Annotated in this window: 48 protein-coding genes, 1 tRNA gene and 2 rRNA genes (2 of these 51 cut by a window edge); 17 read left to right on the top strand and 34 right to left on the bottom strand. The window is 48.2% G+C overall.

Translation table 11 applies throughout. From position 1 onward, the window contains the following. Both PP769_RS03700 and rrf read left to right on the top strand, forming a co-directional pair. Positions 1-670 (top strand): 23S ribosomal RNA (locus tag PP769_RS03700); it begins 2,342 nt to the left of the window's first position. Positions 671-773: 103 nt separating this feature from the next. Continuing rightward, positions 774-890, top strand: a 5S ribosomal RNA gene (gene rrf / locus PP769_RS03695). 69 nt (positions 891-959) lie between these two features. On the opposite strand, the gene PP769_RS03690 is transcribed toward rrf, so the two are convergent. Beyond that, positions 960-1,313, bottom strand: coding sequence for an STAS domain-containing protein (locus tag PP769_RS03690; protein ID WP_312645336.1), 354 nt, complete (start codon positions 1,311-1,313; stop codon positions 960-962). 493 nt (positions 1,314-1,806) lie between these two features. On the opposite strand from PP769_RS03690, the gene hemL reads away from it, so the two are divergent. Both hemL and PP769_RS03680 read left to right on the top strand, forming a co-directional pair. Next, positions 1,807-3,093, top strand: coding sequence for a glutamate-1-semialdehyde 2,1-aminomutase (gene hemL / locus PP769_RS03685; protein WP_312645333.1), 1,287 nt, complete (start codon positions 1,807-1,809; stop codon positions 3,091-3,093). Positions 3,094-3,793: 700 nt separating this feature from the next. Continuing rightward, positions 3,794-5,296: an aldehyde dehydrogenase family protein gene (locus PP769_RS03680; protein WP_312645331.1), complete on the top strand. Its 1,503-nt coding sequence runs from the start codon at positions 3,794-3,796 to the stop codon at positions 5,294-5,296. 220 nt (positions 5,297-5,516) lie between these two features. Here PP769_RS03680 and PP769_RS03675 read toward each other — a convergent pair whose 3' ends face one another. From PP769_RS03675 to metK, 12 genes are all read right to left on the bottom strand, one after another. Continuing rightward, positions 5,517-5,753, bottom strand: a complete 237-nt coding sequence (locus tag PP769_RS03675) for a hypothetical protein (protein WP_312645330.1) — start codon at positions 5,751-5,753, stop codon at positions 5,517-5,519. A 341-nt stretch (positions 5,754-6,094) separates the two neighbouring features. Further along, on the bottom strand, positions 6,095-6,898 hold the full coding sequence (gene dapB, locus PP769_RS03670; protein ID WP_312645328.1) for a 4-hydroxy-tetrahydrodipicolinate reductase: 804 nt from the start codon (positions 6,896-6,898) through the stop codon (positions 6,095-6,097). A gap of 13 nt (positions 6,899-6,911) precedes the next feature. Continuing rightward, positions 6,912-7,784 (bottom strand): 4-hydroxy-tetrahydrodipicolinate synthase, encoded by an 873-nt coding sequence (gene dapA / locus PP769_RS03665; protein ID WP_312645326.1) that lies wholly within the window; start codon positions 7,782-7,784, stop codon positions 6,912-6,914. Positions 7,785-7,880: 96 nt separating this feature from the next. Continuing rightward, positions 7,881-9,143, bottom strand: a complete 1,263-nt coding sequence (gene lysA, locus PP769_RS03660; RefSeq protein ID WP_312645324.1) for a diaminopimelate decarboxylase — start codon at positions 9,141-9,143, stop codon at positions 7,881-7,883. Beyond that, a complete protein-coding gene (locus PP769_RS03655) occupies positions 9,136-11,013 on the bottom strand; it encodes a B12-binding domain-containing radical SAM protein (RefSeq protein WP_312645322.1) in 1,878 nt (625 codons plus the stop codon). Before PP769_RS03655 ends, lysA begins: the two co-directional genes overlap by 8 nt. 85 nt (positions 11,014-11,098) lie before the next feature. Continuing rightward, positions 11,099-11,347: a hypothetical protein gene (locus PP769_RS03650; RefSeq protein WP_312645320.1), complete on the bottom strand. Its 249-nt coding sequence runs from the start codon at positions 11,345-11,347 to the stop codon at positions 11,099-11,101. 5 nt (positions 11,348-11,352) lie between these two features. Continuing rightward, positions 11,353-12,843: an argininosuccinate lyase gene (gene argH, locus PP769_RS03645; RefSeq protein ID WP_312645318.1), complete on the bottom strand. Its 1,491-nt coding sequence runs from the start codon at positions 12,841-12,843 to the stop codon at positions 11,353-11,355. Next, entirely contained in the window at positions 12,840-13,844 is a 1,005-nt protein-coding gene (gene argF, locus PP769_RS03640) for an ornithine carbamoyltransferase (RefSeq protein WP_312645316.1), read from the bottom strand. The genes argH and argF overlap by 4 nt, the downstream gene beginning before the upstream one ends. A 3-nt stretch (positions 13,845-13,847) precedes the next feature. Next, positions 13,848-14,999, bottom strand: coding sequence for an aspartate aminotransferase family protein (locus PP769_RS03635; RefSeq protein ID WP_312645314.1), 1,152 nt, complete (start codon positions 14,997-14,999; stop codon positions 13,848-13,850). Between the two features lie 205 nt (positions 15,000-15,204). Continuing rightward, the gene (locus PP769_RS03630; RefSeq protein WP_312645312.1) at positions 15,205-16,065 is read right to left on the bottom strand and encodes an acyl-CoA desaturase; all 861 of its coding nucleotides are present in this window, start codon (positions 16,063-16,065) and stop codon (positions 15,205-15,207) included. Positions 16,066-16,501: 436 nt separating this feature from the next. Beyond that, positions 16,502-17,884, bottom strand: coding sequence for an adenosylhomocysteinase (gene ahcY / locus PP769_RS03625; protein ID WP_312645309.1), 1,383 nt, complete (start codon positions 17,882-17,884; stop codon positions 16,502-16,504). Positions 17,885-17,984: 100 nt separating this feature from the next. Next, positions 17,985-19,136, bottom strand: coding sequence for a methionine adenosyltransferase (gene metK, locus PP769_RS03620; RefSeq protein WP_312645306.1), 1,152 nt, complete (start codon positions 19,134-19,136; stop codon positions 17,985-17,987). 759 nt (positions 19,137-19,895) lie between these two features. On the opposite strand from metK, the gene PP769_RS03615 reads away from it, so the two are divergent. The 3 genes from PP769_RS03615 (at position 19,896) to PP769_RS03605 (ending at position 23,897) form a co-directional block, all read left to right on the top strand. Then, a complete protein-coding gene (locus tag PP769_RS03615) occupies positions 19,896-21,995 on the top strand; it encodes a universal stress protein (protein WP_312645304.1) in 2,100 nt (699 codons plus the stop codon). 115 nt (positions 21,996-22,110) lie between these two features. Continuing rightward, positions 22,111-23,370: a radical SAM/SPASM domain-containing protein gene (locus PP769_RS03610; protein WP_312645301.1), complete on the top strand. Its 1,260-nt coding sequence runs from the start codon at positions 22,111-22,113 to the stop codon at positions 23,368-23,370. Next, positions 23,370-23,897 carry a hypothetical protein gene (locus tag PP769_RS03605; protein ID WP_312645298.1) on the top strand — a complete coding sequence of 176 codons (528 nt, stop codon included), beginning with the start codon at positions 23,370-23,372 and terminating at the stop codon, positions 23,895-23,897. Before PP769_RS03610 ends, PP769_RS03605 begins: the two co-directional genes overlap by 1 nt. A 180-nt stretch (positions 23,898-24,077) precedes the next feature. On the opposite strand, the gene PP769_RS03600 is transcribed toward PP769_RS03605, so the two are convergent. Continuing rightward, positions 24,078-24,269 carry a hypothetical protein gene (locus PP769_RS03600; protein WP_312647071.1) on the bottom strand — a complete coding sequence of 64 codons (192 nt, stop codon included), beginning with the start codon at positions 24,267-24,269 and terminating at the stop codon, positions 24,078-24,080. A 91-nt stretch (positions 24,270-24,360) separates the two neighbouring features. On the opposite strand from PP769_RS03600, the gene der reads away from it, so the two are divergent. Together der and PP769_RS03590 are read left to right on the top strand one after the other, a co-directional pair. Further along, positions 24,361-25,647 (top strand): ribosome biogenesis GTPase Der, encoded by a 1,287-nt coding sequence (gene der, locus PP769_RS03595; RefSeq protein ID WP_376753391.1) that lies wholly within the window; start codon positions 24,361-24,363, stop codon positions 25,645-25,647. A gap of 91 nt (positions 25,648-25,738) precedes the next feature. Further along, entirely contained in the window at positions 25,739-26,149 is a 411-nt protein-coding gene (locus PP769_RS03590) for a c-type cytochrome (RefSeq protein WP_312645294.1), read from the top strand. Here PP769_RS03590 and PP769_RS03585 read toward each other — a convergent pair. The 3 genes from PP769_RS03585 to PP769_RS03575 all read right to left on the bottom strand — a co-directional run bounded on the left by PP769_RS03585 (position 26,146) and on the right by PP769_RS03575 (position 29,696). Then, positions 26,146-27,549, bottom strand: a complete 1,404-nt coding sequence (locus PP769_RS03585) for a M20/M25/M40 family metallo-hydrolase (protein ID WP_312645292.1) — start codon at positions 27,547-27,549, stop codon at positions 26,146-26,148. The two genes, PP769_RS03590 and PP769_RS03585, sit on opposite strands and share 4 nt — an antisense overlap. A 114-nt stretch (positions 27,550-27,663) precedes the next feature. Beyond that, positions 27,664-28,794 carry a site-2 protease family protein gene (locus PP769_RS03580; protein WP_312645289.1) on the bottom strand — a complete coding sequence of 377 codons (1,131 nt, stop codon included), beginning with the start codon at positions 28,792-28,794 and terminating at the stop codon, positions 27,664-27,666. Between the two features lie 50 nt (positions 28,795-28,844). Then, positions 28,845-29,696: an MBL fold metallo-hydrolase gene (locus tag PP769_RS03575; RefSeq protein ID WP_312645287.1), complete on the bottom strand. Its 852-nt coding sequence runs from the start codon at positions 29,694-29,696 to the stop codon at positions 28,845-28,847. 390 nt (positions 29,697-30,086) lie between these two features. Here PP769_RS03575 and PP769_RS03570 point away from each other — a divergent pair, with 390 nt between their 5' ends. Further along, positions 30,087-30,404 (top strand): TRL-like family protein, encoded by a 318-nt coding sequence (locus PP769_RS03570; protein WP_312645285.1) that lies wholly within the window; start codon positions 30,087-30,089, stop codon positions 30,402-30,404. A gap of 819 nt (positions 30,405-31,223) precedes the next feature. Then, complete coding sequence (locus PP769_RS03565; protein ID WP_312645283.1) at positions 31,224-31,790, top strand: outer membrane protein; 567 nt, start codon at positions 31,224-31,226, stop codon at positions 31,788-31,790. A gap of 69 nt (positions 31,791-31,859) precedes the next feature. Here PP769_RS03565 and PP769_RS03560 read toward each other — a convergent pair whose 3' ends face one another. The 9 genes from PP769_RS03560 to tatA all read right to left on the bottom strand — a co-directional run bounded on the left by PP769_RS03560 (position 31,860) and on the right by tatA (position 39,928). Beyond that, the gene (locus PP769_RS03560) at positions 31,860-33,761 is read right to left on the bottom strand and encodes an Lnb N-terminal periplasmic domain-containing protein (protein ID WP_312645281.1); all 1,902 of its coding nucleotides are present in this window, start codon (positions 33,759-33,761) and stop codon (positions 31,860-31,862) included. 59 nt (positions 33,762-33,820) lie between these two features. Beyond that, entirely contained in the window at positions 33,821-34,336 is a 516-nt protein-coding gene (locus tag PP769_RS03555) for a DUF3015 domain-containing protein (protein ID WP_312645278.1), read from the bottom strand. Positions 34,337-34,501: 165 nt separating this feature from the next. Further along, on the bottom strand, positions 34,502-35,596 hold the full coding sequence (locus tag PP769_RS03550; protein WP_312645276.1) for a methyltransferase domain-containing protein: 1,095 nt from the start codon (positions 35,594-35,596) through the stop codon (positions 34,502-34,504). A 342-nt stretch (positions 35,597-35,938) separates the two neighbouring features. Beyond that, positions 35,939-36,136, bottom strand: a complete 198-nt coding sequence (locus tag PP769_RS03545; RefSeq protein ID WP_312645274.1) for a putative metalloprotease CJM1_0395 family protein — start codon at positions 36,134-36,136, stop codon at positions 35,939-35,941. Positions 36,137-36,881: 745 nt separating this feature from the next. Further along, on the bottom strand, positions 36,882-37,136 hold the full coding sequence (locus PP769_RS03540) for a hypothetical protein (protein ID WP_312645272.1): 255 nt from the start codon (positions 37,134-37,136) through the stop codon (positions 36,882-36,884). Between the two features lie 276 nt (positions 37,137-37,412). Then, the gene (locus tag PP769_RS03535; protein ID WP_312645270.1) at positions 37,413-37,781 is read right to left on the bottom strand and encodes a response regulator; all 369 of its coding nucleotides are present in this window, start codon (positions 37,779-37,781) and stop codon (positions 37,413-37,415) included. A 174-nt stretch (positions 37,782-37,955) separates the two neighbouring features. Then, the gene (locus tag PP769_RS03530; protein ID WP_312645268.1) at positions 37,956-38,201 is read right to left on the bottom strand and encodes a hypothetical protein; all 246 of its coding nucleotides are present in this window, start codon (positions 38,199-38,201) and stop codon (positions 37,956-37,958) included. 157 nt (positions 38,202-38,358) lie between these two features. After that, positions 38,359-39,132, bottom strand: a complete 774-nt coding sequence (locus tag PP769_RS03525) for a HEAT repeat domain-containing protein (RefSeq protein ID WP_312645266.1) — start codon at positions 39,130-39,132, stop codon at positions 38,359-38,361. A gap of 7 nt (positions 39,133-39,139) precedes the next feature. Further along, complete coding sequence (tatA, locus tag PP769_RS03520) at positions 39,140-39,928, bottom strand: twin-arginine translocase TatA/TatE family subunit (RefSeq protein ID WP_312645264.1); 789 nt, start codon at positions 39,926-39,928, stop codon at positions 39,140-39,142. 174 nt (positions 39,929-40,102) lie between these two features. Here tatA and PP769_RS03515 point away from each other — a divergent pair, with 174 nt between their 5' ends. The 3 genes from PP769_RS03515 (at position 40,103) to PP769_RS03505 (ending at position 41,879) form a co-directional block, all read left to right on the top strand. Continuing rightward, complete coding sequence (locus tag PP769_RS03515; RefSeq protein WP_312645262.1) at positions 40,103-40,573, top strand: PH domain-containing protein; 471 nt, start codon at positions 40,103-40,105, stop codon at positions 40,571-40,573. Between the two features lie 122 nt (positions 40,574-40,695). Further along, a complete protein-coding gene (locus PP769_RS03510; protein ID WP_312645260.1) occupies positions 40,696-41,088 on the top strand; it encodes a hypothetical protein in 393 nt (130 codons plus the stop codon). Positions 41,089-41,126: 38 nt separating this feature from the next. Next, positions 41,127-41,879 carry a gamma-glutamyl-gamma-aminobutyrate hydrolase family protein gene (locus tag PP769_RS03505; RefSeq protein ID WP_312645258.1) on the top strand — a complete coding sequence of 251 codons (753 nt, stop codon included), beginning with the start codon at positions 41,127-41,129 and terminating at the stop codon, positions 41,877-41,879. An 80-nt stretch (positions 41,880-41,959) separates the two neighbouring features. Here PP769_RS03505 and PP769_RS03500 read toward each other — a convergent pair whose 3' ends face one another. The 7 genes from PP769_RS03500 to PP769_RS03470 form a co-directional block, all read right to left on the bottom strand. Further along, on the bottom strand, positions 41,960-42,367 hold the full coding sequence (locus tag PP769_RS03500; RefSeq protein WP_312645256.1) for a hypothetical protein: 408 nt from the start codon (positions 42,365-42,367) through the stop codon (positions 41,960-41,962). Positions 42,368-42,527: 160 nt separating this feature from the next. Continuing rightward, positions 42,528-43,007 (bottom strand): phosphate-starvation-inducible PsiE family protein, encoded by a 480-nt coding sequence (locus tag PP769_RS03495; protein WP_312645254.1) that lies wholly within the window; start codon positions 43,005-43,007, stop codon positions 42,528-42,530. 15 nt (positions 43,008-43,022) lie between these two features. Further along, entirely contained in the window at positions 43,023-43,424 is a 402-nt protein-coding gene (locus tag PP769_RS03490) for a hypothetical protein (RefSeq protein ID WP_312645251.1), read from the bottom strand. Positions 43,425-43,686: 262 nt separating this feature from the next. Then, positions 43,687-44,805 (bottom strand): beta-N-acetylhexosaminidase, encoded by a 1,119-nt coding sequence (nagZ, locus tag PP769_RS03485; protein WP_312645249.1) that lies wholly within the window; start codon positions 44,803-44,805, stop codon positions 43,687-43,689. Further along, positions 44,792-46,297, bottom strand: a complete 1,506-nt coding sequence (locus tag PP769_RS03480; RefSeq protein ID WP_312645247.1) for a leucyl aminopeptidase — start codon at positions 46,295-46,297, stop codon at positions 44,792-44,794. Before PP769_RS03480 ends, nagZ begins: the two co-directional genes overlap by 14 nt. A gap of 59 nt (positions 46,298-46,356) precedes the next feature. Further along, positions 46,357-47,010, bottom strand: a complete 654-nt coding sequence (gene queE / locus PP769_RS03475) for a 7-carboxy-7-deazaguanine synthase QueE (RefSeq protein ID WP_312645244.1) — start codon at positions 47,008-47,010, stop codon at positions 46,357-46,359. Between the two features lie 243 nt (positions 47,011-47,253). Further along, positions 47,254-47,949, bottom strand: a complete 696-nt coding sequence (locus PP769_RS03470) for an HAD family hydrolase (protein WP_312645242.1) — start codon at positions 47,947-47,949, stop codon at positions 47,254-47,256. A 110-nt stretch (positions 47,950-48,059) separates the two neighbouring features. Here PP769_RS03470 and PP769_RS03465 point away from each other — a divergent pair. After that, positions 48,060-48,143: transfer RNA gene (locus PP769_RS03465), tRNA-Leu, on the top strand. Between the two features lie 168 nt (positions 48,144-48,311). Here PP769_RS03465 and PP769_RS03460 read toward each other — a convergent pair. Then, positions 48,312-50,261 (bottom strand): hypothetical protein, encoded by a 1,950-nt coding sequence (locus tag PP769_RS03460; protein WP_312645239.1) that lies wholly within the window; start codon positions 50,259-50,261, stop codon positions 48,312-48,314. Between the two features lie 130 nt (positions 50,262-50,391). Here PP769_RS03460 and PP769_RS03455 point away from each other — a divergent pair, with 130 nt between their 5' ends. Then, positions 50,392-51,015, top strand: coding sequence for a class I SAM-dependent methyltransferase (locus PP769_RS03455; protein ID WP_312645237.1), 624 nt, complete (start codon positions 50,392-50,394; stop codon positions 51,013-51,015). A gap of 117 nt (positions 51,016-51,132) precedes the next feature. Next, a protein-coding gene (locus tag PP769_RS03450) for a tetratricopeptide repeat protein (RefSeq protein ID WP_312645235.1) crosses the window boundary here: on the top strand, positions 51,133-52,600 show its 5' portion. The gene runs 521 nt beyond the window's last position; 1,468 of the gene's 1,989 nt are visible here — the first part of the coding sequence; the start codon lies at positions 51,133-51,135; its stop codon lies beyond the right edge, outside the window.

Below are 52,600 nucleotides of genomic sequence, written 5' to 3'. Positions count from 1 at the left end.
TGGTGGGTAGTTTGACTGGGGCGGTCGCCTCCCAAAAGGTAACGGAGGCGCCCAAAGGTTCCCTCAGGCTGGTCGGCAATCAGCCATTGAGTGTAAAGGCAAAAGGGAGCTTGACTGTAAGAGCGACAGCTCAAACAGGGACGAAAGTCGGGCTTAGTGATCCGGTGGTTCTGCGTGGAAGGGCCATCGCTCAACGGATAAAAGGTACGCCGGGGATAACAGGCTGATTTCCCCCAAGAGTTCACATCGACGGGGAAGTTTGGCACCTCGATGTCGACTCATCGCATCCTGGGGCTGAAGCCGGTCCCAAGGGTCGGGCTGTTCGCCCGTTAAAGCGGTACGAGAGTTGGGTTCAGAACGTCGTGAGACAGTTCGGTCCCTATCTGTTGTGGGCGGAGGTGATTTGAGAGGGTCTGTCTCTAGTACGAGAGGACTGAGATGGACGGACCGCTAGTGTGCCGGTTGTCGCGCCAGCGGCAGTGCCGGGTAGCTATGTCCGGTTTAGATAACCGCTGAAAGCATCTAAGCGGGAAGCTAGCCTCAAGATTAGATCACACGGAGGGTAACCTCCCTAAAGGCCACTTGTAGACTACGAGTTTGATAGGCTGGGTGTGGAAGGGCTGTGAGGCCTGAAGCTAACCAGTACTAATCGGCCGTGCGACTTAACAACATTTGTTCTTGATAGACATGGTCTAAGTGAATATGTGAGTTTGATTTAAAAATTAGTATATTGATACATTTTTAAATTAATATTTACTATTCGCAGACACTTTCTCGGTGACCTTACCGGAGGGGTACCACCCGTTCCCATTTCGAACACGGAAGTTAAGCCCTCCAGGGCCGATGATACTGCAGCCGTGAGGCTGTGGGAAAGTAGGTCGTTGCCGAGATTTAAATAGGAAAAGCCCAGGGATTCATCATCCCTGGGCTTTTCTATTTCAATGAAGTCCATACTAAGTTTAACATTCATTAAAAGCACAGTGTGGGCGATGCATAGCATCATACATGGTATCAAATGTGGGTATGGTATGAGGAATTTTCCCCCGAACAAGTTCATTCCTTACCGAACTAAGTGGGCTTACCAATGAAAATGTACCTGAATTCGATTGAAGAAATTCCTGAGCAAAGTAAAGGAGATTCACCACTTTAGGATCCAAGTAGTACAAAGGAGACAAATTTAATATCAAATGTTGAATGCCATGGTTTTGTAATCGTTCAAGCCACTGAATAAATTGTTTTGTATCACCTTCATCAAATCTTCCAAAACAATCAAGAATTGTTATTTCATTCTTTCTCCGTTGTTCACAATACATCGGTTTATCCTAATATGATTAAAAATTGTTGATTGTTGACGGTATTCTGAAATTTTCGGCTAAAAGTTTTAAAAAATAAATAGGAAAATTTTGCACTCTACGTATGGAAAGAAGGCAGGAAAATGCGACAATTGTTTCCGGTAATATTTTCAAGTTACATAGATATATATAATTAAAACCGGTCTCTAAATGTTCCTAGGTTTTGAATAGTAAAATATGGGGGAAATTGGATGGCTGGTTGTTTCTCTGGAAAAAAAGTAGTGGTATTGTTGAAGCTTTGTAAAATTGGAGTCAGACTGAAGGAGACGAAATTAAACGATTCTTAATAATTTTTTGCGAGTTATGTATGAATGTTTTGAAGAATACGGAAATTAAATTGTTGAATTCTTTGGAATGGTAGGGATTTTTGAAAGCGCTTGGGTTGGTTTTCCTTTTGGGTACTGACGTGCTCAAATGATCTATAAATTGATTTTAAAAATTGAGGAAAAATTTCGTGAAAACAACAAAGTCCCGTGCTTTATTTCAACGAGCGAATTCATTTATTCCAGGGGGTGTTAACAGTCCCGTCAGAGCATTTCGTTCAGTCGGGGGAGATCCTTTATTTATTAAGCAAGCTAAAGGAATTTTGTTAGAAGACGTGGATGGCAATAAATTTTTGGATTATGTTTTATCTTGGGGGCCTATGATTCTTGGGCATGCAAATTCGCGGGTAATAAAGGCTGTCATCAGTGCCTCGAAACGTGGGACGAGCTATGGGGCCCCAGCGGAGGGGGAAGTGGAATTAGCCAAAATCATTATCAAGATGGTTCCCTCAATTGAGAAAGTCCGTCTTGTAAATTCGGGGACGGAAGCCGTTATGAGTGCAATTCGTTTAGCCAGGGCTTACACTAAACGGGACTCAATATTGAAATTCGAAGGCTGCTATCATGGGCATGCTGACCATTTGCTCGTTAAGGCCGGATCAGGCGTGGCTACTCTAGGGATACCTGATAGCCCTGGCGTACCAGAATCGTTTGCCCGCCACACACTGACCGCGCCATATAACGACATTAAAACTACCGAAAAACTCATTCATAAACATGCCCAAAGTTTGGGCGCAATTATTGTAGAGCCTATTGCAGGAAATATGGGGGTGATTCCTCCATCGGATGAATTTCTGCCATGGCTCCGAATGATCACTAAAAAGTACGATATCCTCTTAATTTTCGATGAAGTCATTTCTGGTTTTAGAGTGGGTCCGGGTGGAGCGCAAGGCCTCTATAAAGTCATTCCTGACCTCACGATTTTAGGGAAAATCATCGGGGGAGGCTTGCCCATTGGAGCATATGGGGGCACCAAGGAAATAATGCAATTGATTGCCCCGGCTGGACCGGTGTACCAGGCCGGAACTCTCTCCGGAAATCCAGTGGCGGTGGCTGCCGGACTAGAGACTATCCGAATCCTTCAAACACCGGGAGTCTATAAGGATTTAGAAAAAAAATCCAAAGTGTTGGCCGAGGGATTAGGAGAAGCAGCTAAGAAAGCAAAAATTTCCTACTATCAAACTCGGGTTGGTTCCATGTTGGGTGGATTTTTTACCGAAGGACCTGTCACGGATTACGCCGGGGCCCAAAAATCAGACACCGTACGATACGCTAAATTTTTTCATGGAATGCTCAATCATGGAATATATTTGGCTCCCTCTCAATTTGAAGCCATGTTGCTCTCAACTGCTCACACCCTTAGGCACATTAATCAGACGATTGCTGCCGCGGAAGAGGTCTTTCCTACACTACGATAGTCCTCTTATTATTACATAGCCAAAATTTGGTTGGGAGTTTGTTTTACTGGTTGCCCAGCCAAGCCCCCTCCTGGTTTACCTAACACCCTTTGCAACCAATGGCCGAAGGATGCCTTCCATCTATTGCCCTGCTTAGGGAGGGTGAAAAACTCCGCCAGTGTCGTTCTCGCCTTTGGTCGTGATTTAGTACTCCTTTGTACCCCCGTTTGCCAAAGCCGCGACGGGCTTGCGGGGTAAGTCTTTTGGAGAACTCCATTGTTTTTCCTCATAGGGATTTCTGCCATTTATCTATAAGAAAAAATATAATGTAAATATGCAACAGTCCGTTATTGCAAAGTGTGGATCCCCAACTGGCTGTCTATACTCCTCTATCCGAAAAAATGGAATTTTTTGAAAAGGTTCGCATAAAAGGCAAGACATCCTATCGCGACCAATTTCAAAAAACTGCTCAAAAGTGGTTTATTCTAATACTTCAAAGGAAAATCTAACGGACTAAGGTTTGCACTAGATATTGATTCCTCGCCATAATAAGAGGCAGTTCAAAATCCCTTGGAGTCATAGGTGAAGTCCAAGGCAAGAAGGGAACCAGTGCCAATATCAGATTTTCAACCCCCTTATGTTTTTGAGTCAATTCATAGGCCTGTTCTTGAGTTCCAATACAGATGATTTTTCTTGAAAAAATGGAGGTACCCAAATGAGCATGGCGACTTCAACTGAACGGCTTCATCCGGCTGTCCAATCTTTTGTGTCCCATCCACGAAAAATGCTGATTAATGGTCAGTGGGTTAACTCACAATCGGGCAAAACATTTTCCACGTTTAATCCTGCAACGGGTGAAGTAATGGCGGAGGTGGCGGAAGGCGATAAGGTTGATATTGCTCTTGCCGTGAAATCTGCCAGAAAGGCATTTGAACAAGGCCCATGGCGAAAGATGACGCCTTCTGACCGCGGCAAACTCCTGTGGCGGTTGGCGGACCTTCTGGAGTCGAACTTGGAAGAGTTTGCTCAGTTAGAGTCTCTGGATAACGGTAAACCGTTAACCATTGCGCGGGCAGCAGACGTTCCATTGGCTGTGGATTTGTTTAGATACATGGCGGGATGGTCAACAAAAATTGAGGGCAATTCCATTCCCATTTCGGTTCCCTATATGCCTGGGTCTCAATTCCTAGCCTATACCCTTCGTGAGCCGGTTGGAGTTGTCGGGCAAATTATTCCCTGGAATTTTCCTCTGTTAATGGCGGCATGGAAACTTGGCCCGGCTTTGGCCGTGGGCTGTACTATAGTGATGAAACCGGCTGAACAAACTCCCTTGTCAGCATTGCGGTTGGGAGAGTTGTTCATCGAGGCAGGATTTCCAGAAGGAGTTGTGAACATTGTTCCCGGCTATGGAGAAACCGCAGGTGCGGCCTTAGCTGCTCATCCTGATGTGGATAAAATTGCATTTACTGGATCGACTGAAGTGGGCAAACTTATTGTGAATGCTGCGACAGGGAATCTTAAAAAAGTCACGTTGGAACTTGGTGGGAAATCACCAAGTGTCGTCTTGCCGGATGCTGATCTGGAAACGGGAATACCCGGAGTAGCCAGTGCGATTTTCTTTAATCATGGACAATGTTGCGCCGCAGGCTCACGGCTGTATGTGGAAAAAAGCATTTTTGACAAGGTTGTGGCGGGGGTTGCTGATCAAGCCAAACAAATTAAGATAGGTCCGGGACTAGATCCTACTACTCAAATGGGGCCATTAGTCTCTGATGAACAGCAACACCGTGTTCTGGGATATTTGGAATCGGGGTTTGCTGAAGGCGCTCAAGCGGCTGCGGGTGGGAAACGATCTGGAGACAAAGGATATTTTGTTGAACCGACCGTGTTGGTCAATACCAATTCAAACATGAAGGTTATCCAAGAAGAAATTTTTGGCCCTGTGGTGTGCGCGGAACCTTTCACGGAAGTAGAAGAAGTGGTCGCCAAGGCCAATGATAATATTTATGGATTGGCGGCCGCGGTCTGGACAAAAGATTTAAGTAAGGGACATCGGATTGCTGCTCAATTACGAGCTGGAACGGTTTGGATTAATTGCCATAATATTTTTGATGCGTCACTCCCATTTGGCGGGTACAAACAATCCGGTTGGGGACGGGAAATGGGCCACGAGGCGTTGGATCTCTATACAGAAGTTAAATCCGTCTGTGCCAAACTGGCCTAAAATTCGGGCCATAAAATCTGCTCGAATTTAGCGGAATTTTACAAAAAAGCCTTTGGATAAAATATTAAAATTAGTAGGAAGTAGAGGACTAATTTATGGAATGTTATTTATGAACTTTCAAATTCAATAATGATGAACATTTGAAAATTTTTGACAATCAATATAAGGAGCTAGATGTGTTGGCAATAGAAAGCTCTTAAAAAGGACCTTTATCAGTTCGCTATTCATCATCGTCTTCTTCGTCTTCGGCGTCGATGGCGGCTTGGCGCATCTGCTCTTCCATGGCATTGTGGATGAGCATTCTGAGGAACATAGAAATAACTGATCCTTTTTCCAGAGTTCCACCTGGAGGAATGGCAATTTTTCCTTCTTCTACCATTTTATCCAGCCACTTCTTCTGATCCGGGGTTACATGCACGGGAATCTCGACGAGAGGAATTTTCCCAAAAATATCCATTATAGCCAGTCTCCTTTTACATGATATATCTTCGCTAATTCTTACCATGTCCGGTGAGAGTCAAAGCGAAGCGTTGATGAGTGAATGTGGTCCTTGAATCTCTTTCGATAAGACCACGTGCTCTTCGGCTTTGTCAATGAAAGAATTGTGTATCGACGGGATGAATGGAGTCCTGTAGGTCAGGATTCGTAAGTGCGCGATCGAATGGCGTGGTGAGATGTAAGAGGCTAGGTCTCATGCAATTGTTGGTGATGAGGTATAGCTTATAATTGGGTGTGTTTGAAATTTTTTTTGGCTGGCATCTTTCAGGCCGACATGGCGGATAAATTCGGGAAGTTGTCCTAGGATAAGCCTAAGACGTCGGCCATGGAATAGAGGCCAGGTGGTTTTTGGGCTACCCATTCCGCTGCCCGGAGCGCGCCCTGAGCAAAGGTATCGCGAGTATGAGCCCGGTGGGTTATTTCTATGCGTTCTCCTGGCCCACCCAATAAAATGGTGTGATCGCCAACAATATCTCCTGCACGGATAGTTTGCATGCCAATTTCACGAGTCTTCCGTTCGCCGGTCATACCATGTCGTGCATAGACCCCCACTTCTTGTAAATCCCATTCCATACCTTCTGCCAGAGCCTCAGCCAGTTTTAGGGCAGTCCCGCTGGGGGCGTCCTTTTTCTTATTATGATGGGCTTCGATTACTTCGATGTTGTACTGCTCACCTAGAGATCTGGCGATTTTCCCGACGGTGCTGAGGAGCACATTGATCCCTACACTCATGTTTGGGGAAAACACACAGGGGATTTTGAGCGCGAATGTTTTAAGTTGGGCCAATTCTTGATCTGTGAATCCGGTAGTACCAATGACCATGGCCTTGGTGGATTTGACGACATGCTCGAGGTTGGCCAGACAGGATGAAGGAGCCGTGAAGTCGACTACCACATCACCCTGTGAGAGACAGGTTTGGAGATCGTCGGTAATCGAAATGTTCATTTGCCCGATCTGGGCGACTTCGCCAGCATCTTTTCCAATAGCGGGATGCCCTTTTACTTCGACTGCACCGGAAAGCTGTAGTCCAGGGGTGCCCCGAGTTAATGCGACTAATCGCATGCCCATTCGACCGGCCGCGCCGGTAATGATTGTTCGAATCATGTGTTTTCTTTCCTCAGAGCACTCCGGCTTGTTGCAAGGCTTTTTGGAGTGCAGGTCGAAATTCCGCAGTTAGCGGGGTAAGCGGCAGTCGAACTTCTTCTGACATTTTTCCCATCATGGATAGAGCCGCTTTCACAGGAATGGGATTAGTCTCCAAAAATAATGCTCCAAATAAAGGAGAAAGTTTGTAGTGAAGGAGTCTAGCTGTTTCGTAGTCACCTTTTAATGCAGCGTTCACCATGTTTGCCATATCGGTCGGGGCGACGTTGGCGGTGACGGTGATCACGCCTTTCCCGCCAAGGGCGATCATAGGGAGTGTCAAGGGATCATCCCCTGAGAGCACAAGGAAGCCAGGTCGGGATTGTTGTATAATTTCGGACACCTGTTGGAGAGATCCACTGCCTTCCTTGATGCCAATAATATTCTGAATCTCCGACAAGCGGCTCACCGTGGTCGGCAACATGTTGATGCTGGTCCGCCCTGGAATATTGTAAAGAATCTGGGGTAAGTTAACAGCATTGGCGATGGCGGAGAAATGACGAAAAAGCCCTTCCTGTGTGGGCTTATTGTAATACGGCGTGATGAGCAAAGCCCCATCGGCACCCACGGCTTTGGCATGTTTTGTAAAAGTAATGGCTTCATCGGTAGAGTTTGAGCCTGTTCCGGCAATGACAGGAACCCGCTTATTCACCACTTCCACGGTGAATGAAACGACCCGTTCATGCTCTTCAGGGGTCAAGGTGGCTGATTCGCCTGTCGTCCCACAAGGTACAATGCCATGGGTCCCACAAGAAATTTGGGATTCGATGAGATCGGCCATGGCCTTTTCATCAAAATTTCCCTTTGAGAATGGGGTGACAATAGCGACTAACGAACCGCTGAACATAATTCTGACCTCAATATTTTGGTGTTGGGATTTTTTGTGTTTGTAACGACAAAACGGCGAACGCCTTGGCGAATCAACACAAGACTTTAAATCGAATCAGTTCGAGAAGGCTTCTGAAATGGTTTCGCCTCGAATGAGGTCATCGTAGCTTTCTCGTTTCCGAATGACTGTGATGTCCTTCCCTTTCACAAGCACCTCGGGGACGCGTGGCCGGGAATTGTAATTTGAAGCCATGGTAAATCCATACGCTCCGGCACTCATGACGGCCAGGAGATCCCCAGGTTGAGAATGGGGCATTTTTCGATCTCTTGCTAAAAAGTCTCCTGATTCACAAATGGGTCCAACTACATCAACCGTGTTGACTGCGGATGACTCTTTTTTTAATACCGGCTGAATATCGTGGTGGGCATCATATAAGCTTGGTCGTAACAGATCATTCATTGCTGCATCAACAATCACAAAATGCTTGTCCGCGCTTTCCTTGTTATACAGCACTTTCGTCACCAAGATGCCCGCGTTCCCAACAATGGACCGGCCCGGTTCCATAATAATTTGGCATGAGACGGATTGTAGCAACGGGGAAATAGCTTCAGCCAGCTCTTTGGGATGGGGAGGCGTTTCGTCCGAGTAGGTAATACCAAGGCCTCCACCTATGTTGAGATACTGAATGTGGACACCTTTGGCTTGCAGTGTTTGAATTAAGGCGATAGCTTTTTTTAAGGCATCAACAAATGGGGTGACCTGGGTCAATTGGGAACCAATATGTGAATGAACGCCTACCACTTCAATGTGAGGAAGATTCCCAGCTGCATCAAATTCTTCAAGTGCCCGGTCCGCTCCAATTCCGAATTTGCTTTTTTTTAATCCGGTAGAGATGTACGGATGGGTTTGTGGATCAATATCCGGATTGATGCGTAACGCCACTTTGGCGCGAAGGCCCATGGAGCCAGCGACCTCATTGATCTGCTGGAGTTCACCGGGAGATTCAACATTGAACATCAGAATATCAGACTTTAATGCATATTGAATTTCTTCTTTGGATTTGCCGACCCCGGCAAAGACGATTTTGTTGGGTGCCATTCCGGCTGTTAATGCCCGGAAAAGTTCTCCACCAGATACGATGTCTGCACCACACCCTTCCTTGGCCAGGAGACGCAAGACGGTCAGATTCGAATTGGCTTTCATGGCAAAGGCCACGATATGTGGAATGGCACTGAAGGCTTGATCAAAAGCATGAAAATGTCGAATCAATGTCCGGTGGCTATAAATGTAACAGGGAGTACCCACCTGTTCCGTAATGTGGCGAATGGGGACCTCCTCACAGAATAATCCGTCCCCCTGGTAGTGAAAGTCATGCATGCTGGATATCCTCATCAAACAGGTCCAAATTTTCATGAGCGATTTCGGAAACAATAGATTGAAAAGCTTCTTTTAAGTTTCGATACCGTAATTTTGTGTGTGGGGTGATGGCTCTGAGAATTTCCCCATCAAGTAATGTGTAAATAGCTTTTGGAGTCGCATGTTTTATATGCTCAAAGTTGACTACGATGTCCATTTTGGCCTCACGTCCAGCTTGTGTAATTCTTTTTAATAGTTCTTTGGCATTCAGGTGGTCTAATGTTCCCTCCAAATCAATGAACAACGCCGCAAAGGCATCGTGACGACGAGCTTTCATTTTCAAGCAGAGCTCCTGGTGGTAGGAATCAGGAGATGGTTGAGGGTGAAGAGCGTTAGGAACGAGTTGCTGAGTTTCACATGTCGGGAGCTTGGTTTGCAGATTTTTTAAGACTGTAGCCAGGGGAGATAGAGCGCCTTTGGGTGTGGTGCGGTATATTAATTTTCGAAATTCCCAATTCATTTCAAGGCGGGGAATCAGTCGTGGGCTCTTATGCCCCATGCGTTTCCAGATGCAGGGCCAGGAGTAAAACTGGTGGTTGGCCCAGAAAAATCCTTCCTGTAATTGCTCCGCTGACATACGTTTAGGTGTGTATACCACATGCTTGCCGTCATACTTCGACCAGTCCTGATCAATGATCCGGCCCTCCTGCTTAAAGCGTTCGAACAAGGCCGTCCCTGGAAGGGGGGTCAACACATTAAAGTAGGCCAATTCGACTTTGTTTCGTGTCAAAAATTCTACGGCAGTCTCAAATACCGATTCGTCATCATTGTCAAATCCAAACACGAGACCGGGGTTCACCATGATGCCATGGTCATGAAACATTTTAATTTGGTTTTCAAATTTCCGCACCTGGTTGAATCCTTTGTTGGTTTCATCGAGCGAATCATCCGACAACGATTCCATCCCGACAAAAACCGATACGCAACCGCTATCGGCAGCCAATCGTACCATTTCAGGATCATCCCCAAGAAAGAGAGTGGACTGACAGCCCCATTTAATATTGAGAGATTTCAGGGCCTGCCATAAGTCACGGCAGTAGGCACGATGACTATTATGCAGGTCATCCACAAAAGCAACAATCGAACCTTCTTCCAACCCTACCCATATTTTCAGGGACGTTGTTAAGGCGTGGGAAAGTGACCCACGGGTGATTCGTTCAATAATGTCCGAGCGCAGCCATTCTTTGGCTCGTTTCAGCTCTTCAATGACTTCGGGAACGGGTCGGCGTCGAGTGGTTTTTCCATTAAATGGCGAAACGCTGCAAAACTCACAATCAAAATGACATCCTCGCGTCGTGAAGGTGCAAAGCCTGGTCATGTAAGAATCCGGGCTGAGCAATTCAATACGCGGGGGTTTGTAATGACTCAAGGTTGGAAATCGGTCCATGCGATAAATTCGTTTCAGGGACCCGGCCTCGATGTCGGTAATGACTTGAGGCCAAAGGTCTTCAGCTTCCCCGCAGACAATGGCATCCCCATGGCGAATGGCTTCATCTGGGCAATAGGTGGGATGCACTCCTCCAAGAATGACCGGTTTTCCCCGTCGACGAAATTCATCCGCGATTTCATAGGCTCTCGGGGCATAACACGTCATGATGGATATTCCAACCACATCACAGGGAGTCTCAAAATCGATATCCTTAACGGCTTCATCCACGATTTCGACATCCCATGTTGTTGGAGTATAGGCGGCAATCGCTGGTAGGCTGAGCTTCGGAAACCAGATCGACCGGCGCTCACTAGCCGTCATACGATAAGGATTATTTCTTGGATAAGGGTCAAGCAACAGAAGTTTGGGACGAATTGCACCGTGAGTGAGAGAGGTATCCATTCTTTTATCCTCCACAAACAGTTGGAGAGACTGTGGGGGGCCTCATTGTACCTCGTGAGGTTCTCCCTGGACAAATCCCTGTGTATTATCGGGTATCGATAGGATACACAGTGGGTAATTCCACTGCTTCTTCCAGTGGTACATTGAGGGGGTCCTGGTCAAGGGCTCCCTCTGTTTTGGCCTGATCTTGCTGTTGCTTGAGTCTCTTGGCTTCAATGCCAACTTTTTCTGGGGGGATGGGAGGGCCCACTGCTCCGCAACTTGAAAAGGAGAGGAGCCCCAGTGTGCAAAAAATGAGGAAATACCCGGTAGGAATTTTTAGGATTTGCCTCATACCGGTCACTGTTTTTTCATCGAATGTTTCATTTCGGCCTGTAATGATTTTTTCCAACCCTTGATCTGTTTTGTGACTTGCGCTGTAGCGGTACCACCTATAATGTTTTTACTGTTAATCGCAGCTTCAGGAGTTAAAACTTGAAATGCCTTGGCGTCAAAAGACGATGAGGCATTCAGTAAATCCTGCTGGGTGAGTTGTCCCAAATCCTTCCCTTTCGCTAAGCACTCCCGTACCAGACTTCCCACCACGTGGTGAGATTCACGGAAAGGCATCCCCTTTTTAACCAAATAGTCTGCCAACTCCGTGGCAAGCAGAAAACCCTGAGACACTGCTTCTTTCATAGGCTCAGGTCGTATCGTTAGTTGAGCCAGAAGTTCTGCGTAAATATTAACCGATATCGTCACGGTATCCAATGTGTCAAACAACGGTTCTTTGTCTTCTTGAAGGTCTCGATTGTAACTGAGAGGCAATCCTTTTAAAGTGGTCAGGAGGCTGAACAAATGTCCATAGACCCGACCGGTTTTTCCACGGATCAGTTCAGGGACGTCTGGGTTTTTTTTCTGTGGCATCATGCTGCTGCCTGTACAAAACCCGTCGGGAAGGTCTGTGAAGTGGAATTCTTGTGATGACCATAAAATCAGCTCCTCACTTAAACGAGAGAGGTGCATCATCACGATGGCGCAAGCGCTAAGCACCTCAATGACATAATCTCGGTCAGATACGGCATCCAGGCTATTCTGGGTCACGCGAGGGAAATGTAATATGGATGCGGTATAGTGTCGGTCGATCGGGTAATTGTTTCCAGCTAACGCACCGGAACCTAACGGCATGACGTTAATTCGAACCAAGGCATCATGGAGACGCCCTTTGTCCCGCTCAACCATTTCAACATAGGCTAGGGCATGATGCGAAAAGAGGACGGGCTGGGCCCTCTGTAAATGTGTATAGCCCGGCATCATCACACCCATATACCGCTCAGCGAGCGTTACGAGCGACTGTTGAAGTAAACGGAGATCGTTGCTCAGGTGTTGGAGAGTATCCCTAAGGTAGAGCCGAAGATCCAAGGTGACTTGATCATTCCGACTTCGGCCGGTGTGGAGTTTCCCGCCAACGGGCCCAATGAGCTCAGTCAGGCGCCGTTCAATGCTCATGTGCACATCTTCATCTTCGGTCTTCCATTGATGACGGCCGGCGCGAATGTCCTCCCGAATGGTCAGGAGTCCTCGAATAATGGTCTGGCATTCTCGCTGCGGCAAGACCTTAGCCCGTTGTAACGTTTTACAGTGGGCAATGCTGCCTTCAATGTCGTATTCATACAGGCGGCGATCAACCTTGATCGAGGCGGTGAACGTCTCCACTAGTTGATGTGTTTGACCTTGAAATCGCCCTCCCCAGAGTTTTTGATCTCCCGGTTTTTGTGGCCGCTTTGTTTGAGGAGATGCTAAAGGACGGGATGGGGTGTTGCGGGAGGTTGCGCCGGCTCGTTTCTTCATGAAGGCTTTCTTCCCAACCATTGAAGCAAAATAGCTTTTTGGATATGTAGGCGGTTTTCGGCTTGATCCAGAACGACCGATTGTGGGCCGTCCAGCACGTCTTCAGTTATTTCCTCCCCCCGATGGGCCGGCAGGCAATGCATGAGGATGGCATTGGGTTTTGCACGTTGCATGAGTTTCCCGTTGACTTGATAAGGCGTCAGAGCTTCCATACGTGGTTCCTGTTGGTGTTCCTGGCCCATGCTGATCCACACATCTGTATAAATTACATCAGCGTCCATGGCAGCAATCTTAGGATCATGGGTAATTTCAATTCTGGCACCTGTTTGTTGGCTTTCATCCTGGGCTGCTGCGACAATTCGGGGTTCAGGTTCATAGCCTTTTGGGCATCCTACGGATACATGCATACCGACTTTGGCCCCTATCTCGACAAGGGAGTGGGTGATATTGTTTCCATCTCCAATATACGCCAGCTTTAATCCTTTTGCGTGCCCCCTGTGTTCGACAATGGTCAAAAGATCAGCTAATGCCTGGCAGGGGTGACAATCGTCTGTTAACCCATTGATAACAGGAATTGAGGTATGTTGGGCCCATTCTTCTAAAGTGGTTTGGTTGAATGTTCTTACGACGAGTCCATCCAAGTATCGCGTCAGGACTTTTGCCGTATCAGCTAAACTTTCTCCACGGCTCAATTGTATTTTTTCGGACGCCAGAAATATGGCTTGCCCACCAAGTTGATTCATGCCGGCTTCAAACGAAACCCTGGTTCGCGTAGAGGGTTTTTCAAAAATAAGACCCAACGTTTTGCCCTTCAACGGAAAGGTGGAACGACCCTGCCCTCTAGCAGCTTTCATTTTTTGGGCAAGGGTAATCAAATGATGAATCGCATCCCTGGGAATATCGGCTATCGTCAGCAAGTCCTTAGGAAGGGCGGTCCTCTTCTTGCGCTGTGCCAAAGGTTTGGATTTTCGGGTACGGGAAGACTGCCTTGGTGACGACATGATTTATCGATGTTTGGAAAGAACGTCAGAGAGGACGGACAAGAGCCGATCAATCTGTGCGTTACTGATGATTAAGGGAGGCACAAATCGGAGGACTTTTCCCATAGTGCAGTTGATTAGGACCCGTCGCTCAAGGCATTCCAGGACGAGAGGTTTTCCGTCAATGGTTAATTCTAAACCCTGGAGGAGGCCCATGCCGCGGGCCTCATGGATGCAAGAGAATTGCTCTTTCAGAGAGCCAAGTCCTTTGGCAAAATAGCGACCGGCAACCAGCCCTTGTTCAAGTTTTCCGCCTTCAATGAGGAGTTCTAAGACTTTCAGGGCTACCGCGCAGGCTAAAGGGTTGCCTCCAAACGTGGAGGCGTGAGTGCCTGGTTGAAATGCCGCTGCGACGGTGTCGGTAGCTAGACAGGCACCAATGGGGAGACCTCCCCCCAAGCCTTTAGCCAGCGTCATAATGTCGGGTTGGATTCCGAACTGCTCATAAGCAAACAACGTTCCCGTGCGACCCATCCCGGTTTGGACTTCATCGAAAATTAGAAGGATCTGTTTTTCTGTGCAGAGCCCTCGAAGTCCCTTCAGATAGGAGGGATGGGGAACTATGATCCCACCTTCAGCCTGAATGGGTTCTAACAGCACAGCTGCCGTTTGGGGAGTAATATTGGCTTTTAAGGCTTCCAGATCATTGAATGGAACGTATCGAAAGCCAGGAACAAGCGGTCCAAATCCTTCTTGTAATTTTGGCTGCCCGGTTGCAGTGAGACTCGCCAATGTTCGTCCATGAAAGGAATTCACCATGGTCAAAATTTCAAACCGATCCGGACCAAAGGTGTTGTGTGCATACCTCCTGGCTAACTTTATCGCGGCCTCGTTGGCCTCTGTTCCGCTATTACAAAAGAACACTTTGTCCGCAAAGGACAGTTCGACGAGCTTTTGGGCCAGTCTGGTTTGGGGTTCGGTATAAAACAGGTTGGAGGTATGAATGAGTTGCCGGGCTTGTCGCGTGATGGTCTCCACAAGATCAGGCTGGGCATGGCCTAGGATATTGACGGCAATCCCCGCGAGACAATCGAGATATTCCCGTCCTTCTGCATCATACACCAGGCATCCGTTTCCTCGAACAAGGGAAATGGGTAGGCGGGTATAGGTATTCATCAGAAATCTACCCGTATTTTTTTGAAGTTCACTTGTAATCATATTGTCAAAAACCCGCGTGAATGCAGGCGAATTTATCACACGACTTCTTAGGTGCGCAATAATGAGATGTGTGAGAGATTGGCCGGATAACAAAAAAGCAGGAGAGGAGGCTCCGTCCGAGATTCCAATCCAGTCCGGAGGAGCCTCTAAATGCTAAATGTCGTTACGGCTGGTTAGGAGCCTGGCGACGAAGATCATAGGCCAGGCCAAATTTGCTTAACGTCCAGATAAGCCACTTGGATGGATCAAAATTATACCAGCGAACTCCATTTCGATAGTCACTTTGATACATATGATGATAGTTGTGATATCCCTCTCCAAATGTAAGTAATGATATCCACCAACTATCTCGGCTCGAATCAGATGTTCCATGGGGTTGATCACCCCAGATATGGCAAATAGAATTAATGAAGAATGTTGAATTTAGGACAAAGAAGGTACGTGCGAGCCCAGCCAGGAGGAAGCACCCTATAGCTCCAATCCACCCATTGTATAAAAATCCTACGACGAATGGCAGCACAAGTCCAGACAAAAGAATGGGAAGATAATATTTGTCCTGCCACAATATCAGAGGATCCTGCAGAAGGCGTGTGGCATATTTGGGGTCACGATTGGGATCCTTCCAGAAAATCCAGCCGCAATGACTGTGCCAAAAGCCCAGTGTGGCGTTATAGGGGTCTTCTTTCTGGTCGCACCGGGCATGGTGCCTAATATGGTCGCTAGCCCATTTTAACGCTGAGTTTTCTAATGCCATACCGCCTGCGATTAAGAAGGTGGCTTTAATCCAGTTCGGGCACTTAAAGCTCCGATGGGTAATTAACCGGTGATAGCCCACCGTAATACCTAATCCTGTAAATAGGTAAAGGACAATAAACATGGTCCAATCTACCCAGGAAAAATCGTAAAAATATGCATACAATGGGAGACCGACGATTGTGGTCAACACAATTGACCCAAACAGAATCATTGTGGGGTAATCGCGTTGAGGAGTTCCGGCTAAGGAGGGATCTAACGTTCGTGACATAGCTGACTAAGTCCTCTTATATCTCCAATCACCACAGATGATTTTTCCCATACTGAAGGGAAAACTCAACGGTGAGGGATTTGTTAGTGAAATAAAACCTTAGGATTGAAATCTCTTTTACATATACGAAAGTGGGTTATTGAAACCGACTAACACGGGACTCGATTTTCCCGTGTAAAAGAGTGGGTTGAGCTTTTAATGTACCAATTTAGTTGGGAAGAGGCAATACTATAGCAGCATTCAACCTTGATATCTTTCATGTGAATAGAATATCAGATTGTCTGAAAAAAGCTAGGGGGCCCTCTAAAACCAAGGCCCCCTCAATACTAATGTCCGTGGTTATTTTGAATTCGCAATCAATGTTGTAGAAACATTATCATCATTTGTTATCTGCTCGGTGAAGAGGTCACTGAGAAAAACTACCCTAAGGTAAATGTTAGTATTTGTAGCTGTCTTCTTTGAACGGACCGTTGACTGGTACGTGAATATAGTCAGCCTGTGTTTGGGTGAGTTTAGTGATAACCCCTCCAAAACCTCGAACCATATGGGCTGCCACTTCTTCGTCGAGATGTTTCGGTAAAACCTGCACTGTAATTGGTCCACCTTTCTGGTCGGCGAATTTCCGCTCGTAGAGGTAAATTTGAGCGAGGACTTGATTGGCGAATGAACCATCCATGACTCGGGATGGATGCCCGGTCCCATTTCCCAAATTCACCAAGCGCCCTTCGGACAGCAAAATGAGGTGATCATTGCTGGCTTTGTCACGATAGACTGTATGCACCTGCGGCTTTACTTCTTCCCATTGCCAGTTCGTTCGCATAAAGGCAGTATCGATTTCATTGTCGAAGTGCCCGATATTGCAAACGACCGCCCCAGATTTCAGGGATTGCAGAATGGCTGAATCGCAGACATTCAAGTTGCCGGTAGCTGTGACGACTATATCTGTGTTTTGGAGAAGGTCGTAGTTGGTGTCTTCGACCTTGCCTGTATTGATCCCACCTCTATAGGGAGAGACCACTTCATAACCATCCATGCAGGCTTGCATGGCACAGATGGGATCAATCTCTGAAATTTTGACAATCATGCCTTCCTGTCGGAGTGATTGAGCCGAGCCCTTTCCGACGTCTCCATATCCAATCACGAGGGCCTTTTTCCCTGACAGGAGGTGATCAGTCGCGCGTTTGATTGCGTCATTCAAGCTGTGTCGGCAACCATACTTATTGTCATTCTTTGACTTGGTAATTGAATCATTCACATTAATGGCGGGAACTTTTAGCGTGCCATTTTTTAACATTTCCTGTAGGCGATGAACCCCGGTGGTTGTTTCTTCAGTGATTCCATGAATACGGTTTAACATGGCTGGATATTTTTGGTGGAGCATCATCGTCAAGTCCCCACCGTCATCCAGAACCATGTTGGCATCCCACGGTTGGCCATCTTTTAAAATGGTTTGTTCCAGGCACCACTCATATTCTTCTTCTGTTTCACCCTTCCAGGCAAATACAGGAATTCCCTTTGCGGCGATGGCAGCGGCAGCATGATCCTGTGTTGAAAAGATATTACAGGAAGACCAGCGAACTTCAGCTCCCAGTTCGATGAGCGTTTCAATTAACACGCCGGTCTGAATAGTCATGTGAATGCAGCCAAGAATTTTGGCCCCTTTTAATGGTTGGGAGTCATGATATTTCTCTCGAAGGGCCATCAATGCCGGCATTTCTGTTTCGGCAATGCATAATTCTTTTCGTCCCCAGTCGGCCAGACGGATATCTGCAACTTTATAGTCAGTTGCGGCGGCTTTAGTCATAGTTGCAGTGCTCATAGAAATTACTTCCCCTTCTCAGGATGAGTGATTGAAGATGCTGGACATAAGAAGGGGGCCTTCAAATCCCCCTTACTCGAATGGCGGAGGCGCTTAAAAATTAGAGGCCTGCCCCTTTTCTGAGTGCATTCGCTATGTCGGTTTTTTCCCAGGTGAATCCTGGTTCGTTTCGCCCAAAATGTCCGTATGCGGCCGTTCTTTTGTAAATCGGGCGGCGCAACTTCAGATGCTCAATGATGCCTCTTGGAGTCAACGGAAAGTGTTTGATGATGAGCTTTTCGATCTGCTCAACGGACGCTTTTTCTGTGCCTTTTGTATCAACCAAAACAGAAACTGGTTCTGCAACTCCGATGGCATAAGCCAATTGCACTTCACATTTTTCTGCCAATTGGGCGGCAACGACATTTTTAGCAATATATCGCGCCATGTATGAGGCTGATCGGTCTACCTTACTGGGATCTTTTCCGGAAAAAGCTCCACCTCCGTGACTGCCAACCCCGCCATACGTGTCTACGATGATTTTTCGTCCAGTTAGTCCGGTGTCTCCCATAGGACCTCCGGTGACAAATCGTCCAGTGGGATTAATGTGAAATTTAATATTTTTTTGATTGAAAAATTTCTTAGGCATGACGGGAATAATTACTTTTTCCATCACATCTTTTTCGATTTTCTTTGAGGTGACCGCATCGCTGTGTTGGGTGGAAAGAACGATGGTGTCAATGCGAATGGGTTTCCCGTTTTTATATTCGACCGTCACTTGTGACTTTCCGTCAGGCCGAACCCAGGGCAGAATATTCTTTTTTCGAACTTCCGCCAGTTTTCTGGTTAACCGGTGCGCCAGGATTATGGGCATTGGCATGAGTTCTGGGGTTTCATTCGAGGCATAGCCGAACATTAGCCCTTGATCGCCAGCGCCACCTGAATCCACCCCCATGGCAATGTCGCCCGATTGGTTATGAATGGCGGTCAACACCGAGCAGGTACTATAATCAAATCCCCATGTCGCATCGGTATATCCCACCTCACGAATTGTCTCACGAATAATCTCAGGAATTTCTACATACGCCCTGGTGGAAATTTCTCCGGCCACAAAGGCGATTCCTGTAGTCAGAATGGTTTCACAGGCCACCCTGCAGTTCTTGTCTTTTGCAATGATTGCGTCAAGTATACCGTCGGAAATCTGATCGGCAATCTTATCCGGATGCCCTTCCGTAACCGATTCGGAAGTAAAGAGAAAATTGGTTTGTCTCATCAAGAGTTCCCCCTAACCAATTGCTTGAGCCCACATGCCAGAACGATATGGTCTCAGTTGGTGAATAAAGCAAAGCACAAAACACTTAATTTAGCGCAATTAAACCTCTATCCGCAATTTCGGTCTTCCAAAAACCGAAAAAAATGAGGTTTCTCAGGTTTCGTTCTTTGTTTTCCGCTAAAGGTCAGTAAAACATAAAATTCCCATAACGCAAAGTTCTCATAAGAAAAATACAAAAAGTGAGACGGACTAAAGAATGGCTTTCCTCATTTCGATTGATTTGCCGGACGCTAGGCCGGTAATAATTTCACGGAGATGGTTAGGTTGCAGCGTTAGTTGCCATCTTTGGCAATTCGAGGCTCGTTTTTCGGAGAATTAAGTCTTGCGTCTTTTCACCAAGAGCAGAATATTAATAGATTCGTTTGTGAAAGTTTGTAAGCCCCATCTACTCGCCATGTGTAACCTAAGGGCTCCGCACCATATGATTGGGGAGTGTTTTTTACGCGCTTTCCATGAATTTGTTGGGCTGGGTAAATGCTAGTATGAGTCTTTCCACGCATTTGATAAATATAGGGTTTTTTATATTTCACTCATGTCAAGGTGGAAATCGTCGTTGGGTTGCGTACCTAGAATTCCCAGTGGTAAGATCCGCTCTTATTTCATGTGAAAAAACATCTGTTTATAAAAATTTCCCGGCGATTGAGACGAGGGCCTGGTGCCGCTTTTTCTATGGCGGAAATCTGTTAAGGAGGCTTGTTGATGTACAAAACAATATATGTCCCGGTTGATAATTCAGACCATTCGAATATGGCTGTGGAACTGGGAGTGCAATTCGCGAAAATTTTCGGTTCGAAAATTGTGGGAAGCCATGTATATGCGGCCAAGATGCATGATAAGCGGTTTAAGCAAATGGAGGCAGGTCTTCCTGAGGAATATCACGATGAAAAAGAGTTAGATCGCCAACGCCAAATTCATGATTCCCTTATCACCAGAGGCTTGCAGATAATTACAGATTCATATTTGGATTTTGTCGACCAGAAATGCGCGGAAGCGAACATTCCTTTAGAGCGACGCTCACTTGAGGGGCGAAATTGGAAAGCAATTGCGGAAGATATCACAAAAAATGGGTATGACTTGACCATTATGGGAGCCTTGGGAGTTGGTGCGGTGAAGGACTCTGTGATCGGGAGCAACACAGAACGTGTGATCCGTCGGATTCGTAATTCAGACATGTTCATTGTAAAAGACACCAAACCCATAAACGGTGGGAAAATAGTAGTAGCTGTGGATGGGAGCCATTATTCCTTTGGCGGACTGAAGACCGCGCTTGCCCTGGGAAAGGCCCTCAATAAGCCGGTAGAAGCGATATCCGCATTCGATCCCTATTTTCATTATGCGGCGTTTCACAGTATTTCCGGTGTCTTGAATGAAGAGGCTGGGAAGGTGTTTCGATTTAAGGAGCAGGAAAAGCTTCACGAGGAAGTCATTGACAGCGGACTCGCGAAAATTTACCAGTCTCATCTTGATGTCTCGCGCGATGTCGCACAGGATGAGGGCGAAGATATTAAGACCACTCTACTTGACGGCAAAGCGTTTGAGAAAATCATTCAGTACGTTCGAAAAGAGCAGCCATGGCTGCTTATCGTTGGACGGATTGGGGTGCATAGCGATGATGATATGGATATTGGCAGTAATGCCGAAAATCTTTTGCGTTCAGCTCCCTGTAATATATTAATATCCAATAAGAAGTTTGTTCCTCCGATAGACACACAGGCCGAATACACAATTGCCTGGACGGAAGAAGCCTTAAGACGGATGGAAAAGATACCGGTCTTTGCGCGGGGAGTGGCCAAGACTGCGATACATCGATATGCCATCGAAAAGGGTCATACCATCATCAGTAATTCAGTCATTGATGATGCGGTTGGGGATATTTTACCCAAGGGTGCGATGGACGCAATGAAAACTCTCGGTGGTACTCTCGATGCGGCCGGAGTCGATCGGAATACTATGCAGGCAGGCAATGAAGTTGCGCAGGACCTAATGGGCTCAACCTTGAGCGGTATGATGTCCCAGGTGGTGGAGGAAATCCCGGCGGAGGCTCCTGAGCCAATGAGCGCAGGAAATAAATCGTATCTGGCTCGAATGTCGAGAGACTATTACGTCTGTGGTGGCTGTGGATATATTGGGAAAGGCGACCATCCAGTGATGTGTCCTGTTTGTGGTTTGGATGGAGCGCAATTTAAACAAGTCGATAAATCTATTTTTGATGCGGCGGCCAAAGCTGAAGGTGGCTTGGAAACACAAGTGGCATATGACGATATCCCCATGCAGTGGACGAAAGATGCTCGTGAAGCAATTCGAGCCGTTCCCGCTGGGTTCCAACGCCGACGTGCAAAAGCGAAAATCGAAAAAACGGCCAGGAAACTGGGAATGACCACGATTACCTTGGAATATTCAGGCGCGATGATTCAGGAAGCGGCAAGTGAAGACTACACACCAATTTTCGCCAATAAAACGGCTGGGGAGACGGCAACTATGGTCTCTGAATCTAATAAGGAAAACGCTGGGGACACTAATGGAGCCGACCCGTATATGTGGGAGCCGGATGCCCTCCAACGATTGGAAAGAGCTCCTGCTGGATTTATGCGGGATTGTACTAAAGCGTTAATCATTAAGCATGCTGAAAAAATTGGGACCACAACTATAACTCTGGATGTAGCGAACCAGGGCATTGAACAAGCTAAAACCACCATGGAAGAAGCCATGAAAACTGGAAATGTCAAGGACATCGTGGCCAAGTTAACCGGCGCGGGGGCTCCGTCTGAGGCTCAATCTGGAGCCGGCCACAATGGGTAAGTCACTGCCTGTTATCAGTTCATTCTTCAATACGCTGAGCTCGTTAGGATCCAGCGCAGTAACAAAGTTTGAAAATTTCCGTCCAGATTCAGGAGGGCCTGGAGACGGCCGAACTGTGGATGATTTTAAGCCCTACCTGGTGGCTCTCAATTTAACCAAGCGATGCAATCTCAAGTGCGAACATTGTTACCTGGATGCCACGACAAAAATGGGCGGTGGGCATGATGAATTGACGACAGAGGAATGTTTCCGTCTTATTGATCAGATTGCCCAAGTCAATGCCGGTAGCCTTCTTGTGATTACCGGAGGAGAGCCGTTGGTCCGTCCCGATATTCTTGAAATCGCTCGTCATGCAGTTGAACAGCGATTTATGGTCGTATTCGGCACGAATGGAATGCTGATTGACGACAAAATGGCGAAAGCCATGGTAGACATTGGTGTGATGGGTGTAGGAATTAGTATTGATTCCCTGGATCCAGCAACACACAATGCGTTTAGAGGTTTACCTGGTGCATGGGAAGGAGCTATGGCTGGTATTGAGGCCTGCAAACGAAATGGCCTTCAATTCCAAGTACACTTCAGTGCACAGCCCATGAACTACAAAGAATTGCCAGCCGTAATCGATTGGTCACACGATTTGGGGGCTAAAGTCCTGAATGTCTTTTTCATGGTGTGCACAGGACGAGGTGAAGAGCTCACCGACATCACTCCTTCACAATATGAAGAGGTTTTGAGCTATTTGGTGGAGAGCCAAGATAAATACCAGGACATGTTGGTTCGGGCACGTTGTGCCCCACATTTTAAACGCCTGGCCTATGAAAAGGACCCAAATTCTCCCATCACCAAAGCCCAGGGCTACATGGGAGGGGGATGTCTGGCAGGGACTAACTATGCGCGGGTGACGCCCAACGGTGACCTCACGCCTTGCCCATATATGCCCTTGTCCGCAGGAAACATCCGCCAGACCAGTTTTGTCGATTTATGGGAAAATTCGGAAGTTTTCAATTCCTTTCGTTATCCACACCTTAAGGGCAAATGCGGAGATTGCGAATACAGTGAAATTTGCGGAGGGTGTCGTGCTCGTCCCTACGTGGACCACGGGGATGCGATGGATGAGGACGAATGGTGTCTATACACTCCCAAAGGGGGAGAGAAAATAAAAGTGGCTTTCAATGTTCCGGAAGTCTCGTCTGTGGAATGGGAAGCTGCTGCGGAAGAACGGCTCAGTCGCATTCCCTACTTTCTACGGGCGATGGTTAAAAAAGGCGTCGAGCGTCATGCCGCCGAACAAGGTCTTCCAACTGTGACGATTGAATTAATGGAAGAACTTCGGAAGCGTCGGTTCGGGAATGAAAAACCTGTGTTTAAGTTCTAATGGAATCCCTCCTCGGAGTTCTCACCGACCTTAATCAGATAATTCCCATTCTGGTGCATTGGTTGCATCTTCTGTCTGCCGTGGTGTGGATTGGAGGTCTGGCTTTTCTTGTGATGGCTGTGACGCCCAGTCTCAAAACTGCTGTCCCGAAACAATTTATCCGACCAATATCTGAAACCTTCTATCGGCAATATAAACGGGTGGTGGGGATTCTTTTGGTGGTCATCCTTTTCACTGGAGGAGTCAATCTCCACTATGTGAGTGAGGGGATGGTCATGCAGTCGGGGGAAAACGTCGCCCATCATGCAAAATACCTCACAGTCTTTTTCATAAAATTGGCGTTGGTGCTAGGAATTTTGACCATTTTTCTGTACACCATAATATTTAAAAATGAACCTACAGGAGGTGAGACAAGCGAGGAATTGGAAGAAATGGCCATAGAGCCGGTTCCATTTCAGCGTGTAGCATTGTGGATGGGAGTATTTATTATTCTTTGTGCAGCAGCGATGAAACATCTCCATGTGTAACTCACTGTTTTAATCGATTGTCCCAGCCTTTTTCTCTGCCTCAATCTCTGAGCCTTTTCAAAAATTGAATTCACCGGTGCAGATGGCTGGTGCATTACAAAAAATACCTAACATTATCGCATACCCGTCATAGTTGTGACCCGATTGAAAAATTATTCGCATGGATGCCTTAATGAAGCCCTATCCGACGGTAGTTGACTGGGGGGCTTTATCCAGGCTATCACTTGACGGGCTCTTTCGATTAATCGTCTTGTTGATCTGGTAGACGACCTGACGTCCAAAAACGAATTTTCCTACCAGTTTGACCACCCTTAGCCGAATATGCTGTCCAATGACTCGATTTTCCCGTTCTCGCACACCTCGCTCTCGCATCAGACCATCTCTTGAATCGCCACCATGTCCGTCAGACTTGCCTGTCGAAGTTCTCCCAGATCCCAAAGTCTACAAGCCTTTGGTTGCCCTAGTGGGACGACCAAATGTAGGAAAATCCACGCTGTTCAATCGAATTGTCGGTCACCGTACTGCAATTGTCGATGATGTTTCCGGAGTCACTCGGGATAGAAACACCGCAGAGTGCGATTATCAGAACCGGATATTCACGTTGGTCGACACCGGTGGACTGGATCTGACTACCGACGATGTCATTGTAGAGCAGATCAAATTTCAAACCCAAGCGGCTATTGAAGAAGCGGATCTCATTATTGCTGTCATGGATGGTCGGGTGGGGTTGTCTCCGTTGGATGCCGATCTTGTTAAGCTGTTGCGACCGGTGAAAAAGCCGGTTTTTCTGGCGATCAACAAGATTGATACTCCTCAGGCTGAACCACTCTTGGCCGATTTCTACAAATTAGGGATAAAGACGATTTTTCCTATTTCGGCTGAGGGAGGATTAGGGGTGGATGAACTACTTGAAGCCCTTTTGCCCTATCTTCCTTATGCCACGGAGAATGAGGTCCAACAAGAGACCCCACGAATCGCGGTAGTTGGCCGACCCAATGTAGGGAAATCGACATTGGTCAATGCCATTCTCGGTGAACGACGTCTCATTGTCAGTGATATTCCAGGAACGACACGAGATCCGATTGATTCAATGGTCAGTCTTCATGGACGACAGTATATCTTTACAGATACGGCAGGTCTCCGGCGAAGAGGGCGGATCGAGCGTGGGATTGAAGGCTATAGTGTCGTGCGAGCCATTCGAGCGTTGGGACAATCTGATGTTGCCGTGCTGGTTTTGGATGGGGTGGAAGGAGTCACAGAACAAGATACGAAAATTGCTGGCTTAATCAGTAAACAAGGGCGAGGTTGTATTATTCTTGTAAATAAATGGGACATGCGGGAAGGGGACCGTGAAGCGTACCCCGCCTACAATCTTGAATTAGCTCGGCGATTTCCCTTTTTTACTTATGTGCCGGTTGTCTTTGGTGCCGCAATTCAACCGGAAACGCTCACGCGGCTTTTTCCTAAAATTGATCAGGTTGTGGCCGATTTTTCCAAACGCATTCAAACCCGTAAGCTGAATCTATTTGTTCAGGAACTCCTGGAAAAAAATCCCATGACGTTGGTCAGAGGCAATCCAAAAAAATCCGTATTTATTACTCAGGTGGCGACCAAGCCGCCTACCTTTGCCCTATTTGTCAAATCCGCACCTAAAGTCCCAGCCTCTTACCTCCGTTATCTAGAAAACTCCATCAGGACGGAATATGGTTTTGAGGGAATTCCGCTCCGGATATTGTTGCGCAGTCAGTAAAGAGTTTTTGCAACTGCCACGGATTCCCATCTAAATATTGCCTGATGGGCGAATTTTGAAGATACGCCATTCACGCAGTACAATTAAAGGCATGAATCGACTGGTATGGATGGGTGTCCTGGTTCTACTGAACAGCCTGATTATTTCAGGGTTAGGCTTGTCCTATCCGTTAGGGACTGTGGGTGAGCAACCAGGAGGGGAGCAGGGGCGAGAGCTCTATCGAATTCATTGTTTGGAATGTCATGGGGCGGAAGGACGGGGGGATGGGCCACGGGCAGCCCTGTTAGCCCCTCGCCCAGGAAATTTAGTTTCAGCAGCCATTTCAGCAAAAACTGATGCAGAGCTCCTCGAGATTATTGCAGAGGGAGTTCCCCGGACAGCCATGAGTGGCTGGAGTCATCAGTTGTCGGCCGATGAACGGCGCAATATTCTCGCCTTTATCCGAACCCTCGTGCATTTTCAAGAACTCCCTTCAGCTCAGGTTCCTTCTTCTGGACCTTAGCCTGTTATTGGCTTAGATCGGGTTTTGGTTTTTTCTAATCGCATCCGACTCAAGTGATCGAAGTAATGGACGAAGGCTTGTATCCCCCCTGAAGCTTGTCTCCAATCGAAATATTCATTCGGTGCATGATACCCATGTTCAGGCAGACTGAGACCCATAAACAGAATCGGAACCTTCCAGGCACGTTGTAACACTGCAATGGCCCCGATGGATCCACCTTCCCGTACAAATACCGGGCGGCGTCCAAAGGCCTGGGCTACCGCTTCTTGTAATGCCTCCGCATACGGGCCATCGGAAATTCCACGAAAGGGTTCCAGTTCTCCATCATTAATCACCTCAATATCAGGATTGCGAGTACGGAGGTGTTTTTTCAGGAGTCGGAAAATTTTTGAGGGATGTTGGTTGGGAACTAATCGCATACTCACTTTGAGTTCACCCCAGGCCGGTACAATGGTTTTTACGCCTGGGCCCATATGCCCACCCGCTAACCCATGCACTTCAAAGGTGGGAGAGGCCCAGATTCGTTTGAGTAAATCCTGAGGATCGGATGTTCGCAGCGATCGCAATTGATAGGCTTCTTTAAAAAGCCGAACCTGAAATCCTGATGCCAGAAAATTTTTCAGTTCGGTTCTGGTGGGCGGGACGACATCATCGTAGAATCCTGGTATTTTCACGCGGCCGGTTTTCGCGTCCAAGCAGGAATAGGCGGCTTCACATAATTCGGCCAAGGGGTTGCGGGCCCCGCCGCCCGTGAGACCGGAATGAATATCGGTTTCCCCTGTGCGAAGCACCAACTTGGCGACTAACAAACCGCGAAGCCCACAGGAGAGAGCCGGCCGATCCTTGGCTACCCAAATCGTATCAGACACCAGAACTGAATCGGACGCCGGGACCGCTTTACGGTTCCGAAGGACCTCTGAAAAATTCGGGCTGGCAATTTCTTCTTCCAATTCCCAAAGGACCCGGATGTTCAGGGGGATGCCGGCTTCTCTGGCAAATTTTGCAGCAAAGAGGGCGGTTAACGCCGGGCCTTTATCGTCCGTCGCTCCACGTCCACAATACCGATCCCCATCTTTATGAAAGGCAAAGGGAGGCTGCCGCCATTCCGGTTCCTGAGCAGGTTGGACGTCTAAATGATTGTAAATGGTCAGGCTGGGGTATTGGCGCCCGGCCATCCATTCTCCGAACACGCTAGGGAAACCACTGGTGTTCACAATAGAGGCCTTGGCCCCAAATTGTTCCAGATACTGAACGGCCAACTGCGCCATCCGGTGCATATCGGGGGCATGTTCAGGGTCTGAACTCACTGATGGCACTTCCACCATTTGACCCAGGAGGTCTTCAAAGCTGGCGCGGTGATCTTGAATGTAGGTGCGTAATTGGGATTGATAATCACTCATGAGATCACGATTCCTTTTCGTGGTCGGGATGGGAGTTCCAGTACGGAATCGCTGATGGAGCAAATGGATGATGTTCCGTGATCAACCAGGGCATAGGCAAGGCTAACATGTCGGTCAGCCAACAGAAAACGGCACTGGGGCGAAAGTCACAATGAAAATAGCCAAGGCCACCCAAGCCACCCATCGGCGGTGTTTGCCCAAAACGATGTCAGGGTCAATGACCGGGGGGTGGCCAATCCCGACAAGGCTAGCCAGGCCGACCCAGAGAATCCAGCCAGGCCAACCCGTGAGTCCTAAATAAATAAGGATGGGAATCGTTCCCAAGGCCAGTGAGCGTTGCCGACGGCCTAACACTGCAAATGCTACATGACCTCCGTCCAATTGACCCAAAGGCAGTAAATTAATTGCGGTGACGAAAAATCCGAACCATGCGGCGAAGGCAATGGGATGGAGTACAATATCGTGCGTAGGTGGAATCGGGCCAAACATGAGCCAGCCAAACCATTGTAGTAGGAGTGGTTCGCCCAACTGTAAGCCGTACGTTTGTGATCGTGGAACGATATGTGAAAGGGAGAGTCCGATTATAATAGCCACAACTGCTGCGATAAAACCGGCAATGGGGCCCGCAACGCCAATATCAAAAAGGGCCCGCCGATTCATAATGGCCGATCGCATGCGAATCACGGCCCCAAAAGTACCGATGAAGTGTGGAGGACCAGGGATGAACAGCGGTAAGGACGCAGGCACACGATGAATGCGAGAGAGGAGGTAATGCCCGAATTCATGGGTGACCAGGATACCTAAAAGAGTTGCCGCAAAGGGGATTCCATTGACTAAGGAGCCAGGATAGCGCATTAAAAAATCCCATGCCCCATTGACGGGTTTCGTGTTGACTTGAAATGCTCCTGCCCAGAGTGTGGTGAATACGGTAAGCCCAAAGAGTAAAATAGGAAGTCCCCATCGAGAAAAGGCGCTGGGAGTTGGAGGAGGGAATTCGTCCACCTCATCTCCAGTTTCGAGTAGTTCAGGTTCAAGTGACTGCCAATGATCTAATTTGCGGGTGGATGTTTGGGTTGTATGGTCTTGACGCATGTCGTTTGTGGAGATAGGCCTGATTAGAGGCGGGGGAGCAGGTGGGTTGGTCCGAGGCAGTGGATCAGTGGGGGCAATGGGATTAAGCAGAGAAGGTGGGGGAGCTGGCTTATTCTCTGAAGGAGTGGAAGGTTCAGGTGATTCGTGATCCATTAACACATCCTTATTAAATGCCAAGCCAGTAAATGGTCTGACATGCAATATCAGGCAAATGGATTGTGCCCTTGTTCCTCAGTCACTGTTGTGGAGGGACCATGGCCAGGAAACAAGGCGGTGTCTTTTGGTAAGTGTAACAGGCTATGGCGAACTGATTGCAAATGCTGTGGATACAGTGAAAAAGGGTTGGAACGCCCCACCGAACCGGAAAAGAGGGTATCCCCCACAAAACACAGGGTTTGGCCTTTGTGCGATAACAGGTAGCAAAATCCTCCAGGGGTATGGCCTGGGGTGGCCAAACATTCAACCGTCATCTCTCCCAGGGCAATTACCTGATGGTCGGCTGGTATTTTTATGGAGGCGTCAGGTGGTCTCCATGGGAGCAGATCGAAATCTCCATTACCTAGATAGACTGGCACCGGCCATCTAGACAAAATCTCCTCCAGCCCTCCCGCATGGTCCGTGTGCCCATGGGTGAGGCAAACCCCGATCAAGGTCAAATCACGCCGGGAGATGCTTGCAAGCATTTGCTTGGCATTGTACCCTGTATCAATCATGAGGGCCTGTTTGGTGGCTGGATCCGTTAACAGATAGCCTTTGACCTCATACCCGCCAATGTTGCCTTTGATGGTCTCAACAAGATCGTGTGCAGTCGTCCATTCCGGTTGAGGCTGAGGTAACCATCCGTCCAAAGTCAGGCTTATTAGGGGGCCAACACGAAGGTGTAAGGCCTGGCTAATTCCTTGAATTTCGCCTTTGGTCGGAAGTCGATGGCCTTTCTCAAGGTGCTCCACCTCGGCCTGCTCCATTTTCGCCAATTCCGCCAGGGTCTCAATACCCAGCCCTTGGCCAAAGCGTGCTTTTTTAATGATATCGCAAAATTCGTCTTCTAAACTCATTTGCACACTCAAAATTAGAATTGGTCATAGTGGTGGAAAAAGAATGTCTTGTACACCTGCCTCATCTAAGCAAAAAAGTGTGGGCTGAGGAAAGGGGTATCTGCCTATTTCCAAATTCCTGGCATTTGAATAAATCGATCTGGTCTTATGAAAAGGGAGTATTTTGCGTCGAAGAATGAGTAGCGCTCCATATTAGACACTTCTCCAAGATGGAGAGTTTTTGCGTGTCAACGCCTCCACGAGTCATGATGATTTGCACCTATCCAGGTGTAATTGCATCCTAGTGGATATGGATTCTTCCTTGACTTTAATATGGGAATACGCTACTTAAATAAAAACAATTATCTTGGATAAAGTTTACAATCCAATAACTTTAATGGGAGGCAGGAAATGAAAAATTTGCTAATGGCTGGTTTCTTAGGGTTTTGTTTACTCAATTTGTCCGGATGTATGGGGGTAGCCTCACCCGTTGCAGGATGGGCTTATACTGAAGCCAAATTCGGCAACCAAGTTACTGATGGTCCTGCTGGAACTAAAACTGGGACAGCCTGTGCAACATCAATTCTTGCAATGGTTGCGACAGGTGACGCTAGTCAGGAAAAGGCCATGGCGAATGGTGGAATAACTCAGATTACCTACGTTGATCATTCCGCAAAAAATATTCTTGGAATCTGGGGTGAGTGGTGTACTATCGTGCATGGTTCGTAATCGGTTAGTAAATTCAATTCTTTGGGGGGATTGTCCTAAGATACTTTAGGACGATCCCCCTTTTTTTCGTGGAAAAGTATGCCAAACCCTTGGCCCTCAAATTGTGATTGTAACCGCTTAGGCCAGTCTTTCAAATTATGAAATACAGGTCTCCATTGTCAGAAAGGCAATTTCCAGTTCAAGGGGAGAGGCCTTTTTTTTAATAAGGTTCCCGTGGCCAAAACACGGGATACTAGCAAGATCTCACTGACGAAGTTTCTCTCTCGGTCTGCCTTGCTCTTGGAGAACTGTTGGACAACGTGCCAATTCTCTCCCCACTGACCACACCTAATCGCCATAGGAATCCCGTCCCACAGCTTTTTTGAATGTTAGTTCTCCTCGAAACACAGCTTGGTCCCCGACACTCTTAAAGATGCGCGCCATTTACCAAGGCAAAACTTTTGGATTGGCTGAACGCTTTAAGTGGATGTATACCGGATTACCCCCAAGGCATTTGGGCTCTATGTCGTAGTCATTGTCAATGCTGAACGTTGCCTCCGCCCTGTCCCAACCACATCTTCCTCCAACAAGCCGTTTGGGGGGTTGTTCATTTTGTCAGACGATTTTGATGGCCGAAACGACTGGGCATACCAGTGGCGAGTTTCATTGCCCAGAAAATTGTCTTGACATTGTAGGCAAGGGTACCTGGAATATTATTTTTGGCGCTCTAAATATTTTCTGTTTAGGACTTCCTTGGAGAGGGAATTGTATTTTTCTATAAAATTTGTGGTGCTCCTTACCTGGGTTGTGGCCATTTCACTCCCCTGTCGCCTGGAGGCTTTGGATGACATTGAGATTTATCTGGCAGGCTATGGTGTGGGCTCACAACCCTTCAATAAGGGAGTTTCGTTTAAAGGGCGAGTGGTTTCAGGCGAGAAGGTGAATGGAGGTCCTGGTTTGGGATTCAAGGTAGGGTTATTCCCCCATTTTGCCGGTGGATATCTTGGCCTTGAATTGGAATCATTTGGAAATAATAATTCTATGCGTTTCCCCATAGTCACTAGTTTGGGGACGACAAAAGGTGAGAGCAGCCTTATCACCCACCAATCGATGGTCAATCTTATAGTGCGATATCCAGGGGCCATGTTCAGACCGTATGCGGGCATAGGAGGCGGGCTTTCAAATGGAATATTGAGAAATACCGATATTCCCGGTCGAAATGATAAAAGTTTTGAAACAGGAACGGCTCCTGGATATCAGTTTTTGGGAGGCATGCAACTAATCATTACTGAAAGGTGGTTTGTATTTGGGGAATACAAGTACTTCTCTGCAAATTACCATTGGAAAGACCTTTCCTTAAATTTCAGGAGTGAATATTTTTTGGGGGGCGTTGGTTTTTTGTTTTAGTCTTGGGTTTTATGTTTTTGTTAAAGTGTTTGAGAAGTAAGGGTTTGGCTTCCCTCGTCTCTTGAAAAGTTAGAAATACCCGTGAAAAACAGCAAGAACTTCATTGTCATGTTCATGGTGGGTGAAGGTGGCGCGTACGGCGAAGTTTTTGGCAAATGTCCATCGTTGACCCACAGAAATAGGGAGGTCATGCGATCGATCTCCGAGGGGGTAATACAAATATCCTGCTGACATGAGCCATTTCCAGTTCGGAGTGATGGTGGCCATCACGCCGCCGGATACTCCTCCCCCCACCCGGTGATTTTCTTTGTATCCGCCACTGATGTTGGCATCCATCTCCCCAAAAAGAAAAAAGACTTCCCGTTGAAATACCTGAGTTTCCAGGGCTCCACCTATTCCTGCATTGGCATTCCCATTGGAACAAAGGTCACAAGTCGATGTCTTGACGGTGTTCATTCCGATATTGATTTTCCATGATGGTGAAGTAAACAACGAATCAATGGGAGCCAAGGAGAGAATATTGGCAAAGGTGAATCGTTCCACTCGAAATTGGTTTTGGGGCTGATAATGCCTCAGCCGCAAATCAAGTAATTCTATTTGGGCATCCTGGGTGTATCCTGGGTCTGGGTCCAGGAGATCGTGATAGGCGCCTCGGAAGTTGATTTCTTCGAATATTTTATGGTTTCGCCATCCGACTCCACCTCCGACTCTGATCGTTTGGTGTCCCTGTTCGGGAGAAAGGGAAAATGGTTCCACCGGAAAGGGGACAGATGGGATGGGAATGTGACTGCGTGCCACGAGAATAGATCGATTTTTGGCCTTATAGCCTTCAACGTTTTCTTGATCGGTTACCCCTTTATAGCGCAAGACGTCTGAAGCAAAATCCAGAAGGAAGACTTTCCGGTTTTGTGGTAATTGAAGAAATTCGAATTGGCTTATCGTCTGAGGTTCCTGAACGAGATTTCGGACCAGGTTGGCTTCTTCTTTTGTTAATGCTTCTCTTTTGCGCTTGAGGAGGGTACTACGGGCGGGACGATAAGAAATTTTTTGAACCAATCCTTTCTGTCGAGTAAGAAGGCGAATGGTATCGGCAGGAATCGTCGCAAAGTGAAATTGGTCAGTTAGGTGGAGATTGGGATCGGCCACTTCCAAGAGTGAGAGAATGTGGTACGCACAATTTTCTTTAAAGAAGTAATAGTCGAAATAGGCATTCCCTAATTCCCACGCATGCATGAGCAACCTGTGATATTGCTCCTGTGAAAAATTCAATCGATATTCCCAGATGTCTCTATTCTCAAGATCCCGGTATTCTTTGACCTTCATGTAATAGGGAATGGTCGAAAAGAACCCCTTGTATCCTCCAAAAATTCCTTTATATGCGAATTCAATCCCCGCATCCGGCGGGACCTCCGCGGCATAGTTAATCGTATACGCTAAAATATTCGTTTCTGCAGTTTGGCCTTTTTGATCCACTCGTAAAAATGAATGCCCGAACATGGAGGCCGGGTTATCCATATAGGCGGAAGGAAAAATAAAGGTAATCGAGGCCGGATTCAATTCACTAAGCCAACTGACAAAACGTTCACATGGATGAGGAAGAAGCTTAGAGTGAAAGTGCAGTTTTTCTTTCAGCCAATGATACCGGGCAATAAAAGCACATTGTGCCGGCTGTTTGGAGCGACCAACTAATGTCTCAGAAAAAAAATGTGTCAGTGTGGCATGTAATTCAGCTTCTGGATCGGTTTTCCCATATGGTGAGAGGAAAAACCCCGGATCATCGACTTCGCTGGTATGGCCACCAAAAGGATTTTTCCGGTAATGGAGTAAAAGATGCCAGTAACGGTCCTGGTGAATTTTCTCCGTGATGGCTTGTTGAAGAAGTCCATGCAGATAGGGAGAAGGAGGCGCTTGCGCCTTGAGCTCAGAGGGAAGGAGCAGAAGCGCAAGAAAAAGAATAAGAATATTTACCACATGTCAGGAAGGTAATGAAAAGAGAGGCTCCGGCTTTACCAGCCGGAGCCTGAAATAATTTACTTCGATGTCGTGACTTGAGCTAAAACGGGATGGTCGACCATGGCTTCGTGAATGGCTTTTACCACCGCCTTTGGAGAGGTTTCACCCTCCTGCACGAGAGTGGTGTATTTCTCTTGGGTCATGGCAAAGAACGCAGGTTGTTGGACGACAGGAATACCCATTAGTGTGGCCAATGACGTGAGATGTTCGCCTTCTCCTTGAGCCATTTCTTGAGCCAAATTGTCAAAATTAACAGCCGCGAAGACATTCACTTTTTCTGAGGCAAAAATTTTCCCATCATTGGTGCATCCGGAAGTGCCCGAACTGATTCCAAATGTTTGAGACCCAAAAGTGCCGTTGGTTGTGGCCATCAAGACCTGGCCACCAATGCTTTCCTTTTGGCTGGAATCTTCCCACGCGAGTTTCCCTAACCCGCACCCAGGGCCATTGTTTGGCGGATTCCCAAATGCAACGCCCGACATTCCCATGACCAGAAAAAATGTTGACACCAATACCCATGGTTTTTCTGCCATGCTTTCCTCCTAGTTTGGTAGTGAAAGATAAAGGATTAGATTTACGACCCGTGAACATGATTATAACAAAAGAAAGGCTATTAGAAAGCCAAAATTTACACATGCATGTTGATAACCTAGGGTTGGCTGAATAGAGGCCGGTGGATAGTGTATTTTATTCAGACTTTAGGTGGTCGAATATTCCCTGTTTGCTAACGCAGGAGTATTTCGTGATGTGTGGGCAGGAGAGTATTTGCTGGCTGTGGAGAGAGAAGGAATCTTAGAAGGATGTAGATTCGGACATTTCTCGAGAAGTTGCCTGAGCGTTCGATGGCCTTCTTTATATCCAGGATGGATGGTGATGATTTCTTTTATGGTAACCAAAGCTTGTGGGAGTTGTCCCGTCTCGATCAATAATGCTGCCAACCGTAATCTTCCTTCCAGAGTTGCGGGATTCTTATTGATCATAGTTTGCAGCGTCTGAATTCCTTCCTGATAGTCGCCGGAGTATGCGCAATTTTCGGCATAAATGCCATAAAGATGGTTTTCCAATTCAGAGACAAAGTGCGGTTGTTCCAATTCGTCCCAGTCCATTGAGACAGTGGGGCCTATTGGACCGATCTTTTGTGCCAACCGGAAACGGTGACTATGCGGATCAGACATTTCTAAGAATTCGGAACTGGATGATGGGTACTTAAGGAAGTCTAAGCCGTTCCGCCGAAGGCTTTCTTCAATTTCCTGATGGGAATACGACCGGATTCCAATGGTGTCCTCGAAAGGAACATCATGAAAATGGCCTATGGGCAGTTGAAAGGCCAGATAGCCATGAAGAGTCAGGACGCGATGGATTTCTCCCAGATAACGTTCAAATACAGGACGGGGCATATGCTGAAATGTGACATAGGAATAGACCAGATCAAAGGAGGAGTGAGGAAATTCTTGAAGATCCACTCCAGAGGTTTCATACGTGTGAACATGAGGATCGTCGGCTAACCATTGTTTACTCTGGGCAATCATTGCGGAGGAGACATCGACTCCAACTAAATAATCAAAATGGGAGGCGAGGGCTTTAAGGACTCTGCCAATGCCGCATCCGATGTCCAGGACTTTCCACGACGGTAAGGGAGGAACAGGAATGGTTGCCAACAGAGCCTGGGCAGTGTCATTTCCCGATTGAGCGAATTTCTCTTCTGTGCGGTAATCCTCGGTGGCAATCCAAAATCTGGCATGGTGTTGAGCCCGTTCGTTCCAGTCATGTTTCATTTTTTCCACAATGTTCATACGTCTTCGCATCTCCATCATTTTGAGATATTGCCCGTGGCCAACGTTTGATGTCGTTTCCATATAATTGGGTGTGCTTGGTTGTGTTTTTATATCCCTATTCTGGCTCTGCTTTGTATTGAAAATACGATTGAGCAAGTCCGTTGCCAACTTCCTTGGTAATGGTACCCTGAGCTTATTGGGATCATAATTTTCAGTATAGGCTTGTGAAAGGTGTTTTTATGAGAGCGAAGGAGTTTATTCAATGTGGAGAAGACGATGGGCAAGAGATTCTTGGGAGTGGAAAGGTATGCCCAGCTTTAAGAGCGAGTGATTAAACTAATGTACTTATAAACGAACAGATCAATATGAGAGGGAAAAACATTGTTTGGTTTTTCGTTGCAGTTCCTGGCGGGCTGCTGCTTCAAAGGCATTGGCTGACAAGGCCACCGCCCGATCCTGGGATGAGGAACCTACTGGTACTAGGGCTGCCGCACCGATTTGCTGAGCTTTTTGTAATGTGCCTTGTGGATTACCTGGGACAAGAGAAGTAGGTGCCAATATTGACTTCTCCTCCGACGGCGAGTTTTCCATCAGATTTCGTGGAAAGAAAAAATCGCCCCATTTGGTTCAGACTCCGGGTGATGCTATGTGCGACTGCTCGTGATTTCGGAATTCACTGTCGCGGCTCTGAGGTTCCACGATATCTTTCATTTAAATAGAGGGAGTTTCCTATGATTGTTTGTCCTCCTCCGTCAAAATGTTCTGGAAGACTAATGGAGAAGTATGGGGTAGGATATATTTATTGGAAAATCTTGGATTCATCAGCTTCGGACTTTTTGGATATAAATTAACGCTTTTTGGGGCCAACCGGAATAGATAAATCATGGCAGTATCTCTTCTGAAATATTCTATGTGGAGGCGGCGCAGAAACGATAAAATCAGAAAAATGTCATAAATGTTTTACCCCTGAAATGGTATTCGTGCGTCACGTTCACCTTCAGTTATCGTTTCCGACACCGTTATTGCCCAAAAGCCTTTTCCGATCCATTCATGCTCAGGATTTTGAAGCATGAACGTGTCGAGGCCATTCAGCCACCCTTTTTAGGTTTCACTGGAAAAACAAATGAAATACCCATTGAGAAACAGATGTATTTCAATACAGATCCGTTGGCTCACAAAATGATAGTATTATCGGCATCAATGTCTGGTAGTCGACTTGACTGTCTCAGTCCGCATTATGCTCCCCTTCAAGTAGTTTCTCTCACGGCTGCTTTGTTGTCTTGGGATTGAAAAATTCTGATTTTTAACAGTGCCGGCGCAATTGTTTGGTAATCTTCTTTGTGTCCAAAACAGGCTTGGCAGGCCATAGAGTCAGAGAAGCAAGGAAAATACTTAAAAAGACCAGTAGTAGAAGTGTGGTGGTGGTGTCTGGTCGGTGGATCTGGTCAAAAAATAAGGTTTGCCCATTCGCCAGAACTTTGTCTGCAGCAGATACCCCTCCAAAGAGCATCATGGTCATGAGAGAACCAATAATCATTCCTCCGAATATTTTCAGCATGAGAACACTCCTTTTGTTAAAGCGAGAGTTTAACGAGAATTTTTTCGATATCTTCGGTCGATCACTTCCCAATATGGGGAAAGGATTTTTGTAGGGTGGTAGTAGATCCATCACCCTAGTGAAGAGATATCGAGAAAAGGGTTAATGATGAAATACCGCAAATGGATTAGCCGATGAGCACATAGAAGGAAAAGTTAGAGATACGGAAGAGTTTTTAATAGGAGGATTTGAGAGGAACGCTCTTGAAGGAGAGGACCAGGGGGACTAAGACAAGACTTATTGGTCCAATGCAAGCTGAACCATGGACAGGAATTGGCTAAAGTTGCAGGGTTTATCCAGGATAGCAAAGACTCCTGCCTGACGCGCACGCTGTTTATCCTGGTCGTCGAGATGCCCACTAAGTAAGATGACGGGGATTTGGATGGGATCGTTTGCTTGCAATTTGATTTGATCAATAAAATCCAGGCCTGCCAGAACCGGCATTTGATTGTCGGAGATAATCAGGTCCGCCCGGTTGTTGGATAGCCAAGCGATGGCTTCTGATCCATTACCAACCTCAATACATTCCAATTTCTGAGATTCCAGGACTAAGCGAAGAGCCTCACGAGCATTGAGATCATCATCCACTAAAAGAACTTTTTTCATGTTCTCGTTCGCTTGTTCAAACGATTCCTAACACATGAACGATTTCCCCTCATTTTAAATGATCAGAACGACACATTGTCCACCCCCCTAAGAAACTAGCCGTTTTCTTAATAACGAAAGCTCCAGAATTTATCCTCCCCAGGATCTTTATAAAATCAATTTTTGGTTTTTTCGTTATTGAGAAGAAAGCGGGATGGCTGTATAACCCTTTGCCTCCAAACACCCTTCTAAGGAATAAACTTCTTTGGTCCTTTGAGTGGTTCCTGTTGAAAACAAGGCTTCTTCGCAATCAGACTTATCCTTGGAAAAGGTTGCCTGCGAGGTACCGGGCTTGAACCATTTCACCGGTGCGGAAGCGCAACTCAGGCTTGTCAGAATTGCCAAAAGGCCTACGGTCATATCAATTTTTATTTTCTTCATTTTTTTTCTCATGGAGAAAAAGAAGGCGAATTGTAATGATTTTATCTCGAGTATTCAATCAAACGCATAGTACATGGAAAAATTTTGATCTAGGGTGGTAGTTGGACGGAAATCAGCGCGGAAGGTGAATTATGATGCCGAAGAAAATTCGCGGAGATTAAGTACTTTGACCAATTTGGTTAAGGGCCCAGGAGGCCCAAAAATGCACATTGGGAGTCGGGTCTGTTTCCATGGCTTGCTTCAGCGCCAGCACATCCGCGCTGGTTCCCAATTTGCCCAAACGATATGCGGCTTCCGATCGGACACCCACGCTTGGATCCTGGAGAAGATGGGTGCGTAACAACGGGAGTCCCCGGGGGTCGCCTAATTCACCGAGCCCTGCAATTGCAGATTGTCGAGTGAGAGAATCCGGACTTTCCAGAGCTTGAAGGTACACGGAATAGGAAAATGGAAAATCAAAGTGAGCAAGAGATTGGATTATGGTTCTTTGAGTTTCAATGGTGGAAATAGCGTAGGCTTCAGTTAATACTTGTATTAATTCCTTCTGCACGGCTGTCCGACCCAAGGCCAATACCACAGCCTGTTTAACTGAATCGGAAGGGTCCGTAAGGTGCTGAACTAATGCAACTAAAGCTTGGTCTGATAGTGAATCGGCCATCGCTCCCAAGGCCCAAGCACTTGACTGTCTAACCTGATCATCTGGATCCGATAAGGCGAGAACAAGGGCTGGAATGCCCTGAGGGTCGCCAATTTTCCCAAGTGATAAGGCTGCGGTTCGTCTAGTATCAGTCTGAGTATCCGTCAGAAGTGGAATAAGTCGTGCGGTGACGGTTTCAGCTGATTCAGGTGGGGATTCAATGACACAACCAACGAGTCCAAAGAAACACATTGCTCCAATAATGGTAGCAGAATTGGTAGAGAACGTGAGCAAGAAAGGCTTATGCAGATCCAGAGGGTTCTTTGGGAGTTAGAGGCTCTTTGGCTACTTCAATGGAGTCTTGCATCTCTTTTTCGGCCGACTCCAGTTCCGCTTGAATGGTGCGCATTTGAGGATCGATCGAATTTTTAATATCTGCCGCGGCATCCCGGAAGGTACGTACGGCACTTCCAAGACCTTCTCCCAGAGATTGCATATCTCGGGGAGCTAATCCGGATTGCTGGGAAGTTTGGGCTTTCATTGCGGCTTGTTGAGCTTGGACACGGGCCACAGCTTGTTTATTCACAACAGCTGCAGGTCGCTTCAGCACGGGCTTCGCTTGTGCGCCAGCCGGGAGAGCGGGATATTGCCTGGAAGCCATGGGGGCTGGTTGCGCTTGTCTATCTTCCATCGACATCGGTGGGGGGGGAGAAGGAGTCGTCGTGGCTTGAGGAGGACTGGAAGCCCCGACAGGTTGAGATGAAGGTTGGACTACCTCAGGCCCTGCCCCCTTATAAAGTAATGCCGCAGTGGTTCCCGGGGTTTGTTCAGGACCAGGCTGAAATGGCTGATTGGTCGGAGTGCCCACAGGGGTAGTTGACTGGGATTGCGCCTGTCCTGGCTCTGTCAGTGTGTTGGGTAGTGGCTCATTTGGGTCCACTGGTGAGGGTATATCGGCGACTTCTTTTTTAAAGCCTTTTAAGGCTTTCCCCACACCTTCTCCGATTTGCGGGAGCCGACCTGCCCCGAAAATAATCAGGATGATCACCAGAATGATCATGAGTTCAGAGAACCCCATGGTTCCGAACATAGGTAAAACCTCTCCATTTAGGACTGTGAAAATTTAAGACTTAAAAGACTCTATCTTTCAAGATTGACGAGTGTCAACCTAAATGCGGTAGGCTTGGAACACTAGGCCCAAGCCAAGTTTTGCATACTCTTCATTTTTTGTTGTGCCCTTTGTAAAGAAACGAGTAGATCACGGATGTCATTACTTTCACCGCCCCAAATTCCCCTTTTTCGCATTACGCTGTTTTACGGCCCTGAAGCCGTTGAAGGTGCCTCAGATTCTGTACACTGTGTGTTTAATGTCAAAAAACGCAGCTGGAAAGGTGGGGTACAAGTCGAGGTGGTAATGAAAAGGAACCAAGTAGAAAGGCTCGAAGGAATTCTTCAGCATTCGTCATGGTTGGAAGTCGTTCTGAGGGGCGTTTCAGTTGAAAAGCAGGGAAGCTATCGAGAAAAAAGCCATGATTTATTGGTGCAGTTGCTGTGCTTTCACAAGCTTCATGCCTTTATTCAGCAGGGAATCAAGCAGGAAAATATCCAAGTTTCAGGGGACGCTCTCATTGCTGAAACTGATGAGGTAGTTGAGCGTGAGGCCGAGGAAATCAAGAGGCAGATTTTTATCGAGTTGGATCTGGTTGAAACCGAAGAGAGACCCCCGTCACAATGAAGGTACCAAATTTGCTATAATCCCTCATTTCGGATTTAAAAACAGAAGACTAATGCATCATTCAGGTTTAAAATACTAACGAGAAGTTTTGCATAAAAATTAAACAGGAAGGAGTATTCCTTATGCGGCAATCCAAGGGTTTTTGGGGAGGTGTTTTTAAACAATTGACAGGGGTGTGCGTGTTGTTGGCTTTTTCCCTGATCGTATGCCTGGGTGCCACAGGGGTAAGTTTGGCTGCCGACCAAGAATTATCGAGCCCAACCAATGAAGCGGCCCTTGGGATCGGGAGTGCTCTGCTGACCGTGATTTATTTCCCTGTGAAGTTTGCCTATGCCATCTTGGGCGGGGTTGTGGGAACGTTTACCTATGGATTGACAGGTGGTGACCTTGAAACCGCAAAAGCCGTATGGGAGCCGAGCTTCTACGGCACGTATGTCATCACTCCTGACCATCTGAAGGGGAATGAGCCTGTTCGATTCCTCGGGGTTTCCGCATACGAGGATCAAGCGCTATAGACCGAAAGATTAAACCCGCTTGAGTTGAATCGGCTGGTATGCTCAAACCTATCATTGGAATTACACCGGATTTTAACCCTGGAAATCGGAAGGATATGGGTGGGAAAGAGCCCACCTATTTTTTGAGGGCCAGGTACCTTCAGGCAATTCAGGACGTCGGGGGAGTGCCCATCGTGCTTCCCCTGGTCCGTGGTTTGGCAAAACAGAAATATCTCATGCAACGGCTGGACGGTCTTCTGGTGACCGGGAGCGGATCGGATTTAGCACCTGAGTTGTATGGGGAGAAGCAGCGGTATCCTTTTCAGCAAATGAGCGAAGAGCGCGCCCAACTAGAGCTTGGATTATCCAAGCTGGCCTTTCGTCAGGGTGTGCCGACCCTGGGGATTTGCGGAGGGATGCAATCCATGAACGTGGCCTTGGGAGGAACCCTGGTGCAGGACATTTCCTCTCAATTGGCGACGAAAATTGAACATCGACCCACCAAATCGGCAACGAAAACAGCCCATCTGGTTAGTATTGAACCAAACAGCCTACTGCAGCGCATCGCAAAGCGGTTAAGTATTGCGGTGAATAGCTCCCACCATCAATCTATCAAATCTGTTCCATCGTCCTTTCAGGTTACCGGGATTGCTCCAGATGGAGTCATTGAAGCGATTGAAGCCTCTCGTCATCCATTCTGGCTTGGGGTCCAATGGCATCCGGAGTTTTTATACCGGAAGGATGCGATTCAGAAACGTCTATTTTCGGCGTTGATTCAATCCGCCAGGCAGTTTGCCGACAGCCGAACATAGCCTGTTCAGGACAGTTTGGCCTGGTTCACACCAAATCCATAAGAAAGAGAACTTTCAAACGGATAAAAGGACTGGTAGTTTTACTTAGCCGCGTCTTCGGCTTCGGGACTTGGTTGGGGTGGATCCGGCTGGGCCGGTGATTTAGGTGGAGGGGGTTTGGTCTCTTGTGCAGCCTCTTCCTTGGCTGCAGGAGGAGTGGAAAGTTTTGGAGCAGGTACGGGTTTGGGCTTTTCCGGTTTGATGCCACCTTCCCAATGAGGGCCGGTATACATATCGTCGGCTAGGTCGGTCTCTTTCCACCTGGCTTCAAAGTCTGCAGCGGCCTTATTAGGGGTTTCTCCGGTTCCAACAGTTTGATTCCACGGGTAGATACGAGGAGAAATCCGGCAGGTAGACTCATCCTGGCACATGTACAGTGCAATCGGATTTCCTCGATAGGGGCCCAGAATAATATGGACCGTGCCGACTAATTCAGGAAGAGAATCCATGATACCAACAGAACAGATTGTCGTCTAAAAAGGAGGCTATACTGCCACAGCCCCCGGCGGTATGCAATATGAGCCCAAGAAGTTCATTAGGAATTTCTGGCAATATATATGTTTGGGGGAAGAGAAATGAGAAAAAGAATTTCTCTGGAATTCGGAAGGGCTATTTGTTGAGAAGAGGTTCTACCGGAAGTTCGGATTTTCGGTGAAGATATAGTGCGATCATGAGGACCAAAATTACGATGACATGCAGGGACATATCCATGAGGTAATGACGAAACATATCTTCAGGGACAGATTCCTGGTGCGAGAATTCAGCACCAGCGGTAAGAATTCTTCGGACAGAAGCGATGATCCCCACATGCAGGAAGGGTTCCAGTCGAATGCGGTCGTTTTGTAGAAAGCCTAATACCGTGCGAAACAATTCCAAAAGAATAATGACGAACAACAGGTCATTCAATAAAGTGATGGTCGCTGGCAAAAACGCGGTCTGTATCGATTGAGCATAGGCTACCCAACTATAACCGAAGACCAGCATACCCACGAGAAGAAAACTCAAGCAGGCGGTGATGTAGCCCCACCGGTCGAGGAACTGCATCCATCGGACCCATTGCTTAATTGAATCTGGTGTCCACCCTAACATGTTGAATGTGCCCTCTTATGCGGTCCCTTGATGTGGCGTGTTGGGGGATTGCTCTCGGTTGGTGTCCTCTCCCCGCATCTGGCCAAACTCTAGACTCTGAATCGCTTTCGCACCAAACGAATGGCCACAACAGATGACTTCCTGAAATCCCTCCCCGCCCGCCATTACCATGAGGCGAAGTCCACAGGAATCAGTGGCAACAATTTTTTCATCAAGTGGCATGCCGACTGCCAAGGCTCCTGCTCGGCGGCCACGCTCTTGATTAAACGAGGGAACCACGTCCTCCAGGGTCAGGTCATGTCCGCAACATCGTATTTTTTCAAACCCTTCGCCACCGCTCATCACCTTGAGTACCAGTCCGCAAGAATCAGGAAACCGTTTGCGTTCGTCGATTATGTCCCCTTTTTTTAATGCCATAACCATGCTCCTTGCTCCCGAAATGAATCATGAAATTCTGTCATCAGCAATAGAAATAGATGATTGGATGTGTCGATTTATGCAGCAAGATTGATAGCTAACCAAATCTTTGTAGGGAATGTCCAGAATTGGGCCAGGCCCTTCTTTTTCACACCTAAGAAGATGAGAGGAGCCGGCATCCATAACATGGGCCTAGAGCGAGACGAACCGCCCACTGCTTATTGGAGCCCGTCCGGGAATCCGTCTTATCTTTTTTGTGCATTCAGGTCAGGGTGCGAAACTGTCCTTGGATCTGTGCTAAGACATGGCGATGGGCAGAAATCCCGACAGTATGAGGGATGGAGGGAATGTCGATTGGGTGATAGGGGAAGACAAATTGCTGTTTGACGGAGGCGATACGGGCCACACTCGTCTCAAGGCGGCTTTGATCCAATACGTGAGATTCAACGGCACGACTGACGGCTTTAATCGTATCGGTCGCAAGCCTGCGGGTTTTGCACACTAATAACATATCCACTCCGGCTTGTAACGAGTGCACAGCGGCCTCGCCGACTGTCGAATGGTTCACAATGGCGCCCATCTCCAAGTCGTCGCTCAAGATGACGCCGGAAAATCCCATCTGCTGCCGAAGGATATCTGTCAATATCATGGCAGAGAGGGTTGCGGGATTTATGGGGTCTAGGTCGGGATAGTGGACGTGGGCCGTCATGATGGCTTGTAGGCCATGCGCAATGGCATATTGAAAAGGTTTGAGTTCCACGCTCTCCAGCCGCTCCCGTGTGGCGTGGACCACCGGCAGTTCCACATGTGAATCGGTACTGGTGTCGCCATGACCAGGAAAATGTTTTCCACAGGCCAATACGCGATGATCGTGCAGTCCCGCGAGAGTGGCCGCTCCCATGAGGCACACCTGTTCCGGCTCGGTCCCAAACGCCCGATCTCCGATAATCGGATTGGAGGGATTCGTATGGATGTCCAAAACCGGTGCCATATTCATATTAATCCCTACGGCGCGTAACTCCTTAGCGGTCACGGCTGCCGCCTGATAGGCCAGTTCCGTGGATCCCGAGTGGGCGACGGTTGTCGCAGGAGGAAAAATGGTAAAGCCTGAAGGAAGGCGGGAGACGCGCCCGCCTTCTTGATCGATGCCGATGAGCAGTGGGATGTCACCGGCCAGGGCTTGGAGGTCGTTCGTGAGGTGTGCGATTTGGACAGGGTCAACCAAATTGCGGGAAAAGAGAATGATCCCTCCTGGTCGGAATTCCTGCATCCAGGCTCGAAGGTCCGGAGTGACCTCCGTCCCTTCGAACCCGATCATACACAGTTGCCCTATGAGTTCGGCGATAGACATCGCTGTGCGTTGCTGTTTAGCGATTGGCATGATTCAGTAAATACTGAATCAGCAACCGGGTCCCGATACCTGTCGGACCTTTCGGAATATACGGCCGTTCTGTTGTACCCCAATCGGTGCTGGCAATGTCCAAATGAACCCAGGGATGGTCCCCAACGAATTTTGATAAAAACATGGCCGCCGTAATCATTCCGCCTCCGCGCCCACCGATATTCCGCATGTCCGCCACGTCACTTTTTAGCTGTTCAAAATATTCATCCCACAGGGGCATTTCCCATACCCGTTCACCGGCATGATTGCCGGCCTTTTTGATGTCGGCTTTCAGGGGGTCGTCATTACCCAGCATGCCAATCGCGAACTGTCCCAAGGCAACAGCAGCCGCGCCGGTCAGTGTGGCGATGTCAATCACGCAGGCGGGTTTGAACCGAGAGGCATAGGCCAAGCCGTCAGCAAGAATCAACCGACCTTCCGCATCGGTATTTTGGACTTCCACTGTTTTTCCGGAGAGCATGGTAAGGATATCGCCGGGTTTAGTTGCCCGTCCTCCCGGCATGTTTTCCGTCACAGGCAAGAGGCCGATCGCATTGACCGGGAGCTTGAGCCGGGAGGCGGCTCGAATCGTCGCTAACACTTCGGCCCCACCGGTCATGTCGGCCTTCATCTGTTCCATGTTTTCCGATGGTTTTAAGGAGATGCCGCCGCTATCAAATGTTACCGTTTTGCCGACAAAAACAATGGGTTTTTGTGTGCGAGCGCCGCCCATATATTCCAGAATGATGAATTGAGGCGGTTCGATGCTGCCTCGAGAGACCCCCAATAATCCGCCCATGCCGAGTTTTTCCTGCTGTTTGCGGTCCAAGACTTTGAGCCGGACTTTGGCCTCCCTGGCGATTTTTTTGGCTTCGGTGACGACTCTGGAAGGCGTCATCACGTTTGCGGGGTGGTTGCACAAATCCCGGACGAAACAGGTCGCTTCCCCAAGGATTTGGCCACGTTTGGCCCCATCTTTGGCCTCATTCAGGTGAGCGTTGGAGGTGGTGAGTAGGGTGCAGGATTGCAAGGAGTGGTTGTCGTCCGTACGGTCTGTGCGGTACTCATTAAACCGATATTGCCCAAGAACTACCCCTTCCACCATGGCTTGAGCCACGTCATCCAGAGGGCCGGTTCCCTTTGGCACGTCCGGCATCACGCAAACAACCCCTTTGGCTTTGGCGGCGCGCGCGCGTTTGGCAGCGGTCCCCATCGCTTGACGAATTCGTTCCAAGGTCACCGTCTCCCGTGTTCCAAGGCCGACAAGAAGCACACGTTTTGCTGGCAATTTCCCATCGATATGCAGTAAGGCGGTGTTATTCGGCTTGCCGGAAAATTCTCCACTTTTGCGCAGGGCGCTCAATTGTCCACCGAGTTTCTGGTCGACCGGCTGGACGGCTTTGCTCCAGGTTTTCCCTTGTTCATATTCCAAACACACCAACACATCCGTTGTTGTCGCGGTGGCTTCACCACTCTTCACTAGAATATTCATACGCCTCCTCAATAAATAAATCGCCCCAAACGTAAACAGATCCCCTTGCCGTGGCGTTGTTACACGCCCCGGGTTTGGGGATCCCAGATCACTTTATGCAATTGGAGTTGAAAACGAACAGGCAGTCGATCTTCCAGAATCCATTCAGCCAGGGATTGAAGATGGAGGACTCCAAAGACCGGACTCATATGGACGGGACAGCGGTCTCCCAATGAATACTGCTTTACAATATCGCGCGCCCACTCGTAATCGGCCCGGTCCTTCAAAACAAACTTCACTTCGTCTTTTCCGGACAAATGCCTAAGGGTGTCCCACCGCATCCGGTCCGTCATTCCACTACCCGGACATTTCACATCCAGAATAATCGAAACCCGCTCATCCACGTTGGCAATATCAAACGCCCCGCTGGTTTCCAGCATCACCTGAAATCCAGCCTCGCATAATTGTGTTAACAATACCAGAGAGCCAGGTTGATGCAATGGTTCACCGCCGGTCACCTCGACAAGCGGACAATCATATGATTGTACCTGCGCCAGAATTGTCTCAATCGGCATGGTATTTCCACCATAAAAGGCATATTCCGTGTCACACCAGGTGCAACGAAGCGGACAACCCGTTAACCGGACAAACACGCACGGTTGTCCCACACGAGTGGATTCCCCTTGAAGGCTATGAAAGATTTCGGTGATTTTTAAGGAAGGCAAAGTGGTCATAAACGCTCTCAACTCCAGCACACAACAGGAAGCATTGTACTCAAAAAGTGGGGTGATGGGGAGGGGACAGTGAAGGGTGCGCTAGGTGGCTGTCGGAGATGAGAAATCGTCACAAGGTTGGATCAGGTTGAGTGATATTTTCGATCATATGGTGCAAAAAGAGAGCTATTGGATGAAAAGGACCGGAGAAACGGTCAGTTTGGCGTAAGCAAGCTGGTTGATTTCATACCGGATGGCCGACTCCTAAGCCCATTGTGTAATCGGCCAACCCCGTTCGCGGGCAATACGAGCCATGCCCCGAATCGGATTCACCACAAAGGGATGGCCAACCAGTTGGAGCGCGTGGAAATCTCCAGGGCTATCGCCATAGGCATAGCTACGCGTCAAGTCCAGATTGTAACGGGTGGCCAGGCGCTCCACATACCGGCCCTTTCCCTCACCATAGGGCAACGGGGCAAACACCTTTCCCGTATAGAGCCCTTTCTGGGATTCCGGTCTCGCGCCAAATACCAATGAGACTCCAAGTGCCTCAGCCAGTGGTTTCACCAAGAACTCAGGTGATCCGCTGACGAAGGCTACGACATGTCCCGCATCCCGATGACGGGATAAACGATTCAAAGCCCTCGCTGAGACCCGTGGAACAACATATAACTCCACGTACTCGCTGGCCATCTGTTCAATGAGGGAGACATCATGCCCCATCAGATACAGCTTCCTCCGTCGCAGAGGGTTGAACGAAATGGGGGGCATTTGACGAATGGCATACCCCAGGCTGTGCCATACCTCCGGCCAACCCACGACACCGTCTTGCCAGAGATACCGGAAAAATCCGATTTCAATCGACGCGCCGGGAATCAACGTGTTATCCACATCGAAAAAGGCACCGATCCAGTGTTGAGAATGAGTCAGGGGTGCGGGCGAAGAGGTCGAGCGGGTCATGGTGAGCTATAATCCGGGGGGTCAAATAATTAATGAGAATGGCGGGATTCTACCCCGCGCCTCACGCGTTGACAAGGACATCAAGAGGTTTCATAATCTGCCTACTTCGTGCCGAAGTGGTGGAATGGCAGACACGCACGTTTGAGGGGCGTGTGGGGAAACCCATGCGGGTTCAAGTCCCGCCTTCGGCACCAATATTCTATCTTCTACGAATTCCGATTACTGACTGCACACATCAGCCACACCACATAGTGCGAGATTAAAACAGCGGGTTCCTGAAGGAAGTGTTCTCTAGGCATAACGAAGTTCCAGACCGTATAAATTTTACCAAATTTGCTGCTTTTTTTTATGCTTGCAGAATCTCAGGTCTCCTCGAATAAAGTCTCATGGTAATCAATTTGCCAAGGAGGAAGTCCTCCCCTCGCGAGTGTCACCTGAAATCGCTCAGGGGCCTCTTCTGGTCGCTCTGCAAGAGGAATTTCCGCAATTGTAACCCCCTCAGGAACTTGCCGTTGAACGCAGAAAGCACTCAGTTCCTCGACAAAGCAGGCCACGCGGTCGAAAGCAAATGAGACAAAATCTGTTACTGATTGTCCCGAGATAGTTGGCTGGATGGCTTTGATTGTATTAGCCTCGCGTGAATATGTTACGCGTCCCAAAATCCAGCCCTTGTGCTCGATCGAATTTCGACAATTTTGCAAACGCTCGGACCACCTGCGGGTTTGCTGAAGATAGTCAGCCAAGGTAGGATCTGTTATTTCAAGGTTGGCAAGTCCGGCCTCAAACGCGGCTTGCTTCTGGAAAAGGAATCCAATGTCCACCTGAGCCGCTGCGGTAAATTTTTGCATCCCCTCTTTGATCGTCCGGCCAGCAGCGATCACAAAAATCTCAACTTCTCTCCTCAATTCCTCGTCAATGCTTTCCTCGATGTGAATCATTTGGTTCTGTAGTCGTGCGATTTCGCCAGAAGTGACCATGCGGGAGTGCTCTTGCCACAGTTCAGTGATCCGCTGCGTCGATTTACGAGCGGTCCGAAGGGACGACAGAACTATATCGTATAAGGTATCAAATTTGTTCCTCTCGTCTGGTCCTGACATAATCACATCCCTAAGCTTTAAAATCCCTAAGAAGAGACGAGCGATAAATGGTGTACTGGTTCCTTCATTCGAAACCTTCTGGATTGTCCATTTGGGTTGTGGAAATTGCACAACCATTTTCGAACGTTCCCTAATCTTCACCAACATGGCTTTGAAATCTTCCTCTTTAATTGGAAGAACGTACGCAATCTCATAGTCATCCCGCTTTATTTTTCCGGCTCTCCGCATATCCACGCCTGTGAAAAAAGGCATGATACCCTCCAACGGAAGTTTGCCTTTAAGCAGGATTGTGCCGCCATCCTGCCATGGCAGAAATTGAAGGGTGCATAGCAGATTGCCACTGTGGTCTTCAATGTTGACGGGCAGCGGCGGCAGATAGCGATCGTTATAGAACTGCCGCGGAACCGGCACGAGATCGCCGTTCAAGTTGTATTGAAATCCGGAAAACGTGATGGCTTGGTTCGGCACCCCTTCCACAACATGCTTCATATCCGGAAGCTGTACACCTGGTGAAAAGAAAAAAAGTTGCCCAATTAGAAATCCTAACATGCTATTGAATGTATAGCCTCCCGTAGGCCTCACGATTATAAGAATATACATAGGCGGGGTATAGGCATCGCGGGCACGAGGTGCGGGAGGGAGGAGATGACCGCTGAGGGACTCGCCTGGAAATTGAACCGCGTAATTGACTATTCCAACCGTTGCAACTACAACCATATCCGGCCACTCCTGACTCGGAGTTGAAGTATTCAATCGGCCAAGCTCTTCAGCGATGTAATCAAGAGGAACTGTTGAGCGCAGGGCGAAAATAATTCCCAAAGTCGTGGTTTGGATGGCAACCCCATTCAGGGTAGGCGCGGTAGTTTTCTTCAGCCTTTTCGCCTTCGCTATGCGTGCGTAGGAGTCACGGAACTTATCTGAATCCAAATTTTCGTAGACATCGATGACAACTGCCGCATTGTCGGCGTGAATGCCATGTGTTTCCGCCGTTGTGCCAGCTTGGGCGGCGTAAATCACCGAAGCAAAAATGTCTGATCTACTCTTTTCCTTATCGATCAAGTATCCCGACCGGATTTTTAGTGGCCACCCAAGGTAAGTACCAAGGATTTTGTTGAGAATTCCAGGAAGAGTTTCTTCGGTGGCGGAAGCAATTTTTTGGCCGTCGTCGTATACTTCTTGAGATAGTGTCACAATATTCACCAGGGCGGTGGCCATCTAACCATTCCTTGGCCTCCTTCAGAAAAATTAGAAATGACCTATATGCCCTAGCCCTGCCTTACAAAGGCAGGGGATTTTGTTCAGATGGTCTTTCCTTTTACCATAAATATCATAGAGCCAAATATTTATGAAAGGCGGGTGGTATTCACGACGAGTGTTTCCGAGGCTGGTCCATTGGAGTATGGGGCAAGCGGGTTTTATCCCCTTGCGGCAGTCATTGGTCGCAAAGGCGTCAGGGTTGGTTTTGGAAATCGGGTTTGGGACCGGCGCCAATTTTTCTTACTATCCTTCCCAGATCCATTCTTTGACGGCGATTGATCCCAATCCCGGGATGATTCCGTTGGCCCGCTCGCTTCAGACGGAGGCGGTGATTCCCGTTCATCTGGCCTTGGCCTTGGGTGAAGCGCTTCCCTTTCCGTCTGCCTGCTTTGATACGGTTGTGAGCACGATGACTTTATGCAGCGTTCCTCACCTTTCGAAGGCACTGCAGGAATTGCTTCGGGTCGTGAGACCTGGAGGACGGTTGTTGTTTTTAGAGCATGGGCAAAGTCCGGATCGTTCGGTTCGCCTGTGGCAGGATCGTCTCACGCCGGCGTGGAAACACCTTGGCGATGGCTGTCATTTAAACCGTCCAATGGTTCAGATGATTCAGGCGCAGGGTTGGACAGTTTCCGCACTCGAAAACTTTTATCTTCCCGGCGTTCCGAAGCCTTTCGCCTATTTTTCTCAGGGGATGGCGGTGAAGGCCTGATCCTCCCTGTGCGCTCTTCCATTTTCCTTGATTTCTTAATAGAGTGAAGTTGGTGTTCATGAGGGTTTCGTCTGTCTTTCGGAACCGTCCCAATCTCTGCTTCCTGAGAGTGTCTTGATGGTAAATCGACGGGTACCTGGCGGTTTAATGGTCTGTGCTGCCATTGTGGGACTTTTCCTTTTGAAGGGGTTTCTTGGCGTTTCTTCTTCCTATGCGGAATTGAGTGGCACCTCCCAAGCGGATTCATCTCCTGTTCAGGATTCTGCTGAAGCGCATTTGCAGTTAGGGATTGATTTTTTTCTCACGAATGAACTGGATGTGGCCATTGATGAGTTTCGGGAGACCGCTCGTCAACGGCCTGACTATGCCGAGGCCTATCATAACCTTGGGGTGGCCCTGGCCAAAACGGGGGATTTAACCGGGGCCATTGCGGCCTGGTCGCAAGCGGAACGGTTGGATTTTCACATGGCCTCCTTGCGGTATCACCTGTCAGCCCTGGTTTCGTATAACTATGGTATTTCCCTGGTGCGAGATGGTCGGCTTGCGCAAGCGCTGGCGCAATGGCGGGCGGCCCTTCGTCTTCAGCCTGATTTTTTCGAAGCCCATTATGCGTTGGGATTGGGGTATTTGGCTGCAGGAGATCCTGTGCAAGCTGTGGCCCATTTTCAGGCGACCCTTCACGATGCGTTTAAGTGGGCGCATGCCTATGAAGCCTTGGGGTTGGCCTACTATGCATCACATGAAAATATCCTGGCCGAGCAGGCCTGGAGGCGTGCCCTGGCGTTGGAACCCGAACTCCCCAAGGTCCATGCCAATTTAGGATTACTCCGTTTGCAAGAGGGGAATTATCAAGAGGCGATCGAACATTCCCGGCAGGCGTTGGTACTTCAACCTGACCTTGTAGCCGCGCATTACAATATCGGTGTGGCGTTGTTTGCGAAAGGAGACGAGTCAGCCAGTGTTCCTTCACTGGAAAGGGCCATTTCTCTCGATCCCCGATTGACTTCAGCGAGATTGCTGCTTGGTGTTGTGTGGAGTCGTCAGGGAAATTGGGCGCAGGCCGCCTCGCTGTGGCGAGAGACATTACGCCAGGATCCCTTTGCCAAAGATGGAGTATGGCTCCATTACAATCTGGGAGTTGCCATGGCTGCCATGGGACTAATCGACGAGGCGGCGGTTGAATTTGATGTGGTGACTGACCAACGTCCTGAATGGGCTCCGGGGTGGTCTCAGTTGGGCTCGGCGCTTCTGGCGACCCGACAATGGGAAAAGGCCGTGGTCGCCCTGGAATCCGCTGCTCGATTGCAACCGGCCTGGGCGCACCTCCATTTTGCCATTGGCAAAGCTCAGGCTGAAGCGGGGAACTTGTCTCAAGCTGTTGCCGCCTTGCAGCGAGCGGTCGAGGTTGAGCCTCAATTGGTCGAAGCATGGTTTCATTTGGGGGTCGTGCTTCGTGCTCAGAACCGGACCGGTGAAGCGGTCGAGCCGCTCCGTCTGGCGGCGGAAGGGGGATCGGGCGAAGCCCAAAGCCTGTTGGCTTCGATGTATGCCAATGGCAGTGGCGTGGATCGCAATATCCCCTTGG

Origin of the sequence: Candidatus Nitrospira allomarina (genome assembly GCF_032050975.1) — a bacterium.
GTDB lineage: Bacteria > Nitrospirota > Nitrospiria > Nitrospirales > UBA8639 > Nitrospira_E > Nitrospira_E allomarina.
This window is presented reverse-complemented; position numbering and strand designations above follow the sequence as displayed.

Excerpts from the sequence above, each read along its gene's own strand:
- PP769_RS03690 (WP_312645336.1), bottom strand. The coding sequence starts at position 1,313 with ATGTATTGTGAACAACGGAGAAAGAATGAAATAACAATTCTTGATTGT.
- PP769_RS03680 (WP_312645331.1), top strand. The coding sequence starts at position 3,794 with ATGGCGACTTCAACTGAACGGCTTCATCCGGCTGTCCAATCTTTTGTG.
- PP769_RS03675 (WP_312645330.1), bottom strand. The coding sequence starts at position 5,753 with ATGGATATTTTTGGGAAAATTCCTCTCGTCGAGATTCCCGTGCATGTA.
- dapB (WP_312645328.1), bottom strand. The coding sequence starts at position 6,898 with ATGATTCGAACAATCATTACCGGCGCGGCCGGTCGAATGGGCATGCGA.
- dapA (WP_312645326.1), bottom strand. The coding sequence starts at position 7,784 with ATGTTCAGCGGTTCGTTAGTCGCTATTGTCACCCCATTCTCAAAGGGA.
- lysA (WP_312645324.1), bottom strand. The coding sequence starts at position 9,143 with ATGCATGACTTTCACTACCAGGGGGACGGATTATTCTGTGAGGAGGTC.
- PP769_RS03655 (WP_312645322.1), bottom strand. The coding sequence starts at position 11,013 with ATGGATACCTCTCTCACTCACGGTGCAATTCGTCCCAAACTTCTGTTG.
- PP769_RS03650 (WP_312645320.1), bottom strand. The coding sequence starts at position 11,347 with ATGAGGCAAATCCTAAAAATTCCTACCGGGTATTTCCTCATTTTTTGC.
- argH (WP_312645318.1), bottom strand. The coding sequence starts at position 12,843 with ATGAAGAAACGAGCCGGCGCAACCTCCCGCAACACCCCATCCCGTCCT.
- argF (WP_312645316.1), bottom strand. The coding sequence starts at position 13,844 with ATGTCGTCACCAAGGCAGTCTTCCCGTACCCGAAAATCCAAACCTTTG.
- PP769_RS03635 (WP_312645314.1), bottom strand. The coding sequence starts at position 14,999 with ATGAATACCTATACCCGCCTACCCATTTCCCTTGTTCGAGGAAACGGA.
- PP769_RS03630 (WP_312645312.1), bottom strand. The coding sequence starts at position 16,065 with ATGTCACGAACGTTAGATCCCTCCTTAGCCGGAACTCCTCAACGCGAT.
- ahcY (WP_312645309.1), bottom strand. The coding sequence starts at position 17,884 with ATGAGCACTGCAACTATGACTAAAGCCGCCGCAACTGACTATAAAGTT.
- metK (WP_312645306.1), bottom strand. The coding sequence starts at position 19,136 with ATGAGACAAACCAATTTTCTCTTTACTTCCGAATCGGTTACGGAAGGG.
- PP769_RS03615 (WP_312645304.1), top strand. The coding sequence starts at position 19,896 with ATGTACAAAACAATATATGTCCCGGTTGATAATTCAGACCATTCGAAT.
- PP769_RS03605 (WP_312645298.1), top strand. The coding sequence starts at position 23,370 with ATGGAATCCCTCCTCGGAGTTCTCACCGACCTTAATCAGATAATTCCC.
- PP769_RS03600 (WP_312647071.1), bottom strand. The coding sequence starts at position 24,269 with ATGCGAGAGCGAGGTGTGCGAGAACGGGAAAATCGAGTCATTGGACAG.
- PP769_RS03590 (WP_312645294.1), top strand. The coding sequence starts at position 25,739 with ATGAATCGACTGGTATGGATGGGTGTCCTGGTTCTACTGAACAGCCTG.
- PP769_RS03585 (WP_312645292.1), bottom strand. The coding sequence starts at position 27,549 with ATGAGTGATTATCAATCCCAATTACGCACCTACATTCAAGATCACCGC.
- PP769_RS03580 (WP_312645289.1), bottom strand. The coding sequence starts at position 28,794 with ATGGATCACGAATCACCTGAACCTTCCACTCCTTCAGAGAATAAGCCA.
- PP769_RS03575 (WP_312645287.1), bottom strand. The coding sequence starts at position 29,696 with ATGAGTTTAGAAGACGAATTTTGCGATATCATTAAAAAAGCACGCTTT.
- PP769_RS03570 (WP_312645285.1), top strand. The coding sequence starts at position 30,087 with ATGAAAAATTTGCTAATGGCTGGTTTCTTAGGGTTTTGTTTACTCAAT.
- PP769_RS03555 (WP_312645278.1), bottom strand. The coding sequence starts at position 34,336 with ATGGCAGAAAAACCATGGGTATTGGTGTCAACATTTTTTCTGGTCATG.
- PP769_RS03550 (WP_312645276.1), bottom strand. The coding sequence starts at position 35,596 with ATGAACATTGTGGAAAAAATGAAACATGACTGGAACGAACGGGCTCAA.
- PP769_RS03540 (WP_312645272.1), bottom strand. The coding sequence starts at position 37,136 with ATGCTGAAAATATTCGGAGGAATGATTATTGGTTCTCTCATGACCATG.
- PP769_RS03535 (WP_312645270.1), bottom strand. The coding sequence starts at position 37,781 with ATGAAAAAAGTTCTTTTAGTGGATGATGATCTCAATGCTCGTGAGGCT.
- PP769_RS03530 (WP_312645268.1), bottom strand. The coding sequence starts at position 38,201 with ATGAAGAAAATAAAAATTGATATGACCGTAGGCCTTTTGGCAATTCTG.
- tatA (WP_312645264.1), bottom strand. The coding sequence starts at position 39,928 with ATGTTCGGAACCATGGGGTTCTCTGAACTCATGATCATTCTGGTGATC.
- PP769_RS03515 (WP_312645262.1), top strand. The coding sequence starts at position 40,103 with ATGTCATTACTTTCACCGCCCCAAATTCCCCTTTTTCGCATTACGCTG.
- PP769_RS03510 (WP_312645260.1), top strand. The coding sequence starts at position 40,696 with ATGCGGCAATCCAAGGGTTTTTGGGGAGGTGTTTTTAAACAATTGACA.
- PP769_RS03505 (WP_312645258.1), top strand. The coding sequence starts at position 41,127 with ATGCTCAAACCTATCATTGGAATTACACCGGATTTTAACCCTGGAAAT.
- PP769_RS03500 (WP_312645256.1), bottom strand. The coding sequence starts at position 42,367 with ATGGATTCTCTTCCTGAATTAGTCGGCACGGTCCATATTATTCTGGGC.
- PP769_RS03495 (WP_312645254.1), bottom strand. The coding sequence starts at position 43,007 with ATGTTAGGGTGGACACCAGATTCAATTAAGCAATGGGTCCGATGGATG.
- PP769_RS03490 (WP_312645251.1), bottom strand. The coding sequence starts at position 43,424 with ATGGCATTAAAAAAAGGGGACATAATCGACGAACGCAAACGGTTTCCT.
- nagZ (WP_312645249.1), bottom strand. The coding sequence starts at position 44,805 with ATGCCAATCGCTAAACAGCAACGCACAGCGATGTCTATCGCCGAACTC.
- PP769_RS03480 (WP_312645247.1), bottom strand. The coding sequence starts at position 46,297 with ATGAATATTCTAGTGAAGAGTGGTGAAGCCACCGCGACAACAACGGAT.
- queE (WP_312645244.1), bottom strand. The coding sequence starts at position 47,010 with ATGACCACTTTGCCTTCCTTAAAAATCACCGAAATCTTTCATAGCCTT.
- PP769_RS03470 (WP_312645242.1), bottom strand. The coding sequence starts at position 47,949 with ATGACCCGCTCGACCTCTTCGCCCGCACCCCTGACTCATTCTCAACAC.
- PP769_RS03460 (WP_312645239.1), bottom strand. The coding sequence starts at position 50,261 with ATGGCCACCGCCCTGGTGAATATTGTGACACTATCTCAAGAAGTATAC.
- PP769_RS03455 (WP_312645237.1), top strand. The coding sequence starts at position 50,392 with ATGAAAGGCGGGTGGTATTCACGACGAGTGTTTCCGAGGCTGGTCCAT.